The sequence below is a fragment of the Reyranella sp. GW821-FHT14A01 genome, assembly GCF_058803965.1.
The window spans coordinates 1-50574 of the sequence record NZ_JBXAPM010000026.1 but is presented as its reverse complement, the minus strand read 5'-3'; the positions used below and the strand labels follow the sequence as shown (position 1 = coordinate 50574).

General features: G+C 66.2%; 47 protein-coding genes. 20 read left to right on the top strand and 27 right to left on the bottom strand.

The genetic code is table 11. The features are described from left to right. Positions 1-57: 57 nt before the first annotated feature. On the bottom strand, positions 58-1554 hold the full coding sequence (locus tag AC1ROX_RS30090) for an aldehyde dehydrogenase family protein (protein WP_493132350.1): 1497 nt from the start codon (positions 1552-1554) through the stop codon (positions 58-60). A 73-nt stretch (positions 1555-1627) separates the two neighbouring features. Next, a complete protein-coding gene (locus AC1ROX_RS30085; RefSeq protein WP_493132348.1) occupies positions 1628-2089 on the bottom strand; it encodes a VOC family protein in 462 nt (153 codons plus the stop codon). Positions 2090-2164: 75 nt separating this feature from the next. On the opposite strand from AC1ROX_RS30085, the gene AC1ROX_RS30080 reads away from it, so the two are divergent. Together AC1ROX_RS30080 and AC1ROX_RS30075 are read left to right on the top strand one after the other, a co-directional pair. After that, on the top strand, positions 2165-3025 hold the full coding sequence (locus AC1ROX_RS30080) for an amino acid ABC transporter substrate-binding protein (protein WP_493132346.1): 861 nt from the start codon (positions 2165-2167) through the stop codon (positions 3023-3025). 24 nt (positions 3026-3049) lie between these two features. Next, positions 3050-4069, top strand: a complete 1020-nt coding sequence (locus AC1ROX_RS30075; protein ID WP_493132344.1) for an LLM class flavin-dependent oxidoreductase — start codon at positions 3050-3052, stop codon at positions 4067-4069. An 18-nt stretch (positions 4070-4087) separates the two neighbouring features. Here AC1ROX_RS30075 and AC1ROX_RS30070 read toward each other — a convergent pair whose 3' ends face one another. Beyond that, entirely contained in the window at positions 4088-4669 is a 582-nt protein-coding gene (locus AC1ROX_RS30070) for a hypothetical protein (protein ID WP_493132342.1), read from the bottom strand. Positions 4670-4756: 87 nt separating this feature from the next. Between AC1ROX_RS30070 and AC1ROX_RS30065 the strand changes: the two genes are divergently transcribed. Further along, the gene (locus AC1ROX_RS30065; RefSeq protein ID WP_493132340.1) at positions 4757-7150 is read left to right on the top strand and encodes a DUF6600 domain-containing protein; all 2394 of its coding nucleotides are present in this window, start codon (positions 4757-4759) and stop codon (positions 7148-7150) included. Positions 7151-7186: 36 nt separating this feature from the next. Here AC1ROX_RS30065 and AC1ROX_RS30060 read toward each other — a convergent pair whose 3' ends face one another. Then, a complete protein-coding gene (locus AC1ROX_RS30060; RefSeq protein ID WP_493132338.1) occupies positions 7187-8101 on the bottom strand; it encodes a D-2-hydroxyacid dehydrogenase in 915 nt (304 codons plus the stop codon). A 113-nt stretch (positions 8102-8214) separates the two neighbouring features. On the opposite strand from AC1ROX_RS30060, the gene AC1ROX_RS30055 reads away from it, so the two are divergent. The 3 genes from AC1ROX_RS30055 to AC1ROX_RS30045 are packed head-to-tail and all read left to right on the top strand — an operon-like array spanning position 8215 to position 12329. Beyond that, entirely contained in the window at positions 8215-9066 is an 852-nt protein-coding gene (locus AC1ROX_RS30055) for an HpcH/HpaI aldolase family protein (protein ID WP_493132336.1), read from the top strand. Between the two features lie 18 nt (positions 9067-9084). Continuing rightward, positions 9085-11169: a S9 family peptidase gene (locus tag AC1ROX_RS30050; protein ID WP_493132334.1), complete on the top strand. Its 2085-nt coding sequence runs from the start codon at positions 9085-9087 to the stop codon at positions 11167-11169. Continuing rightward, the gene (locus AC1ROX_RS30045; RefSeq protein ID WP_493132332.1) at positions 11166-12329 is read left to right on the top strand and encodes a serine hydrolase domain-containing protein; all 1164 of its coding nucleotides are present in this window, start codon (positions 11166-11168) and stop codon (positions 12327-12329) included. The genes AC1ROX_RS30050 and AC1ROX_RS30045 overlap by 4 nt, the downstream gene beginning before the upstream one ends. A 139-nt stretch (positions 12330-12468) precedes the next feature. Here the strand turns inward: AC1ROX_RS30045 and AC1ROX_RS30040 are convergent, their stop codons facing one another. Genes AC1ROX_RS30040 through AC1ROX_RS30020 form a run of 5 tightly spaced genes read right to left on the bottom strand, consistent with a single transcriptional unit; the run spans position 12469 to position 17019 of the window. Then, the gene (locus tag AC1ROX_RS30040) at positions 12469-13698 is read right to left on the bottom strand and encodes an adenylate/guanylate cyclase domain-containing protein (protein WP_493132330.1); all 1230 of its coding nucleotides are present in this window, start codon (positions 13696-13698) and stop codon (positions 12469-12471) included. A gap of 7 nt (positions 13699-13705) precedes the next feature. Next, a complete protein-coding gene (locus AC1ROX_RS30035; protein WP_493132328.1) occupies positions 13706-14620 on the bottom strand; it encodes a polysaccharide deacetylase family protein in 915 nt (304 codons plus the stop codon). Between the two features lie 2 nt (positions 14621-14622). Continuing rightward, positions 14623-15465, bottom strand: coding sequence for a phytanoyl-CoA dioxygenase family protein (locus AC1ROX_RS30030; RefSeq protein ID WP_493132326.1), 843 nt, complete (start codon positions 15463-15465; stop codon positions 14623-14625). Position 15466: 1 nt separating this feature from the next. Next, positions 15467-16219, bottom strand: a complete 753-nt coding sequence (locus AC1ROX_RS30025) for an SDR family oxidoreductase (RefSeq protein WP_493132324.1) — start codon at positions 16217-16219, stop codon at positions 15467-15469. A 41-nt stretch (positions 16220-16260) separates the two neighbouring features. After that, on the bottom strand, positions 16261-17019 hold the full coding sequence (locus tag AC1ROX_RS30020) for a TerC family protein (protein WP_493132354.1): 759 nt from the start codon (positions 17017-17019) through the stop codon (positions 16261-16263). Between the two features lie 137 nt (positions 17020-17156). Here AC1ROX_RS30020 and AC1ROX_RS30015 point away from each other — a divergent pair, with 137 nt between their 5' ends. Next, positions 17157-18338, top strand: a complete 1182-nt coding sequence (locus tag AC1ROX_RS30015) for an MFS transporter (protein ID WP_493132322.1) — start codon at positions 17157-17159, stop codon at positions 18336-18338. On the opposite strand, the gene AC1ROX_RS30010 is transcribed toward AC1ROX_RS30015, so the two are convergent. The 3 genes from AC1ROX_RS30010 to AC1ROX_RS30000 all read right to left on the bottom strand — a co-directional run bounded on the left by AC1ROX_RS30010 (position 18308) and on the right by AC1ROX_RS30000 (position 20931). Next, positions 18308-19288, bottom strand: a complete 981-nt coding sequence (locus AC1ROX_RS30010; protein ID WP_493132319.1) for an aldo/keto reductase — start codon at positions 19286-19288, stop codon at positions 18308-18310. The genes AC1ROX_RS30015 and AC1ROX_RS30010 overlap by 31 nt on opposite strands. 79 nt (positions 19289-19367) lie before the next feature. After that, on the bottom strand, positions 19368-20363 hold the full coding sequence (locus tag AC1ROX_RS30005; protein ID WP_493132317.1) for a hydroxyacid dehydrogenase: 996 nt from the start codon (positions 20361-20363) through the stop codon (positions 19368-19370). Positions 20364-20451: 88 nt separating this feature from the next. Continuing rightward, entirely contained in the window at positions 20452-20931 is a 480-nt protein-coding gene (locus tag AC1ROX_RS30000) for an Lrp/AsnC family transcriptional regulator (RefSeq protein ID WP_493132315.1), read from the bottom strand. 91 nt (positions 20932-21022) lie between these two features. On the opposite strand from AC1ROX_RS30000, the gene AC1ROX_RS29995 reads away from it, so the two are divergent. After that, the gene (locus AC1ROX_RS29995) at positions 21023-21286 is read left to right on the top strand and encodes a DUF6356 family protein (protein ID WP_493132313.1); all 264 of its coding nucleotides are present in this window, start codon (positions 21023-21025) and stop codon (positions 21284-21286) included. Positions 21287-21553: 267 nt separating this feature from the next. Next, positions 21554-21937: an HPF/RaiA family ribosome-associated protein gene (locus AC1ROX_RS29990; RefSeq protein WP_493132311.1), complete on the top strand. Its 384-nt coding sequence runs from the start codon at positions 21554-21556 to the stop codon at positions 21935-21937. On the opposite strand, the gene AC1ROX_RS29985 is transcribed toward AC1ROX_RS29990, so the two are convergent. Genes AC1ROX_RS29985 through AC1ROX_RS29970 form a run of 4 tightly spaced genes read right to left on the bottom strand, consistent with a single transcriptional unit; the run spans position 21934 to position 25044 of the window. Beyond that, entirely contained in the window at positions 21934-22542 is a 609-nt protein-coding gene (locus AC1ROX_RS29985) for a DsbA family protein (protein ID WP_493132309.1), read from the bottom strand. The genes AC1ROX_RS29990 and AC1ROX_RS29985 overlap by 4 nt on opposite strands. Beyond that, positions 22539-23072 carry a hypothetical protein gene (locus AC1ROX_RS29980; RefSeq protein ID WP_493132307.1) on the bottom strand — a complete coding sequence of 178 codons (534 nt, stop codon included), beginning with the start codon at positions 23070-23072 and terminating at the stop codon, positions 22539-22541. The genes AC1ROX_RS29985 and AC1ROX_RS29980 overlap by 4 nt, the downstream gene beginning before the upstream one ends. Further along, positions 23069-24244 (bottom strand): M20 aminoacylase family protein, encoded by a 1176-nt coding sequence (locus tag AC1ROX_RS29975; protein ID WP_493132305.1) that lies wholly within the window; start codon positions 24242-24244, stop codon positions 23069-23071. Before AC1ROX_RS29975 ends, AC1ROX_RS29980 begins: the two co-directional genes overlap by 4 nt. A 5-nt stretch (positions 24245-24249) precedes the next feature. Continuing rightward, complete coding sequence (locus tag AC1ROX_RS29970; protein WP_493132303.1) at positions 24250-25044, bottom strand: alpha/beta fold hydrolase; 795 nt, start codon at positions 25042-25044, stop codon at positions 24250-24252. A 49-nt stretch (positions 25045-25093) separates the two neighbouring features. On the opposite strand from AC1ROX_RS29970, the gene AC1ROX_RS29965 reads away from it, so the two are divergent. Beyond that, positions 25094-25444, top strand: coding sequence for an MliC family protein (locus tag AC1ROX_RS29965; protein ID WP_493132301.1), 351 nt, complete (start codon positions 25094-25096; stop codon positions 25442-25444). A gap of 2 nt (positions 25445-25446) precedes the next feature. Here AC1ROX_RS29965 and argC read toward each other — a convergent pair whose 3' ends face one another. The 5 genes from argC to AC1ROX_RS29940 all read right to left on the bottom strand — a co-directional run bounded on the left by argC (position 25447) and on the right by AC1ROX_RS29940 (position 30619). After that, positions 25447-26424, bottom strand: a complete 978-nt coding sequence (argC, locus tag AC1ROX_RS29960; protein WP_493132299.1) for an N-acetyl-gamma-glutamyl-phosphate reductase — start codon at positions 26422-26424, stop codon at positions 25447-25449. Positions 26425-26693: 269 nt separating this feature from the next. Next, entirely contained in the window at positions 26694-26825 is a 132-nt protein-coding gene (locus AC1ROX_RS29955; protein ID WP_493132297.1) for a DUF2474 domain-containing protein, read from the bottom strand. Beyond that, positions 26809-27816 (bottom strand): cytochrome d ubiquinol oxidase subunit II, encoded by a 1008-nt coding sequence (cydB, locus tag AC1ROX_RS29950; protein ID WP_493132352.1) that lies wholly within the window; start codon positions 27814-27816, stop codon positions 26809-26811. The genes AC1ROX_RS29955 and cydB overlap by 17 nt, the downstream gene beginning before the upstream one ends. Further along, positions 27813-29231 carry a cytochrome ubiquinol oxidase subunit I gene (locus tag AC1ROX_RS29945; RefSeq protein ID WP_493132295.1) on the bottom strand — a complete coding sequence of 473 codons (1419 nt, stop codon included), beginning with the start codon at positions 29229-29231 and terminating at the stop codon, positions 27813-27815. The genes cydB and AC1ROX_RS29945 overlap by 4 nt, the downstream gene beginning before the upstream one ends. Before the next feature lie 11 nt (positions 29232-29242). Continuing rightward, entirely contained in the window at positions 29243-30619 is a 1377-nt protein-coding gene (locus AC1ROX_RS29940) for an aminotransferase-like domain-containing protein (protein WP_493132293.1), read from the bottom strand. A gap of 76 nt (positions 30620-30695) precedes the next feature. Here AC1ROX_RS29940 and AC1ROX_RS29935 point away from each other — a divergent pair, with 76 nt between their 5' ends. Continuing rightward, a complete protein-coding gene (locus tag AC1ROX_RS29935; protein WP_493132291.1) occupies positions 30696-31082 on the top strand; it encodes a DUF983 domain-containing protein in 387 nt (128 codons plus the stop codon). Positions 31083-31179: 97 nt separating this feature from the next. Continuing rightward, entirely contained in the window at positions 31180-33117 is a 1938-nt protein-coding gene (locus AC1ROX_RS29930; RefSeq protein WP_493132289.1) for a primary-amine oxidase, read from the top strand. A gap of 24 nt (positions 33118-33141) precedes the next feature. Here the strand turns inward: AC1ROX_RS29930 and AC1ROX_RS29925 are convergent, their stop codons facing one another. Genes AC1ROX_RS29925 through AC1ROX_RS29915 form a run of 3 tightly spaced genes read right to left on the bottom strand, consistent with a single transcriptional unit; the run spans position 33142 to position 36379 of the window. Next, positions 33142-34161: an asparaginase gene (locus tag AC1ROX_RS29925; protein WP_493132287.1), complete on the bottom strand. Its 1020-nt coding sequence runs from the start codon at positions 34159-34161 to the stop codon at positions 33142-33144. Continuing rightward, positions 34158-34685 carry a hypothetical protein gene (locus AC1ROX_RS29920; RefSeq protein WP_493132285.1) on the bottom strand — a complete coding sequence of 176 codons (528 nt, stop codon included), beginning with the start codon at positions 34683-34685 and terminating at the stop codon, positions 34158-34160. The genes AC1ROX_RS29925 and AC1ROX_RS29920 overlap by 4 nt, the downstream gene beginning before the upstream one ends. Then, positions 34682-36379 (bottom strand): hydantoinase B/oxoprolinase family protein, encoded by a 1698-nt coding sequence (locus AC1ROX_RS29915; RefSeq protein ID WP_493132283.1) that lies wholly within the window; start codon positions 36377-36379, stop codon positions 34682-34684. The genes AC1ROX_RS29920 and AC1ROX_RS29915 overlap by 4 nt, the downstream gene beginning before the upstream one ends. A gap of 79 nt (positions 36380-36458) precedes the next feature. On the opposite strand from AC1ROX_RS29915, the gene AC1ROX_RS29910 reads away from it, so the two are divergent. From AC1ROX_RS29910 to AC1ROX_RS29900, 3 genes are all read left to right on the top strand, one after another. After that, entirely contained in the window at positions 36459-38795 is a 2337-nt protein-coding gene (locus AC1ROX_RS29910) for a xanthine dehydrogenase family protein molybdopterin-binding subunit (RefSeq protein WP_493132281.1), read from the top strand. 63 nt (positions 38796-38858) lie between these two features. Beyond that, complete coding sequence (locus AC1ROX_RS29905) at positions 38859-40070, top strand: alginate O-acetyltransferase AlgX-related protein (protein ID WP_493132279.1); 1212 nt, start codon at positions 38859-38861, stop codon at positions 40068-40070. 89 nt (positions 40071-40159) lie between these two features. Continuing rightward, positions 40160-41128: a CorA family divalent cation transporter gene (locus tag AC1ROX_RS29900; protein WP_493132277.1), complete on the top strand. Its 969-nt coding sequence runs from the start codon at positions 40160-40162 to the stop codon at positions 41126-41128. A 20-nt stretch (positions 41129-41148) separates the two neighbouring features. On the opposite strand, the gene AC1ROX_RS29895 is transcribed toward AC1ROX_RS29900, so the two are convergent. Beyond that, positions 41149-41544 (bottom strand): Zn-ribbon domain-containing OB-fold protein, encoded by a 396-nt coding sequence (locus AC1ROX_RS29895; RefSeq protein ID WP_493132275.1) that lies wholly within the window; start codon positions 41542-41544, stop codon positions 41149-41151. 3 nt (positions 41545-41547) lie between these two features. Then, positions 41548-42720, bottom strand: a complete 1173-nt coding sequence (locus AC1ROX_RS29890) for a thiolase family protein (RefSeq protein WP_493132273.1) — start codon at positions 42718-42720, stop codon at positions 41548-41550. A 127-nt stretch (positions 42721-42847) separates the two neighbouring features. Between AC1ROX_RS29890 and AC1ROX_RS29885 the strand changes: the two genes are divergently transcribed. Continuing rightward, entirely contained in the window at positions 42848-43660 is an 813-nt protein-coding gene (locus AC1ROX_RS29885) for a metal-dependent hydrolase (protein WP_493132271.1), read from the top strand. A 171-nt stretch (positions 43661-43831) separates the two neighbouring features. Here AC1ROX_RS29885 and AC1ROX_RS29880 read toward each other — a convergent pair whose 3' ends face one another. Then, positions 43832-45046 (bottom strand): LLM class flavin-dependent oxidoreductase, encoded by a 1215-nt coding sequence (locus AC1ROX_RS29880; protein WP_493132269.1) that lies wholly within the window; start codon positions 45044-45046, stop codon positions 43832-43834. A gap of 125 nt (positions 45047-45171) precedes the next feature. Between AC1ROX_RS29880 and AC1ROX_RS29875 the strand changes: the two genes are divergently transcribed. Genes AC1ROX_RS29875 through AC1ROX_RS29860 form a run of 4 tightly spaced genes read left to right on the top strand, consistent with a single transcriptional unit; the run spans position 45172 to position 50446 of the window. Beyond that, positions 45172-47391 (top strand): CaiB/BaiF CoA-transferase family protein, encoded by a 2220-nt coding sequence (locus tag AC1ROX_RS29875; RefSeq protein WP_493132267.1) that lies wholly within the window; start codon positions 45172-45174, stop codon positions 47389-47391. Positions 47392-47394: 3 nt separating this feature from the next. Further along, positions 47395-48375 (top strand): NAD(P)H-dependent flavin oxidoreductase, encoded by a 981-nt coding sequence (locus tag AC1ROX_RS29870; protein ID WP_493132265.1) that lies wholly within the window; start codon positions 47395-47397, stop codon positions 48373-48375. Between the two features lie 55 nt (positions 48376-48430). Continuing rightward, entirely contained in the window at positions 48431-49543 is a 1113-nt protein-coding gene (locus AC1ROX_RS29865; RefSeq protein ID WP_493132263.1) for an S-(hydroxymethyl)glutathione dehydrogenase/class III alcohol dehydrogenase, read from the top strand. 27 nt (positions 49544-49570) lie between these two features. After that, positions 49571-50446 (top strand): MBL fold metallo-hydrolase, encoded by an 876-nt coding sequence (locus AC1ROX_RS29860; protein WP_493132261.1) that lies wholly within the window; start codon positions 49571-49573, stop codon positions 50444-50446. Positions 50447-50574 lie beyond the last annotated feature (128 nt).

Here is a 50574-nt window from a genome sequence, read left to right as displayed (position 1 = left end):
GTCCAGTGGCGCGTCTTCTCTTCTTGAACGCGCCACTGGAGTGGCGCGCCCCCAGCGTCAGACCGCCAGGTTCACCGTCACGCTCTTGCGCTGCGTGAAGCTGTCGAGCATGCCCTCGAGCGAGAATTCGCGGCCGAGGCCGCTCTGCTTGTAGCCTCCGTAGGACATGCCCGGCGTCTGGCCGCCGCCCTGGTTGACCTGCACCCAACCCGACTCGATCGCATGCGCGGCGCGCAGGCCCTTGCCGATGTCGTGCGTCCACACATAGGCCGCGAGGCCGTAATGGCTCTCGTTGGCCATGCGAATCGCCTCGGCCTCGTCGCTCCAGCGGATCGCCACCAGCACCGGCCCGAAGATCTCCTCGCGGGCGAGGCGCCAGTCGTTCGAGCGGTCGGCAAACACGGTCGGCATGGTGAAGTAGCCCTCGCTCAGCGGGCCGGTCTTGGGCGGCAGGCCGCCGAACACCAGCTTGGCGTCGGAGCGGTCGAGGCCGTCCTGCACGTACTTGCAGACCTTGGTGTACTGCTTGTTGTTGATGATCGAGCCGATGTCGCTCGCCTCGTCCAGCGGATCGCCGATCTTCAGCGCCGTGACCTTCTTCTCGAGCTTCTTGAGGAAACTGTCGAAGATGTCCTCGTGCAGGAACATGCGCGAGCCTGCCGTGCAGCTCTGGCTCTGGCGGGTGAAGCGCATGGCATTGATGATGCCGTCGACCGCCCAATCCTCGTCGGCGTCGGGATAGACGATCGAGGGGCTCTTGCCGCCCAGTTCCAGCGACACCGGCACGATGCGCTCGGCAGCGGCGCGCATGATCACCTTGCCGACCTCGGTCGAGCCGGTGAAGGAGAGCTTGCGGATCTTTGGATGGTTGGCGAGCGCGCCACCGCACTCCTCGCCGTATCCTGTAATCACGTTCAGCACGCCGGGCGGCACGAACTCGTTCGTGATATCCGCCATCATCAGTACCGCGAGCGGCGCGTCCTCGGCCGCCTTCATCACCAGCACGTTGCCGGCGCAGAGCGCGGGCGCGATCTTGAGCGCGCCCAGCATGACCGGCGCGTTCCACGGGATGATGGCGCCCACGATACCGAGCGGCTCGCGGCGCGTGTAGGACAGCACGCTCTCGCCCAGCGGCACGGTTTCGCCCTTCAGCTCAGACGCGAGGCCACCGAAATAACGGAAGATGTCGGCCGCCAGCTTGGCCTCGCCCCGCGCCTGGGTGCGCAGCGCGTTGCCGGTCTCCATGGCGATCGTGCGCGCCATCTCCTCGACGCGTGCTTCCATCGCCTCGGCGATCTTGAGCAGGAGCTTGCCGCGCTCGCGCGGCACGACGTTCTTCCAGGACGGGAACGCCTTCTCGGCGGCGGTTACGGCCAGCTCGACGTCCGCGGCGCCGGCGTGAGGCACCTGTGCGATCGACGTCTTCTTGCCGGGATTCTCGATCGTGATGACCTTGCCGGACACGCTGCCGATCCATTTGCCGCCGATCAGCTGGCCCTTGGGCTGATAGGTGCCCGATGCGGGCGACAGCTGGGTGGGGGTCACGGTATCCATGGGCTTTCTCCGGATTTTGAGGGCGGGAGTTTGGCCCGCACGGCGCGGCGCTACAAGCCGTACCGGCTCGCGATTACCCCTTCTTCTTCGAGGACTTCCGTTGCCGCTTCCGCTTCGCGGTCAGCTCGCCGTACTTCATGCCTTCGAGCTTCAGCCCGTCGGGGTCGAGGAAGAAGACGGCGTAGTAATCCTCGTAATATTCGTCGGCCGGATCGACGATGCGCACGCCCTGTCCCTCCAGGTAGCCCTGCAGCGCATCGACGTCGCGCCGGCTGCGCAGCTGGAATGCATAATGGTGAAGGCCGACATCGCCGATGCGATACTTTTTGCGCCCCTCGGCCGGCGCGATCCAGTAGCGGGTCTTGCCGTTCGTCCAGCCGATGGTCGAGGGATACTCGTCCGAGATCTCGAAGCCCAGGAAGGTGAACAGCCCACCATAGAAGGCCTTGGACTTCTCGTAGTTGCTCACCCTGATGCTGATATGGTCGATACCGACGACACGAGATACGGGAGCGGACGTCTTGGAACGGGCCATGCTGTCCTCCGGATTTCCAGTGGTCACAACGGGCCGAATATCGGATTGTTTCGCCCTGATTCGAAGAGGGACGAGATGAAGCGATTCCTGAGCGGCGTTGCCCCGACATTGGCGTTGACCATGGGCCTCCTGGCCGCCGGCAGCACCTGGGCCGGCACCCTGGACGACGTCGCCAAGAACGGCGTCATCCGTGGCGGCTTCCGCGAAAACGCCCATCCCTTCGCCTACAAGGGCCCGAACGGCCAGCCCGCCGGCTTCATGGTCGAGCTCTGCGAGGCCGTGACCAAGGACATTTCCCAGCAGCTCAAGCTCCCCGGCCTGAAGGTCGAGTTCGTGCCGGTCACCACCGAGAACCGGCTCGACATGATCACACAGGGCAAGATCGACCTGCTCTGCGACTCGCTCACCGAAACCCTGGACCGCCGCGCCACTGTCGATTTCTCCATCGCCACCTTCGTCGACGGCACCAGCTTCGCCATCCGCAACGACGGCCCGAAGGACATCCAGCTGCTGGCCGGCAAGAAGGTCGGCGCCATCGCCGGCACCCTGACCGAGGAGGAGCTGCGCAAGGCGCTGGCCGCCGTGCACGTCAACGCGACCATCGTGCCCTTCACCGACTTCACGGCGGCCATGACGGCGCTGGAGAAGGGCGAGATCGCCGCCTACTTCGCCGGCGGCGCGATGCTCACCGCCATGATCAAGGGCCACAAGGACGCCGCCCGCATCCTGATGGCGAACACCTATCTCAGCATCGAGCCGTTCGCGCTGGCGATGAAGAAGGGCGAAAGCGACTTCCGCCTCGCCGTCGACCGGGCGCTGAGCCACATCTACAAGTCGGGCCAGATCGCCACCATCTTCGGCAACGTGTTCGGCAAGAACGCGCAGCCCACGCAGCAGCTCCAGACGCTCTACCTCGTCTCGGCCTTGCCGGAGTGAGCCGGAAGGCCCATCTCCGCTCCCATGTCGCGTCCCTTTCGCCTTTCCGTCCTCGACCAGTCGATCGCCGTCTCAGGACGGCCGCACGACCAGTCGATCCGCAACACCGTCGCTCTGGCCCAGCACTGCGAGGCGCTGGGCTATGAGCGCTTCTGGGTGTCGGAGCATCACAACCATCCGACCATCGTCGGCACCGCGCCCGAGATCGTGATGGCAGCCATCGCCGCCACGACCGAGCGCATCCGCATCGGCAGCGCCGGCATCATGCTGCCGCATTATTCGCCGTTCAAAGTGGCCGAGGTCTTCCGCGTGCTCGACGCGCTGGCGCCGGGCCGCATCGACATGGGGCTGGGCCGCGCACCGGGTTCGGACGGCCGCACTGCGTTTGCGCTCAACCCCGCCGCCAACGAGCGGCCCGAGCATTTCCCCGCCGACGTGCGCGACCTGATCGCCTGGGTACACAACGAACCGCTGATCGACCGTCATCCCTTCGCCGCGGTGAAGGCCTTCCCGCAGGCAGAGACCGCGCCGGAAGTGTGGATCCTCGGCAGCTCCGATTACGGCGCGCAGGTCGCGGCCCTGTTCGGCCTGCCCTACTGCTATGCCTGGTTCTTCAGCGACGGCGCCGGCGGCGAGCGCGCCATCGATCTCTACAAGCGCAGCTACCGGCCGAGCGCACGGCATCCCGAGCCGCACTCGGCGCTCTGCGTCCTGGCGCTGGCTGCCGACTCGATGGAGAAGGCGCAGTACCATTACACGTCGCGGGCGCTGAGCCGCATCAACCGCGACAAGAACATCCTGGGCCCGCTGCTGCCGCCCGATGAAGCGGCACAAGCGCCGCTCGCCGATTTCGAGCGCGCCAAGATGGAACAGTTCCGCAAGGACTCCTTCGTCGGTACCGGCCCCGAGGTCGCGGCCCGCATCACCGAGCTGAAGGAGCGCGTCGGCGTCGACGAGATGGCCGTCGTCACCTGGACCCACGACGAACAGGTCCGCCGCGACAGCTACACCGAACTCGCCAAGGCCTACGGCTTCGCACCGTAGGCCTGTCGGCGTCGTAGACTAGTGCGGTTCCGTCCAGCTTTCCGAGAAGGCCAGTGCCGAGGTGCTGAAGGGTCGGCCCTCGCGTTCGCGCGGCCACGGCTTGCCGCGGGCCTGCTGGCCGTTCAGCGTCAGCCGGCCCGACAGCGCTGGGACCAACACAGTGCAGACACCGTAGGGCCGCGGATTCGGCTCCTTGTTGGGCTCGGTATGGATCAGCAGCGGGTCGCCGATATCGTGCCAGGTCAGCGCGATCTCGGCGTCAGCGGCGGACACATATTCCGTCCAGAAGTAGCGCGGGTCGCCGGACTTGCTGAAATCGGCATCGATCACCGGGATCGACAGGTCCTTCAGCTCGGGATTGAGCATCCCCTGCACGGTCTGCTGCAGCCAGCGCGCCATGGCGATGTTGTCGGAGTAGATGCGCCATTTCCCTTCGGTCAGCTCGCTCTTGAGATAGAGCACATGGCCGGGGCCGGCGGGGCAAAACAGGATTCGCCAGTAGCTGGCATCGGTGGAATTGGGATCGCCATCTTTTTCGCTGAGGCGAAGGAACGGATTCTCGCCTGTCAGGACGACGCGGTGCGGATCGGCGACGCTCATCTTCTCTCTCCCTGTGTTTCTCACGATGTGCGCAACCGCGGTAACCACCGGCCGTTCACACATCTGGAGCCTAGCAGGAGGTCCCGTATGGGCGAAGCCTTTGCACGCACGACGATGAAGCTTCTGGCCGGTGTCGTCGGCGCGTCTCTCATCACTTTCACCGTCATGGCACAGACACAAAACGACCCGCCGGGTCGTGTCGGCCGCTTGGCCTTCGTCGACGGCACGGTTTCGTTCCATGACGACGAGCAGGATGGCTGGACCAAGGCCGTGATCAACACGCCGCTCACGACGGGCGACGCCATCTGGACCGAACCCAATGCGCGCAGCGAGGTTTCCATCGCCGGCACGCGCGTCCGCATGGAAGGTTCCACCGAGCTCGACATGTCACAGATCGACGACAACCAGGTGCGCCTGCAACTGGCGCAGGGCCGCGTCGACGTGAAGACCCCCCAGATGGACACCTCGCAACCCTACGAGATCGTGACCCCGCGCGGCACGATCACGCTGCAGCAGCAGGGCGATTACTATGTCGAGGCCGGCTCGCAGCAAGACCCGACGCGCCTCGGCGTGCGCGCCGGCGCGGCGCAGATCCAGGGCATGAACGGCCAGACCCTGGCCGTGCGGCCAGGCGAAGTCGGCGAGGTCTATGGTGACGGCAGCTCGATGCAGCTCAAGACCGTGCGCGCCGCTCCGCCGGCGCCAGCGGCTTCTTGGGCCGCGCGCGACCGGCAAGTGGTTTACGACCAGCAGCCGCAGTACGTGCCCGCCGGCATGACCGGTTATGAGGACCTGAACGGTTACGGCAACTGGGTGAACGACGGCAGCTACGGCCAAGTCTGGGTGCCGCGCTCGACGCCGGCCGGCTGGGCGCCGTATCGCACCGGCCACTGGTCCTATGTGAAGCCGTGGGGCTGGACCTGGATCGACGAGCAGCCCTGGGGCTTCGCGCCGTATCACTATGGCCGCTGGGCCAACAGCAACAACCGCTGGGTCTGGGTGCCGCCGCAGCGCGAGCAGCGGCCGGTCTATGCGCCGGCGTTGGTCGCCTTCGTGGGTGGCATCGAACTCGCGGCCCAGCTCGGCAACCAGGGCCGCAATACCGGACCGGTGGGCTGGTTCCCGCTGGGGCCGCGCGAAGTCTATGTGCCGCCCTATTCGACCAACCGCGACTACTATCAGCGCATCAACCGCGCGGCGCGCATCCAGGACCGCGATCTCGAGGATCGCTGGGAGCGCGCGCAGCGCCGCGAGGCCTTCGTTGCCGGACAGAACTCCGTGCTGGCCAACCAGCGCTTTGCGACCGTGGTACCGTCGCAGGCCTTCGTGCGCTCGCAGCCGGTGCAGCGCGCCGTGCTGAACATCCCGGCGGACAGGCTCGCGAAGGCGGCCGTGGCGCCGGTTTCGGCGCCGCCGGCGCCGACCGCGTCGGTTGCCGCCGTGGCGGATGCCAAGACTGTCGCCAAGCCGGAAGCCGCCGACGCCAAGGCCGCTACGAACGCCAAGACGGCAGCCGAGGCCAAGGCAAAGTCCGGTGACGTCGCGGTCACCAAGACGGCGGTTGCCGACATGCAGACGCTGGCCAAGCCGCAGGCCGCGGCCAAGGAGACCAAGACCGCCGCCCCGGGCCCGAAGATCGCCCGGGCTGACGCCAAGGCGGGCACCGAGGCCAAGGTACCGACTGCGGAAAACCCCGACGTGAAGACGGCCAAGCCTGCCACCCCGCCGCTTCAGCCGCGCCAGGGTGCCGCCCCGCCGGCACTCAGGGAAACGGACAAGGCTGAGCCTAATCAGGCCAAGCAGGAATCCGGCACGCCGGAACAGGGCAAGCAGGAGTCGGGCAAGCCGGCCGCCAACCAGCCGAAGGAGGCCGCGCCCGCGCCGCCGAAGCCGGCCCTCGCCTCGCCCGACCCGTCACCCGCGAAGCGGGACGACACGAAACGGGACGAGCCCAAGCAGGCTGCGCCGGATCAGCAGAAGCCGAACGCTGCCCCGCAGCCCAAGCAGGACGAACCCAAGCAGGCGGCTCCCGCTCCGCAAAAGCCGGCCGGGACGCCCCAGCAACGGCAGGAGGAGCCTCGTCAGGCCGCTCCGCAGCCGGCGCCCCGTCAGGAGCCGCAACGCCAGGAAGCGCCGCGTCAGGAGGCGCCGCGACAGGCCGCCCCCGCTCCGGCTCCCCAGCCGCGAGCCGAACCGCAGCCGCAGCGCCAGGAGCAGGCCCAGCCGCAGCGTCCTCAGCCTCAGCAGCAGGCGCCGCAGCAGCAACAACCGCAACAGGCTCAGCCGCCGCGCCCGCAGCCTCAGCCGCAACCTCAGCCGCAGCAGCAGGCCCCGCGTGAAAGAGAGACCCGCGCGCCGGCTCCGCAGCAGCAGAACCAGCAGATCGCCCAGCCGCCGCAGCAGCAACCCCAGCAGCAGCAGCCTCAACGTGGCAACAATGGGGGCGGCGGCGGCGGCGGCAACAAGAAGGACAAGGATTAACTCGTCCTTCTCGAGCAGCGGGCGCTGGAAGCCTGCCTACAGAACCTGGTTGCGGAGCGTCGCCTCGCCCCGCCACAGGCGGTCGAGGTTCTCGATCAGGATATCGATGACATTGTCTTCATAGGCACGCGTTTCGCCCGCCGTATGCGGCGTGATGAAGACATTGGGCAGCGTCCACAGCGGCGACGCCGCCGGCAGCGGCTCCTCGGCGGTGACGTCGAGCGCCGCCGCCCAAATCTTGTTGCCCTCCATCGTCTTGATGAGGGCTGCCTCGTCGGCGACCTTGCCGCGCGCGACGTTCACGAAAACCGACGAGGGCTTCATACCGGCGAAGGCTGCCGCGCTCATCAGGCCGGTCGTCTCGGGCGTGAGCGCACAGGTCAGCGCCACGATGTCGGCCTGCGGGACCAACTGCACCAGATCTTCCATGCCGTAGATCTCGTCGGCGCCGTTGGTGCCGGCCTTGGGATCACGGCGGATACCGATCACCTTCATGTCGAAGGCCTTGGCGAACTTGGCGAGGTGGCTGCCGATGCGGCCCATGCCGACGATCAGCAGCGTCTTGCCGCCCAGCTCGTCCTCGCGCTGCGTCAGGTCGCCCAGCATGCCGCGCCACACCTTCTTGTGCTGGTTGTCGCGGGCCTCGGGGATCCGCCGGAAGACGGCGAGGATCAGCGCCAGCGCATGTTCGGCCACGGCGCGGGCGTTGACGCCGGCCGCGCTCGCCAGCCGGATACCCTTGGCGCCGAGCAATTCCTTGGAATACTGGTCCATGCCGGAGCTGATGGACTGGACGAACTTGAGCTTGGTGGCATGGGGGATGATGTCGTTCTTCCACATGCCGGAAGCCGAGACGACATCGGCCTCACCGACCCTCTGCACGAACTCGTCGTAGCTGCGCACCTGGAAGCTGTTGATGCCGGTATTCCGGGCATCGAACCGGCCTTTCATCTGGTATGCCGCATGCGCGAAGCAGATTGTCAGTCTATCTCTCGTCGGAAACATGGAACTCCCCCTGCACAAGGTGCCACACTAGCCCGAACGACCACCCAGGGGGAATCAAGATGAGCCGCAATCCGCTTCGTGAACGCCTGAACGAAGGCAAGCCGACCGTCGGCACGCACATCCTGTCGGCCTGGCCGACGCTGGTCGAGCTGATCGGCCATTCCAAGCAGTACGACTATGTGGAGTTCACGGCCGAGTACGCGCCGTTCACGATGCACGACCTCGACAATCTTGGCCGTTCGTTCGAGCTGATGGGCATGTCGGGCATGATCAAGATCGAGCAGACCCAGTACACGCACCAGGCCATGCGGGCGATCGGCTCGGGCTTCCAGAGCGTGCTGTTCGCCGATATCCGCTCGGTCGAGGACGCCAAGGCCGCGGTCGATGCGGTGCGCGCCGAGACGACGATGGCAGAGGGCGCGCGCGGACGCGGCCGCCTCGGCGTCGGCATGCGCCGCGACGTCGGCACCGTCCGCACCGGCGGCTCGCCGGCCTATGTCGATGCTTTGAACGAGGTGGTGATCGCCATCATGGTCGAGAAGAAGTCCTGCGTGGACGATCTCGACCGCGTTCTCGACGTGCCCGGCCTCGACATGGTGCAGTTCGGCGCCTCCGACTTCTCCATGAGCATCGGCAAGACCGGCCAGGCCCTCGACCCCGACGTGGTCGCGGCCGAGAAGAAGACGATCCAGACGGCGCTGAAGAAGGGCCTGCACCCGCGCGTGGAACTGCGCGACCCGAGCCAGGCGGCCAAGTATCTCGACATGGGCGTTAAGCACTTCTGCATCGGCTGGGATGTCCGCATCCTCGCCGACTGGTGGGATACCAAGGGTGCCGAGATGCGCAGCCTGCTGGGTGGCGGCGCCGCAGCTCCGGCAGTGAAGGCGCCGGCCAAGGCCGGCAACTACTAACGTCTGTGTGAGAGCCTCATGAAGCCACCGATCGCGCCGCGACGCCCGTCGCGGCGCACCCTGCACGGCGTGACCGTCACCGACGACTACGCTTGGCTGAAGGACGAGAAGTGGCAGGAGGTGCTGCGCGATCCGTCGCTGCTCGATCCCGACATCCGCGCCTATGTCGAGGCCGAGAATGCCTATGCCGACGAGAGGCTCGGGCCGACCAAGGATCTGCAGAAGGTGCTGGTCGCGGAAATGCGCGGCCGCATCAAGGAAGACGATTCGGGCGTGCCGACGCCCGACGGGCCGTTCGCCTATCTCTGGAAATTCCGTGAAGGCGGCCAGCATCAGCAGATCGGCCGTACGCCGCGCGACGGCGGCGAGACGCAGACGATCCTCGACGGCGACGCACTGGCCAAGGCATCGGACTACTTCAAGTTCGGCGGCACGCGCCATTCGCCCGACCATGCGCTCGAAGCCTGGAGCGCCGACCTGCGCGGCTCGGAATTCTTCACCCTACGCGTTCGCCGCTGGGACACCGGCGAGGACCTGCCGGACATCCTGACCGAGACCGGCGGCAGCGTCGTCTGGGGACGCGATTCCTCGTTCTTCTTCTACATCCAGGTCGACGAGAACCACCGCCCACTCAGGGTCTTCCGGCATCGCCTCGGCACGCCGCAGGCCGACGACGTCCTCGTCTACGAGGAGAAGGATATCGGCTGGTTCACCCATATCGGGGAGAGCGCCAGCGGCCGCTTCTGCATCATCTCCGGCGGCGACCACGACACGACCGAGGAATGGCTGATCGATCTCTCGGTGCCCGACGCCGCGCCGCGCCTGATCGCGCCGCGCGAGACGGGCGTGCGCTACAGCGTGGCCGATCGCGGCGACGAGCTGTTCATCCTCACCAACGAGGGTGGCGCCATCGATTTCAAGATCGTCACTGCGCCGCTCGCTGCACCCGAGCGCACGAATTGGCGCGAGCTGGTGCCGCATCGGCCGGGCACCTATATCCTCGACCTCAATCTCTATACCGGCCATCTCGTGCGACTTGAGCGCGCCAATGCCCTGCCCTCGATCGTGATCCGCGACCTCGCGAACCGGGCCGAGCACACGATCGCCTTCGACGAAGCCGCCTATTCGCTCGACATGATCGGCGGTTACGAGTTCGACACGACGACCCTGCGCTTCGCCTACTCGTCGATGACGACGCCGAGCGAGGTCTACGACTACGACATGGCGACGCGGCAGCGCACCTTGCGCAAGCGCCAGGAAATCCCCTCCGGCCACGATCCCGCAGCCTATGTCACGACACGCATCACGGCCGTCGCGCATGACGGTGCCGAGGTGCCGGTGTCGATCCTGCATCGCCGCGACCTGGTCCGGGACGGCAGCGCACCACTCCTGCTCTATGGCTACGGCTCCTACGGCATGGCGATGCCGGCTTCGTTCTCGGCCAACCGCCTGTCGCTGGTCGATCGCGGTTTCGTCTATGCCATCGCCCATATCCGCGGTGGCGCCGACAAAGGCTGGTCCTGGTATCTCGACGGCAAGCGCGAGAAGAAGATCAACACGTTCGACGACTTCATCGCCGCCGGCCACGCCCTGATCGCGGCGAACTACACCTCGGCCAAGCGCATTGTCGGACATGGCGGCAGCGCCGGCGGCATGCTGATGGGCGCGGTCGCCAACCGGGCGCCCGACCTGTTTGCTGGAATCCTCGCGGAGGTACCGTTCGTCGACGTGCTCGCGACCATGCTCGACGACACGCTGCCGCTCACGCCGCCGGAATGGCCCGAATGGGGCAATCCGATCACCGACGAGGCGGCGTTCAACTACATCCGCTCCTACTCGCCCTACGACAATGTGGTGGCGCAGGCCTATCCGGCGATCCTGGCGATGGCCGGCCTCACCGACCCGCGCGTCACCTATTGGGAGCCAGCCAAGTGGGTGGCCCGGCTGCGCGCGACCATGACGGGCGGCGGGCCGGTGATCCTGCACACCAACATGGGCGCAGGCCATGGCGGCGCCTCGGGCCGTTTCTCCCGCCTCGACGAGGTGGCGATCGGCTACGCTTTCGCCCTGGATACGGTGGGCCTTGCGGAAGCGAAACCATGAAGACACGCATCGATGCGATCCTGAACGAGGCCGTACGTCGCGGCGACGTGCCCGGCGTCGCGGCTGTCGCGACCGACGGGAACGGCACGATCTACGAGGGTGGCTTCGGCAAGGCGGTCCTGGGCCAGGAAGCCGACATGACGCCCGACACCGTCGTGTGGCTCGCCTCCATGACCAAGGCCGTCACCGGCGCGGTGGCGATGCAGCAGGTCGAGCGCGGCGGTCTGAAGCTCGATGCGCCGGCGAAGGAGGTGATCCCCTATCTCGGCGAAGTGCAGGTGCTGGAAGGCTTCGACGCCGCCGGCAAGCCGCGCCTGCGCAAGCCCGTGCGCGACATCACCCTGCGCCATCTGCTCACCCACACGGCGGGCTTCGGCTACGACATCTGGAATCCCGAGATCCTGCAGTATCGCGAAGCCATGGACGTGCCGACCATCGGCACCGGCCTCGACAAGGCGCTGACGACGCCGCTCCTGTTCGATCCCGGCGCGCGCTGGCAGTACGGGATCGGCATCGACTGGGCCGGCAAGATGGTCGAGGCGGTCACGGGCCGGAAGCTCGGCCAGGTGATGCACGACGATCTGTTCGCCCCGCTCGGCATGGACAGCACCGCCTTCCGCATCACGCCCACGATGCGCGCCCGCTTGGCCAAGGTCCATCACCGCAAGGAAGACGGCAGCCTAGTCGCGGACCTCAAGCGCGAGATCCCGCAGGATCCCGAGTTCGAGGCGGGCGGCGGCGGTCTCTATTCGACGGCCAACGACTATCTGAAGTTCGTGCGCATGGTGCTGGACGGCGGCAAGTCTTCGCGCGGCGATGTCGTGATGAAGCCCGAGACGGTCGATGCGATGGCCGCCAACTCGATGGGCGATTCGACGGTCACGCTGCTCAAGACCGTGATGCCCGCTTTGTCCAACGATGCCGAGTTCTTCCCTGGCGTCACCAAGCAATGGGGCCTGAGCTTCCTGATCAACAACACCGAAGCGCCGACCGGCCGCTCAGCCGGCAGCCTCTGCTGGGCGGGCCTTCCCAACACCTACTACTGGATCGACCGCAAGAAGCGCGTGGGCGGCGTCTACATGACCCAGATCCTGCCCTTCGCCGACGTGAAGTCGCTGCCGCTCTTCTACGCCTTCGAGAGCGCGGTCTACGGGCGTTAGTCGAAGCGCCGGGAAACGACGATCCGCCGGGTTTTCGTCTCGACGACTGTGCGACACAGCGCAATCTCTCGGCCGAGGGCGCCACTCCAGTGGCGCATCATGATCATGAGCGCCACTGGAGTGGCGCGCTCCAATGACGTCAGGACGGCGGGCTTTTTAATCCAAACAGCTCCGTCTCTTCCCTCACGCCACGCAGGCGGTGGCGGCCGAGCGACACGAGGCGGTCGCGGCTTGCGGTCGCCGCCTCGGCGAAGGCTTGCGATATCAAAAGCGCCTGGCCGAGCGGCTGGCATAGCGCCTCGATGCGCGAGGCCTCGTTCACCGCCGGGCCGATCACCGTGAAGTCGAGCCGCGTATCCGAGCCGACATTGCCGTAGAGGACGCGGCCGATATGCAGGGAGATGTCGAGCGAAGCGGCATGCTGCCCCGCCTTGCGGCGTTCGACGTTCAGCGCATCGACGCGGGCCAGCACCTCTTCCGCCGCCGCCAGCGCATCGGCGCAAACCTCGGCCCGGTCGCCGAGGACCACCGCGAAGGCCGCCAGCATGCCGTCGCCCATGAACTTCAGCACCTCGCCGTCGCGCGCGACGACGGGCTGGACCATGCAGTTGAAGTAATCGTCGAGCAGCGCGATCAGCTCCTGGCCCGGCATCGTATCGGCCATCGCCGTGAAGCCCTGCAGGTCGGCGAAGAACAGCACGGCCTCCAGGCTTTGCACCTCGCCGCGCAGCACCGTGCCCGAGAGAACACGGCTCGCCGGATCGTTGCCGAGATAGGCCGCGAGCAGGCCGTGACCGATCCCGCGCAGGCTCGTGGACTTCACGGCGACGCAAAAGACCGGGAGCACCTCGCGCAGATAGGCGACCTCCTCGTCGCGAAAACCGCCGGGCCGATCCGTCGAGGCGGAAAAAACCAGCCAGAGCCCCTCGGCATGCTCGACTTCGGTCGGGCTGCCGACCTGCGGGGACAGTTCGCCGAACGGCTGCACCCAGCCCATCCATTCGGTCACGCCGGCGGCCGCCAGCTCCTCGAACACCGGCACGCCGGCCGCATCGCCGTGCGTATCGAAGCGCCGGCGCTGCTCCTGGACGCCGGCCCGCAGCATCGCCGCGAACGGGCTCTCCTGGATCACGGCCGAATCGATCTCGCGATGGGAGAATTCGAGATGCTGGTTCACGCCCCGGACCGTGTCCCAGATCAGGCTGCGGGCGCGCAGCATCGGATGGAGCGTGTTCATGCCGACGAACATGCGCTCGACCCGCACCCCGGCCTCGCTGAGGCGGCGACCGAAGCCGTCGACCAGCTCGTCGAGCGACATGTTGCGCAGGCCGGCCTGTGCCAGCCAGCCCGCCAATTCGATGGATGTCATCGTGCCCTCATGCAGGCGGCGGCGTCATCGTCCCCTTCGGCAAGCCAGCGCAATGATCGTAGATGTCGCTCGGCCGCGTGAACCAGACCTTGTCCTTCTGCGGATGGTTGGCGATGTGCTCCAGCGCCTCGCGCAGCGCGCGCAGACGGTAGGGCTGGCCCACGATCATCGTGTGGAGCGCGATGCCGCAGACCAGCGGCTGCTTCGCCGACTGGCGCAGCAGCTCCTCGAACTGGCCGATGATCATGTCCCGGAACTCGTCGCCGCTGTGATGGCGCACGAGGATCTGCGGGCTGTCGTTGACCTCGATCGGATAGGGCACGCTCAGCAGCGGGCCCGAGCGCGTCTTCATCCAGATCGGCTGGTCGTCGTTGGGCCAGTCCATCAGGAAGTCGTAGCCGGTCTCCTTGAGGAGATCGGGCGTGACCCGGGTCGAGGCCATCCACGGCGCCATCCAGCCGCGCGGCCGCTTGCCTGACGCCTTCTCGATCGAATCGCTGATCTCCTGCAGGAAGCGCTTCTCGTCAGCCTCCCACATGCCGCCGTGCCGTTCGGCATTGGTGCGGCCATGGCCGATGAACTCGTCGCCGCGCGCCTTCAGCGCATCGACGATCTGCGGCGCATAGTCGAACACCGTGGTGTTGATCAGGTGCGCGGCCGGCAGGTTGAGTTCGTCGAACATCTCCAGCAGGCGCCAGACGCCGACCCGGTTGCCGTAGTCGCGCCACGCGAAGGTGCGCGGATCGGGCGGCGGATTGGCGACGGTCAGCAGATGGCCCTCGCCCGCGCCGAACGCGAAGTGCTCGATATTGAGGCCGAGATAGACCGCGAGCCGCTTGCCCTCGGGCCAGGAATAATCCTTGCGCTCGGTGATCGGCGAATAGGCGTAGCGGTCGTGATACGGCAGCTTGATCGTGTGCATTCCTACCTCTTGACGACCGCAACCTTGTTGTCGGTCTGCTCTGTATTCATCTTCCGGAAACGGTCGACCGCCTCCGCGTGAAAGGCTCGTTCCTCGGGCCCTGCCTCCTGCACCGGCCGGCGCTCGTCATCGAAATGTCCGTATCGGTCCTCGCCGCGCACCAGCATGGCGCTGACCCGCGTCGGCGACGTGCAGCGCGCGGAGGTCGGGATATAGCTGATGCCGAGCCCAATGCGCCGGTCGTTCGATCGGTTGGGCCGCGAATTGTGCACGAGGTGCGTGTGGTGGAGCGAGAACTGGCCCGCCTTCACCGGCATGAACGCCGTCTGGCTGCGATCGACGTTCGCCGCTAGCTCCTGCCCACGCGACAGCAGATTCTCGGGATCCTGCATCTCCGCATGCGGGAGTTGGCCGAGCTTGTGCGAACCCGGCACGACTTCCATGCAGCCCGCCTCGACCGGCGCGTCGGTCAACGCCACCCAGGCGGTGACATGGCAGGCGGGCTCCAGCGCAAAGTAGGTCGCATCCTGGTGCCAGCTCACATAGGCGCCGGAGCCCGCATCCTTGGGCCAGACGCTGAGATGAAACAGCCGGATGTCGGGGCCGATCAGGTCCTCGACCGCGTCGAGCACTTCGGGCGAATGGACGATCTCGTCGACCCAGGGAAACAGCAGGTGCGGCTTGAAGTTATGGCCGCGCGTCAGCTTCTGACCCTGCGTGCGCTCGAAGCTCTCGAGCCTGTCGCGCCAGGCGCGCGTGCGTTCGGTCGAGAAGGCATCGACCGGGCAGACATAGCCGTCGCGCGCATAACCTTCGATCTGTTCCGGTGTGAGTTTCCTCGGCATGTCAGTGCGCCGTCCAGCCGCCGTCGACGAACAGCAGCGATCCCGTGGTGAAGGAGGAATCCGACGAGGCGAGGAAGAGCGCGGCCTTCGCCACCTCTTCCGGCTGGCCGATACGGCCCATCGGATGGCGCACCTTCCAGAAGGCGCGCGCGGCCTCTGGATCGGGCTGGCGCTTCAGCGAGCGCGCCGGCATCGGCGTGTCGATGACGCCGGGCATCAACGCATTGATCCGGATGCCCTGGGCCGCGTGATCGACGGCGACGGTCTTGGTGAAGGAGACGATCGCGCCCTTGGAGGCGATATAGGCCACGTTGGTGCCGAGGCTCGACTGCGCGAGCTGCGACCCAAGGGTGACGATGGCGCCAAATTTGGCAGCAAGCATCGGCTGGATGGCGTGATGGACCCAGAGGAAGGTGCCCTTCACGTTGATCGCGAAGGTGCGATCCCAGGTCGCCTCGTCGACCTTGTCGACCGTGCCGCCGAAAGAGGCGCCGGCGGCCGTCACCAGCACGTCGATGCGGCCCCATTTCTCCAGGACCTTCGCCACGCCAGCGCGCGCCTGCTCGTTGTTGCTGACGTCGGCCGGGACGATGAGGGTCTCGCTACCGATCTCGGCGGCGGTTTTCGCCAGCCCCGCTTCGTCGAGATCGACCAGCGCGACCTTTGCGCCTTCGGCTGCGAACAGCCGGGCGGTCGCAGCACCGATGCCGGAGGCTGCGCCTGTTACAATCGCCACCTGATCTTTTAGCTTCATGGCAGGAAGCTTATCCCGCTCCTCCGCCCCTTGTCAGCGCGTCAGCGTGGCCGCTTGCGCAACGGACGTTTGCTCTGCGCACGACGCGCCAGCATGTTCAGTCCCTCGATCAGGCCGGAGAAGGCCATCGCAGCGTAGATGTAGCCCTTGGGCACATGCACGCCCATGCCGTCGGCGATCAGGGTCATGCCGATCATCAGCAGGAAGCCCAGCGCCAGCATGACGATGGTCGGATTGTTGCCGATGAACCTGGCCAGACCATCGGCCGCAGCAAGCATCAGGCCAACCGCCACCACGACGGCGATCACCATGATCGGAATATCGTCGGTCATGCCGACGGCGGTGATGATGCTGTCGAGCGAGAAGACCAGGTCGAGGATCAGGATCTGGCCGATCACGCCCACGACCGTGGCGCCGCCGACGGCACCGGCCGTGGCCTCCTCGGCCTCGTGATCGGCCGTGACATGGTCGCGGATCTCGCTGGTGGCCTTGTAGATCAGGAACAGGCCGCCGGCGATCAGGATGAGGTCGCGCCAGGAAAAACCATGACCGAACAGTGAAAAGAGCGGCGTCGTGAGCTGGACGATGAAGGCGACGCCGCTCAGCAGGCCGAGCCGCAGGAACACCGCCAGCCCGATGCCGATGCGGCGGGCGTTGGACCGTTTCTCTTCCGGCAGCTTGTTGGTCAGGATGGAGATGAAGATCAGGTTGTCGATACCCAGCACGACTTCCATGATCACCAGGGTCGCGAGCGCGGCCCAGGCTTGCGGGTCGCGGGCGAGGACGAGGAGCTCTTCCATCATCCCACCACCATAGGTCATTGCTGGGTCGCGCCAAGAGACCTTTCTTTTACAGGGCCGAGCCGCTAAGCCCGCACCCGATGTCTTCCCCCGCCGCCCCGCCGCGGCCCGCCCCCAGCCTTCCTCCCGCTGCGCCCATGATCGCCATCGTGCTCCTGTCGGTTGCCGCCTTCGCGTCGGCCGCCAACATGAGGGTGATCGACCCGCTGCTGGTGCAGCTTTCCGCCTCCTTCGGCGTCACGGTCGGCGCGGCCTCGATCGCCGCCACCGCCTTCCTGTTCGCCAACGGCGTCTTCGTGCTGGTGCACGGCCCGTTCGGCGACCGCTACGGCAAGATGCCGGTGGTCGCCATTGCCTGCATCGGTGCCGCCCTCTGCTGCATGCTGAGCGCAATCTCGGTGTCGCTGGGCATGCTCACTTTGGCACGCTTCCTGACCGGCGTGACCGGCTCGGCGATCATCCCGCTCGCCATCGCCTGGGTCGGCGACAATGTCAGCTACGAGAAACGCCAGGCGACGCTGGCCCGCTTCCTGACCGGCCAGACGCTGGGCCTGATGACCGGATCGGCACTCGGCGGTGCCATCGGCGACTGGCTGGGCTGGCGCTCGGTCTTCTGGGTCCTGGCGGCGATCTACATCCTGGCCGGCAGCGCGCTGTTCCTCGTCATGCGCGCCCGGCCCGACGTCGCGCGCCCGGGCGAACGCGCGGCCGGTTCGATGATCGGCCAGATGTTCCGTGTCATCAAACGGCCCTGGGCGCTGACGGTGATCCTGGTCGTGGCGCTGGAAGGCGGCGTCTTCTGGGGCGCCTTCACCTTCGTCGGTGCCGACCTGCACCAGCGCTTCGACCTTGGCTTTGCCGCGATCGGACTGGCCGTCGCGGCCTTCGGCGCCGGCGGTTTCCTCTACGTGATGGTGGCGCATCATCTCGTGCGCATCCTGGGCGAGCGCGGGCTCTGCACCTGGGGCGGCACCGGGCTCGGAATCGCTTTCGCCGCCATGGCGCTGGCGCCGACCGCCGAGGTCGAGTTCGCCGCCATCGTCCTGTCGGGCGTGTCTTTCTACATGTTCCACAACACGCTGCAGACCAACGGCACGCAGATGGCGCCGGAAGCGCGCGGCGCCGGCATGGCGCTGTTCGCGCTCTGCCTGTTCGTCGGCCAGGCGATCGGCGTGCCCATCGCTGCACCCATCGTCGACCGCTGGGGCGCGCCGCCCGTCTTCTGGGCCGCCGCGATCACCCTGCCGCTGCTGGCCTTCTGGTTTTCGGCCGCGATCGGCCGCCGTGCTCAGTTGACCGGGGAAACCCGGAACTCGTAAGGCGCCTCGAGCAGCTTGCTCTCTTCCGCCGTCAGCGAGATCTCGGTCGACTTCGCCGCGGACGTGAGCTGATCGAGGTCGGTGGCGCCGATGATGGGCGAGCCCATGTAGGGCTTGTGCAGCAGCCAGGCGAGCGCCGCCTGGGCCGGCGTGCAGCCCTTCTCCGCGGCGATCTTCTTCAGCCGCTCGACGATCTCCCAGTCGCAGTCGCGATAGGTACCGTCCTTCACGACCGTGTCGTTCTTCGCGCGCTCGGTCGTGCCGCCGCCGTCCTTGCTGCGGTTGCCCGCCAGGAAGCCCCGCGCCAGCGGCGAATAGGGGATGAGCCCGACACCCTGCTCGTGGCAGAGCCGGTTCATCTCGGGCTCTTCCTCGCGCTGGATCAGATTGTAGAGGTTCTGCATCGCAATCGGCCGGGCGTAGCCCTTCCAGTCGGCGATCATGACCATCTGCGCGAACTTGTAGGCCGGCATGGTCGACCCGCCGATGTAACGGACCTTGCCCGAGCGCACGATCTGGTCGAGCGAGTACATCGTCTCCTCGATCGGTGTGTGCGGATCGAGGCGATGGACCTGGTAGACGTCGATATAGTCGGTCTGCAGGCGCTTCAGCTGGGCATCGACCGCGGCCATCAGATGCTTGCGGCCGGTGCCGACATCGTTCTGATTCTCGCTCATGCGGATGCCGACCTTGGTCGACAGCACGAAGTCTTCACGCTTGGCGATCTTCATGAGCGTGGCGCCCATGATCTCCTCGGATCGGCCGAAATTATAGGCATCCGCCGTGTCGAAGAAGGTAATGCCGACGTCGAGGGCGCGCTTGAAATAGGCCGGCGCCTCCGACTCGTCGAACTTGCCCCAGCCGCGCCTTCCCTTGGCGCCCCACGAATTGCCGCCGAGGCAGATCCTGCTGACGATCAGGCCCGAGCGGCCGAGCGGTCCGTACTTCATCGATAGTCCCCCTAAAAGCTGCGGCACCGGTCGCTTTCGACCGATGCCGCATATCCACGCTCCGGTTTCGCGCCGGCGTCTAGCCGAGCACTTCCTTGTTCACGACGTTCGCCGCGTTGGGATGGCCGTCGAACACGCTCAGGATGTTCTCGACGGCGGTGACGGCCATGCGGTCGCTGGCCTCCTGGGTGACGCCCGCCATGTGCGGGCTGAAGAACACGTTCTCCAGCTCGAACAGCTTGTTCGTCGGATCGGGCGGCTCGCGGTCGAGCACGTCGAGGCCGGCGCCGCGCAGCTTGCCGCCCTTCAGCGCGGCGTAGAGCGCATCCTCGTTGACAATACCGCCGCGCGCCGTGTTCACCAGGAACGCCGTCGGCTTCATCAGCCCCAGCGTCTCTGTATTGAACATATTGATCGTCTCCGGCCCCTTCGGGCAGTGGATCGACACATAGTCGACCTCCGGCAGGATCGCCTTGAGATCGGTGACCTTGGTGGCGCCGGCCTTCTCGATGTCGGCCTTCGACACGTTGGGATCGAGCACATAAGTCTCCATCTCGAACGCGACGCAGCGCTTGACCGTGCGCGAGCCGATGCGGCCCATGCCGACCACCAGCACCTTCTTGCCCGCGACGTCGGACGGCAGGTCGCTCAGCCGCTCGCTCCAGGCGCCGGTGCGCACCCAGCGGTCGGACTTCTTGGTGAGGCGCGCCGCGGCGAGCAGCATGTACATCGCATGCTCGGCCACCGAGACCGAGTTGGCGATGCCGGTGGTCATCAGCGGGATCTTGCGCTTGTTCAGCGCCGGGATCTCGACGGCATCGAAGCCGACGCCGAGGCGGGCCACCACCATCATGCCGGGCGCCGCGTCGAGCTCGGCCTGGCGGAAGGGCGTGGCGCCCAGGGTCACGGCATTGGCATCCGCGAGCTTGGGATGGAGCGACGGCACCGTGTCGTTGGTCAGGATCTCGTAGTCGACGTCATCGCGCGCCTTGAGGACGGCGATTCCCGCCTCCGGCATGCGGCCGACGATCAGCACCTTCTTGCGGTTCTTGCCGGTATTCGGGCCCGTATTCATCGTTTCCCCTGCGTTCTTGCTGTGCAAACGGGCGCGATCCTAGAGCCGGTCGGCGCGGGAGGCCAGAGCCAGCAACTAGGGCAAGTAATCAGGGCAGATAGTTGAGGGGCAGCCGCGTGGTGGACTTGATCTCCTCCATCGCGAACATGGAGGTCACGTCGGACAGCTCGATCTTGGCGATCAGGCGCTTGTAGAAGGCGTCGTAGGCCTCGATGTCGGGCAGCGCGAGTCGGATCAGGTAGTCGATTTCACCGCTCATGCGGTAGCAGTCCATGACCTCCGGGAAGGAGGCCACGGCCTTGGCGAAGCGGGTCAGCCACTGGGCGTTGTGCTGCGCCGTGCGCACCGCCACGAACACGGTGACGTGGGCATTGACGGCCTTGCGGTCGAGCAGCGCCACCCGCGAGCGCACGATGCCCTCCTCCTGCAGGCGATTGATGCGCCGCCAGCAGGGCGTCGTCGACAGGCCGACGCGCTTGGCGACCTCGGCGAGCGGCATGTCGGCATTGTCCTGCAGGCAATCCAGAATCTTCTTGTCGAAGGAATCGAGTATGAATTTTCCGGCCATTGCCCACCTTGAGGAATGAGTTTCTCAAGTTTGACCGCGCGAGCGCAAAGCTAGCAAGCCGTTTCCGGCAGCGACCGGTACAATTCTCCTCATGATCCGTCGCTTCACCGAACACCCCGCCTCGGTCAACGAGACCTACTTCCAGCACATGGGAATGGCCTTCGGCTTCGGCGCCAAGATGCTGGTTGGCTCGCTCGGCTGTTTCGTGCACGGTATCTTCCCATGGCTCTGCCTGACCCGGGGAAGCGACACGATCCGCACCCTGCATCACCGCATGGTGACGCATCGCACGGCGCAGTCCGTTACACCGGAAAGTGCCACGAGCGTCACAGTGGGCGTCGCGGCGGGCGACTAGCCAAACGCCTCAGTCTTTTCGGTCTGATCGCCCCGGTACTTCCGGCCGCTTTCGCGCGCCCTTGGGAGCCGGTCGCGGCCGTTCCGTATTCACCACCGCCAAGCCTGAACGGCCATCAAATAAATTCCACGCCGGCCCTGTGGAGTACCACGCTGGAGACCTATGTCGAAGAAAGGCGGCCGCCGGGACGCCCTCAATAGAAGTCGCAACCCCTTCCCGACATGCTACGTTTCTTAGGCGGGGGAGCGAACAAAAGCGGAGGCTTTAATGGAAACACCCGTACGGATCAGCTACCAGGGCGGCGCGGCCAGCGAAGCGCTGAATACGCTCATCAACGACCATGTCGAGACGCTTGAGAAGCTCCATGGCCGGCTCACCTCCTGCCAGGTGATCGTGCAGGTTCCCGAACGCCATCACCGCACGAGCAACCTTTTCAGCGTCAACATCCACATCGCCCTGCCCGGCAACATCGACGTGAACATCGATCACACGTCGCATGACGACGAGCGCCTTGCCGATCCGACCTTCGCGGTGAACGACGCTTTCCGGCGCGCCAAGCGCCAGATCAAGGAGCGGTCGCGCAAGCAGCGCGGCGAGGTCAAGAACCTGCACGAGCGCATCGAGCGCACGCTGGATCGAGCGGAGAGCTAGCCCCGGCGCGGCACGCCTTTTTCGTCGAGTCTTTCTCTCAGGAGAAAGACTCGATCGCCGCCCCAGAAAATCTCACCATCCAGGACGAAGCTCGGCACGCCGAAGATGCCCGAGGCTTCGGCCTCGGTGCGGAGCGCGTCGTGCCGGGCACCGCCTTCGCCCTCGAGGAAGGCGGCGAAGCCCGGCGGCGCGCCCGCCTGTTCGAGCGCAGCGCTAACTGCGTCAACGCTTTCCGGATCGAGATCACGGCGCCAGAAACGGTCGAAGGCGAGATCGTTGTAGGCCCGGAACACGCCGTGCTGCTGGGCATAGAGCATGCCGGCGTTGATCGTCCGCGCATAAAAGATCTTCTTCGGTCCCATCAGGGTCAGGCCCTGCTTGTTGGCGAAGCGGCGCGCATCCATGTAGGCGTATCGCACGCGGCGCCAGTGATGCGGATCGCGCTGCTCGACCGAGCCTTGGAACGAGGCGATGTCCAGCGTATAGGGCCGCCAGTCGAGGTCGATCTCGTAGTCGGCCTCAAGCTGATAGGCCCACGCCTTCGCGACGAAGGCATAGGGGCTGACATAGTCAGTCCAAAGGATGACCTTCGCAGGCTCCTTCATGGCGCTCGCGTCTCGCGCCGCCGCAACCACCAGAACAGGCCGGCGACCACGGCGATCATCAGCGCACCGACCAGCAGGAGCATGGCGGAATCCTGGATCCACGCCACCGCCGGCAACGACACGGCGAGGACGATGCCGACCAGGCAGATCCGCCACGCCCGTGCATGGACGCCCGCCACGAAGGTGCCCAGCGCCAGGAGGATCAGCAGCGCCAGGCTGGTCGCATTGTCGTTCACCACGCCGCGCACCTCGGGCAGGAACATCAGCCACATGGCGCCGAGGAAGGCGAGCCAGTGCAGGACCTGGGTCCCCACCAGCCACATATGGTCCGCCGTCTTCTCCCGTTCCCGCCAGCCCGTGACGATGCAGGCAAAGCCGTAGATCGGTGCCAGCGCCATCCAGTAGGCGTAGGTCGCCTGTCCCCGGAAGCCGGTCAGGATGACGCCGCCGACCGCCAGCACCAGCATGGCCACATACGGAAGCTCCCGCAGCAGCCAGTGCCGGTTGGTGTTGGCGCTCTCGCCGCTCAACGCGGATCCTTCGCCAGCCGCTTCTCGACGACGCGGGCCCACAAGGTCGAACCCAGGGTCAGCGCCTCGTCGTTGAAGTCGTAGCTGGGATTGTGGACCTCGCAGCCGCCTTCGCCGCCGCCATTGCCGATGTTGATGAAGGCGCCCGGGACCTGCTCCAGCATGTAGGAGAAATCCTCGGAGGCCATCACGAACGGGCCTTCGCGGTTCATGTTCTCCGGCCCGACGATCTCCGCCGCCACGTCGGCAATGAACTTCACGGCATCCTTGTCGTTGACCAGCGGCGGGAAGGCGATGCGCACATCGGCCTTGGCGCTGCCGCCCAAGGTCTGGGCGATACCGCTGGAGATCGTCTCGATGCGCTCCTTGATCAGCGCCATCGTCTCCTTCCTGAAGGCCCGGATCGTGCCGCGCAGCACGGCTTCCTGCGGGATCACGTTGTAGGCGTCGCCCGAATGCATCTGGGTGACCGAGATCACCGCCGAATCGAGCGGCGCCACGTTGCGCGACACGACGCTCTGCAGCGCCGAGATGATCTGCGTCGCGATGATCACCGGATCGATGCCGGTCTCCGGCCGCGCACCGTGCGCGCCCTTGCCGGTGATGTGGATGTCGAACAGGCCGCCGCCCGCCATCTGCGGGCCGGAGCGGATCGCGAACTTGCCGACGTCGAGCTTCGGCCTATTGTGCATGCCGAAGATGATCTCGCACGGGAACTTCTGGAACAGCCCGTCCTTGACCATCGCCTCGGCGCCGCCTCGCCCTTCCTCGGCCGGCTGGAAGATGAGATGCACGGTGCCGTCGAAATTGCGCGTGGCGGCGAGATACTTGGCGGCGCCCAGCAGCATCGCGGTATGGCCGTCATGGCCGCATGCATGCATGCGGCCCTTGTGCGTGCTGCGGTGATCGAAGGTGTTGAGCTCGTCCATCGGCAGCGCGTCCATGTCGGCGCGCAGCCCGATGGCGCGCGGATTGTTGCCGACGCGGATCGTGCCGACGACACCGGTCTTGCCGATGCCGGTCGTGACCTCGCAGCCCCACTCCTTCAGCTTCTGCGCCACGATGGTGCTGGTGCGCTCCTCCTCGAAGCCGAGCTCGGGATGGGCATGGATGTCGCGCCGGATGGCGGTCAATTCGGCTGCAGCGGCGGCGATCAGCGGTTCGATTTTCATGGCGGTCAGGACTCCAGCAGGAAGGCGGTCATTACACGACGAAACTCCGCGCCGTGCACGTTCGGATATGCATGGCCGCCGTCCGGCAGCACATAGGCGCGGGCCCCGGGGATCAGGCGCACCAGCTCCTCGGTGAAGTAGAGCGGCGTCACCGTGTCGTCGCGGGCGCAGACGGCCAGGGTGCGGGCTGTCACCTTCTGCAGCTGCTCGCGCCGGTCGTGCGCCACGATGGCGGCAATGCGCGACAGGACGATCTCGGGTTCGGGGATGGTGCCGGCCGACTTGGCCTCGGCGGCCACCAGATCGGCGTCGTGATCGCGCACCCAGGACGGCGAATTGAGCGCCAGCGCGCTCGACTTGAGATAGGCCGCCGGCCCCAGTTCGCGCAGCATCAGGGAGCGCACCTCGAACAGGCGACGGAAGAAGGCGTCGGTCTTGGCCCAGGTGGCGCTCAGCACCAGCCGGTCGATCCGCTCCGGATGCTCGATCGCCAGGATCTGCCCCATGGCGCCGCCGGTCGAGTGACCGCACCAATGAACCTTGTCGTAGCCCAGCCCCTCGATGAGCTGCAGCGCATCGTCGGCCATCTGCTCGACGCTGTAGGTGATCTTCGACAGGGAACTGCGGGCGGTGCCGCGATGATCGTGCACGACGACGGTGAATTGGCGCGCCAGCTCGGACACGTTGTCGCCCCACCAGCGCCCGTCCCCACCAAGGCCTGCCACCAGAAACAACGCGGGACCGCTGCCATGAACCTCATAATAGAGTTCGGCGCCATCGCGCAGCTTGAACAGGGCCATTCCGTCTCCTAAGCCATTTGCTATGTTCGCCCCGGGAGGAAAGCGCACCATGAAGCGCCTGTCGATTGTTGCGTTGATCCTGATGAGCGGCTGCGGGCCCAAGGAACAGGTGGTCACGGGCAACATTCCGCGTCCGTCGCCCGACGAGGCGACGCCGACGGGCATTGCCTATCTCTGCGAGGGCCGCAAGGAAGTGGCCGTCGTCTATGCCAAGAACCGCGCCTCGGTGACGCTGGGCGACCGGACGTGGCGCCTGGAATACCAGGGCAGCGGCCAGGGCTTCCGCTATGCCGATGCCTCGACCGAATGGTCCGGTCCCGGCAATGCCGGCACGCTCAAGCCGTTGAGCGGCGGCTCTCCGCTCGCGTCGAACTGCCAGCCGCTGCGCCGCACGACCTAGGATCACGGCCAGACAGGTACACCGTCCAGCCCCGCGGTCTCCGGCAGGCCGCAGATCAGGTTCGCATTCTGCACCGCCTGGCCCGCAGCTCCTTTACCGAGATTGTCGACCACGCCCATCGCGATTACCAGGTTGCGCTCCGGATCGGCGGCATAGCTGACGAAGGCAAGGTTCGAGCCGGTCGCCCATTTGGTCTGCGGCGGCTTGTCGGTCACGCGGACGAACGCCCGACCGGCGTAGAAACGCCGGGCCGCATCCAGGCACTGCTCCGTGGTGGCGCGGCCGCGGCAGTAGATGGTGGCGAGTACGCCGCGGGTCATCGGCACCAGATGCGGCGTGAACACCAGTCCGGCCGCGCTGCCGCCGCTCAGCCGCTCGATCGTCCGGGCCATCTCGGGCATGTGGGTGTGCTTCAGCAGACCGTAGGGCACCAGGTTCTCGTTGCTCTCGGCATAGCCGAAGCGGCTGTCGTTGCCGCCGCGGCCGGCGCCGGAGATGCCGGTCTTGGCGTCGATCACGATGTTGCCGGGCTCGATCAGCCTGTCGGCCAGCAGCGGCGCCAGCGCGGTCAGCGTCGCCGCAGGGAAGCAGCCGGGATTGGCAACACGGCTCTTCCCCGCGATCTCATCCGGCCAGACGTCGGCCAGACCGTAGGCCCAACCCTCGACGTAGCGATGGTCGCCGCCGATATCGACGATCTTCACCTCCTTCGGCACACGCGCCAGCGCGTCGGCCGAGGCGCCCGTGGGCAGCGACGCGAACAGCACGTCGAGCTTCGGCAGGGTCGCAGGGTCCCACTTCTCGATCACGAGGTTGGACAGTTTGGCCGGCAGGCCGGGGAAGCGGTCCACCAGACGGCTGCCGGCGCTGCCCTCGCCCGCGGCGTAGACCAGCTCGAAGGAAGGATGGCTCGCGATCAGGCGCATCGCCTCGCCGCCGCCAAAACCGCTGATGCCGACAATACCGACGCGAATGCTCATGATGATGTCCTCTGGAGTTTGGGCAAAAGAAAACCCCCGGAGCCGAGGGCTGCGGGGGTTCAGGAACGCGGACCGGTGACCGGTCCGGCAGGTGCGGCCTACGGTAAGGCCGTCACCACACGGACGGACGCAGATCGACGCGCAGCCTGAAGAGCCGCCGCATGAGTGCAGCGACGTCGGCGTCGATTACGAAGGTCCTGGTTCCTGAGCATGTTGCTCGAAACTGTCGCCACTCACACTAAGCGTCAAGTGGAATGTCTGCCGAGCGGCTACTTCAGCCAGAGCTTGATCGCGTAGCCGACCAGCGCCGTCACGCCGACGCCGCCGACCCACAGGCCGACGAACCACAACCACTGCCGCGCCTTGGGCATCAGTGATAGCCCATCAGTGATATCCTTCATGGCCGGTCTTGCCGCGGAACACCCAGTAGGAAAAGCCGGTATAGGTCAGGATGATCGGCACGATCACCAGCACGCCGGGCAGCATGAACGCCAGGCTGTCGTGCGGCGCCGCGGCATCCCAGATCGAGACCGACGGCGGCACCACGTTGGGGTAGAGGCTGATGCCGAGACCGGCCAGCCCCAGGGCGAACAAAGCCAGCGCCATCAGGAACGGCGTGTAGTGGTGCCCACGGCGCAGGCTCCAGAACAGCACGAAAGTGACGATCGCCACCAGCACCGGCACCTGAGCCGTGAACAGGACCTGCGGCCAGGCGAACCAGCGCATCCAGTAGGCATCGCGCAGGAAGGGCGTCGCCGCACTCACCGCCGCCATCGCCACGATCGTCGCGATACCCAGGCGGAAGGCCAGCCGGTAGCAACGCTCCTGCAGCGAGCCCTCGCTCTTCATCACCAGCCAGGTCGAGCCCAGCAGCGCGTAGCCGCAGAGAAGGCTCACGCCCACCAGGACACTGAACGGCGTCAGCCAGTCGAACCAGCCGCCGGCATAGGTGCGGTTCTGGACGGCGATGCCCTGCAGCAACGCGCCGAGCGTGATGCCCTGCGCCAAGGTGGCGACGATCGAGCCGCCGCTGAACGCCACGTCCCACAGCGCGCGATGGCGCGGGTCGCGCCAGCGGAACTCGAAGGCGACGCCGCGGAAGACCAGTGCCAGCAGCATCGCGATGATGGGCGCATAGAGCGCCGAGAGGATCATGCCGTAGGCCAGCGGGAAGGCCGCCAGCAGGCCGCCGCCGCCCATCACCAGCCAGGTCTCGTTACCGTCCCACACCGGCGCCACCGAATTGATGGCGCTGTCGCGCTCCTGACCGACCGGCAGGAACGGAAACAGGATGCCGATGCCGAGGTCGAACCCGTCCATGACGACATAGGCCAGGATGGCGAAGGCGATGATGAAGGCGAAGAACATCGGGAGGTCGAACGGCATGATCAGGCCCCCTTGCCGCTGGCGAGCTTTTCGGCGACGGCGGGTGCGGGCGTGATGCCCGCGGCCCGCACCGGCTGGTCGCGCCGTGGTCCCTCCTCGCCGCGATGCGGCGGATGGGACATCAGTTTAAGGATGTAATAGGTGCCGGCGCCGAACGTGAAGAAGTAGACGATGACGAAAGACACCAGCGACGCACCGACCGCCGGCGCATCGAGCGCGGACGCCGAATCGACCGTGCGCAGCAGGCCGTGCACCGTGTAGGGTTGGCGGCCGACCTCGGTCGTCACCCAGCCGGCGATGACGGCGACGAAGCCCGCTGGCCCCATCGCCAGCGCGAAGCGGTGCAGCAGCGGCCAGTCGTAGAGCTTCTTGCGCACGCGGGCGAACAGGCTGAACATCGCCAGGGTCAGCATCAGCATGCCCATGCCGACCATGATCCGGAACGACCAGAACACGACGGCCACCGGCGGCCAATCCTTGCGGTCGACCGTGTCGAGGCCCTTCAGCGGCGCGTCCCATGAATGCTTCAGGATCAGCGACGAGGCCTTGGGAATCTCGACGGCGAACAGGTTCTTGCCCGCCGCCTCATCGGGCCAGGCGAACAGAACCAGCGGCGCGCCGTCGGGATGGCTCTGGAAATGACCTTCCATGGCCATGACCTTGACCGGCTGGTGCTCCAGCGTGTTCAGCCCGTGCTGGTCGCCGGCGAAGATCTGCAACGGCGCCACCACGGTGATCATGCCCATCGCCATCGAGAACATCACACGCGCGCCTTCGTTACTGCGTTCACGAAGCAGATGCCACGCGCCGACCGCGCCGACGACCAGCGCTGTCGTCAAATAGGCACCGAAGACCGTGTGCACGAGACGGTACGGGAAGGACGGGTTGAAGATGATCGCCAGCCAGTCGACCGGCACGAACTGGCCGCTGGCATTGATCGCGTGGCCCACCGGCGTCTGCATCCAGCTGTTGGCGGCGAGGATCCAGAAGGCCGAGATGAAGGTGCCGATCGCGACGGCGAGTGTTGCGGTGAAGTGCAGGCCCTTGCCGACGCGGTTCATGCCGAACAGCATGACACCCAGGAAGCCCGCCTCGAGGAAGAACGCCGTCAGCACCTCGTAGGCCATCAACGGCCCGATCACCGGTCCCGCCTTGTCGGAGAAGACCGACCAGTTGGTGCCGAACTGGTAGGACATCACGATGCCCGACACGACGCCCATGCCGAAGGCCAGCGCGAAGATCTTCAGCCAGTACTTGAAGAGATCGAGATAGACTTGGCGTCCCGTCCAGAGCCACAGGCCTTCGAGCACGGCGAGATAGCTCGCGAGGCCGATGGAGAAGGAGGGGAAGATGAAATGGAAGGAGACCGTGAAGGCGAATTGAAGTCTCGCCAGGAAGATTGCGTCCAATCCCTCGAACATGGCGTCCTCCCCTAGACGATGCGCGACGCGTAGGCGGGCGACTTCATCGCAACGACCAGTACGTCCAGCGCCGCGACGAGCTCCGAGCGATTGCGCGCGGCGCCCAGCGCAATTCGAATGGCATGCTCCGGTTCGCCGTCGACGCTGAAACTGTCGCTCGTAACCACTGCAAGCCCCTGTCGCTGCACATGCGCGGCAAACTCGGCGCGGGTCCATGCGGCCGGCAAGCGCAGCCACACATGATGCCCCTTCGGATGAGCCGCATAACTCTGATCCGAAAGCGCCTTCGCCGCCAGCTTCTGTCGCGCGGAAGCCTCTGCAGCGACGGCGGAAACGATGGCATCGGCGCTGCCGTCGCCCATCCAGCGACTGACGAGTGCGACCATGAGTGGCACGGGCATCTGCGACACTGTGCGCAGCGCATTGGCGAGCACCGATGCGGCGGCGCGATCGGGTGTGAGCACGTAAGCGACGCGCAAGCCGGGCGCGATGCACTTCGACAAGGTCATCGCGAGATAGGAGCGCTCGGGAATCAGCGTGGCGATGGGCTGCGCCTTCGGCTCGAGATTTCCATAGGCATCGTCCTCGATCAGCACGAGATCGTGGCGACGGATCACGGCCGCGAGCTGCTCGCGTCGCGCCGGACCGATCGTCTGCGTCGTCGGATTGTGGATCGTCGGCAGGAGATACACCGCCTTCGGCGCATGCGTGCGGCACGCCGCCGCAAGCGCCTCGGGATCCATGCCCTCTTTGTCCGACGCCACGCCAACGAGGCGCACGCCAAGCGACGCGGCCGCCGACTTGAAGCCGGGATAGGTCAGCCTGTCGGTGAGCACGACATCGCCAGGTTTGGTCACGGCCAGGAGCAGCGCCATCAGCGCGCTCTGCGTGCCGGGCGAGATGACGAGCCGGTCGGCCTCGACCGTACGCACCCGCCGCCGCAGCCAGTCGGCCGCAATGCCGCGATCGACGGGGCTGCCGCCCGCCTGCTGGTAGCTCAGGAGATCGGAGAAGCCGTGGTCGCGCTGCAGGGCCGCCAGCCCGCGCATGATGCGGCCTTCGAGGTCGGCCTCGATGGGCGATGGCGGCAGGTTCATCGACAGGTCGACGGCGATGCCCGCCGCGGCATGACCGGCGGGCCGGGCGCGAGTCTCGGAAACGAAGGTACCCTGCCCGACTTTTGCGTCGGTCAGGCCCCGCCGCCGCGCCTCATTGTAGGCACGCGTCACCGTCGTCAGATCGACGCCCAGCGTCTTGGCCAGCGCGCGATGGGTCGGCAGGCGCTCGCCCCGATGCAGGCGACCCGAGGCAATGTCGCGTTCCAGCGCCTCGACGATGCCCTCGTAGACCGGCCCGTCAGCCGCATCGAGTGTAGGGCTCCAATCCATACAATATTCCTCCTTGTTCTTGAATGTATGGCAAACCGTATGGATATTCAAGCTCGACAATCGAAGGAGGAAAACGATGGCTGGGAAAGGTGGTCTCTATCTTCTGCGGGGCATGCTGGGACGCTGCCCGGCCTGTGGCGAGGGCAAGCTGTTCCGCGCCTTCGTGAAGGTCGCCGACCGCTGCAATGTCTGCGGCGAGGACCTGCACCATCACCGCGCCGACGACTTCCCCGCCTATCTGACGATCTTCTTGGTCGGCCACTTGGTCGTGCCGATCGCGATGTATGTCGAGATCGCCTACCAGCCCTCCTACTGGCTCCATACTTTCCTATGGGCGCCGCTGGTGATCGTCCTGTCGATCGGCCTGCTTCAGCCGATCAAGGGCATGATCGTCGCGCTGCAGTGGCACATGGGCATGCACGGCTTCGCCGAAGCCAAGCAGGCGCGCGCCGAATATTGTTAGTCGCCTCTTTGAATCGGGAAGAGCCCAGTCTCGGAATACTGGCTGGCTTCTTGCACTCTGCGGTCGTCAAAGTGACAATGCCGTCGAGAGGAAGACCATGCCCGATGCCATCGCCGAAACTCCGACGCACGCGGCCCCCGGCCATCCGCTCGATCCACTGACCGCCCACGAGATACGTCAAGCGTCGTCGGCCGTGCGAGCGGCATACGATCTCGGGCCGGGCATGATGTTCGAAACGGTGAGCTTGCACGAACCCGACAAGCGCATCGTAAAGGACTTCCGGGCGGGTGCCTCGTTTCCGCGCGAGGCGTTCGTTTGCGCTTTCGACCGCGCCAACGGCAAGGTCTGGGAAGCCCGGGTGGACCTCGTCGCCGACAAGGTCGTCGACTGGCGTCACGTTCCCGGCGTCCGGCCGCGCATCCTGATCGACGACATAACGCTGGTCGGAGAGGTGGCGCGGGCTGATCCCCGCTTCCGCGAGGCCCTGGCCCGGCGCGGCATAACCGACATCGAGAACGTCCAGGTCGACCCTTGGTCGGCCGGCAACTACGGCTTGCCGGACGAAGAGGGCCGGCGGCTCTCGCATACTTTCTGTTGGTACCGGAGCGAGAAGAACGACAACGGCTATGCCCACCCCATCGAGGGGCTATGTGCCGTCATCGATCTCGACCGCGCCGAAGTGCTGCGTGTCGACGACTACGGCGTGGCCGACGTCCCGAGGCTCGATCGCAACTATGCCGCCCGCTATCGAAGCGTCTTTCGCGACGACCTGAAGCCGCTGGAAATCGTCCAGCCGGCCGGCCCGAGCTTCGTTGTCGAGGGCAACGAGGTCCGTTGGCAGAAATGGCGCTTCCGCGTCGGCTTCAATGCCCGGGAAGGCCTGGTGCTGCATGCGATCGGCTACGAGGAAGAGGGCCGGCTGCGGTCGGTGTTGCACCGGGCAGCCTTGTCCGAGATGGTCGTGCCCTACGGACACCCCGGCGGCGGGCATTTTCGCAAGAATGCCTTCGATGTCGGCGAGTACGGCATCGGCGTGCTGGCCAACTCCCTGACGCTGGGCTGCGATTGTCTCGGCGCCATCCGCTACTTCGACGCCTGGCTGGCCGACAGCAAGGGCGATCCCTACTGCATCGAGAGCGCGGTTTGCCTGCACGAGGAGGATTTCGGCATCCTGTGGAAGCACACCGACCTGTTCACGGGCGAGGTTGACGTGAGGCGCGCCCGGCGGCTGGTCGTGTCGTCGATCTCGACCGTCGGCAACTACGAGTACGGCTCGTTCTGGTACTTTCATCAGGACGGCTCGATCCACTTCGAGATGAAGGCGACCGGTATCGTGAACACCGCCGGCCTCCGGCCCGGCGAAGCGCCGGACTATGGGACGATCGTGTCGCCGGGCGTCTATGCCCACTACCATCAGCACGTCTTCAACATGCGCCTCGACGTGGCCGTCGACGGCGAGTGCAACCGCGTCGTCGAGGTCGACACCGTGGCGGTGCCCATGGGCGCCGACAATCCGTACGGCAATGCCTTCACAACACGCGAGACGGTCCTGGCAACCGAGCTGGGCGCACAGCGCAACGTCGACTTCAACGCCGCCCGCTTCTGGAAGATCGAGAGCGCGGAGGCTCGCAACCGGCTGGGCCAGCCCACTGCCTACAAGTTGCTGCCGTTGAGCCCGATCCCCACCTTCTCGCATCCCCAGTCGATGGTCTCGCGGCGCGCGGCCTTCATGACCCGGCAACTCTGGGTCACCGCCTACCATCCCGACGAGATCTACGCGGCCGGCCGCTACCCCAACCAGAGCAGCGGCGGCGACGGATTGCCGGCATGGACGGTCTCGGACCGCCCGCTGGTCGATACCGATGTCGTGGTCTGGCACAGTTTCGGGCTGCACCATATTCCGCGCCCCGAGGATTTCCCGGTCCAGCCCGTGATCACCGCCGGTTTCGCCCTTCATCCCGCGGGATTCTTCGCGGAGAATCCGGCACTCGATGTCCCGCCCTCCGGAAGCAGCATGAGTTGCTGCGTCGACTGACGTGGCCCGCTGGGGGAACCTCGTTCAACCGAAAACGTCGAAGACCTCGGCAATTGCCGACCGATCGAGTCCGGCGCGTAGGCAGGTCTGCAGCAGCACGCGCGCTTTCAACGGATTGAGCCGGCCGCCCCAGATGAGGCCGGCCTTGCGCAGCGCGATCTCCGAACTGGGACCGCCATAGGTCTGGCGCAGCAATGGCCCGCCGCCGGCGCGCGGTGACACGACGGTCGGAATGATCTCGCCGAGCTGGCCCACCAGCGACGCGACCCGCTCGGGAACGTGACCGCCGCCCATCGCGCCCACCACGACGCCGCGATAACCGAGCTGGTCGCGATGATCGACCATCGCCTCGAGGATATAGCCGGGCTCGTCGAGGCCCAACCACAGGAGCGCCACCGGCTGTTCCCTGCCCTCCGACGCCGCGCCCAATCGCTTGCGGGCCGCTTCGACCGGCGCACGCACCGGCATCGACAGCGGCACGACCCGATCTTCAACCAGCGCCGCGAGCGGCCCGGTCTGCGGCGACGCGAAGGCATTGATCCGCGTCGGATGGATCTTCAGCACGTCGGCCGCCGCGTAGATCTCGTCGAGCATCACCGCGATCACGCCCAGCGACTTCGCATGTGCCTTCACCCAGGGATCGCAGGCGACACGCACGGCGGCGAGCAGGTTGCCCGGCCCGTCGGGCGAAGTGAGCGCGGGATTGCGCATCGCGGCCGTCACGATCACCGGGATGTCGCGCTCGACGAGGAGATCTAGCAGGAAGCTGGTCTCTTCCAGCGTGTCGGTGCCTTGCGTCACCACCACGCCGTCGACATCGAGGCCCATGATCTTCTGCGCCAGCGAATGGATCTGGTCGAACGACAGCGAATGGCTGCCGACCCGCGACACTGTCTCCGCGCGGATGTCGGCCAGCGTGGCCAGCAGCGGAACGGCCGCGACGAGATCGTCGGCGCCCAGCCCCATCTGCATCGCGCCGGACGCATCCGGCGCGGTCGCGATGGTGCCGCCAAGGGCCAGGATCTGGATACGCGGAAGGGTCATGACAAAAGCCTCAGGGAACGAAAGAAACGCTCGGCCTCCGGCGCGCGCATCGCATCGGCCGGGGCGAGATAGCCGAGGGACACGTAGCGGCGCCCCTTCAACACAACGAGTTGCCGCAACGCATTGCCACCGGCCAGCGGCCCGGTTGATTCGACAGCCGGCGCACCCTGCACCGTCTTCCAATCGACGCTGGTCCATTTGCCGCCGGCCAGGCGCTGCGCGCGATCGTCGAGCGCCGACTGAAGGTTGAGCTTGGGTTGGCGCACATCGACATCGGCAGGATAGAGCGCGCTCTGCGCCACGAAGGACAGGCGCCGGTATTCGAGACTGTAGGAGTGATAGACGAAGGCCGTCCCGCCGGGGGAGACGGTGTCGACCGTCTTGTAAAGCGGTGCGCCCGGCATCTCGACGAAGAACGACTTGTCGGCGCCTTCCACCGGAAACCACGCGGCCGACTGCGCCGCTGCATCGGCCGCCAGCAACGCCACCGGCAGCGCAAGAAAAGACCGCCTGTACTGGCTCATTCGGCAGCCTGTGCCCGGCCAAACTTCTCGCGCGCCTCGGCTTCGGTGTAGTAGCCGCGCGCCACGTCGCGGGCGATCGACTCCCGGCTGCGCTTCGCCGGATCGCCGAAACCGCCGCCGCCCGGTGTCGAGACGCGCACCACATCGCCGACGCCGATCTCGATATCCTGGTCCTTGGAGAGATGCGGCGGATGATAGGTCCGGCCGCCCTGGTCGACCTGCACAAGGTTGGTGCCGCCGTCGCTGCCACCCAGCACGCCCTGGGGGCCGGTGCGGCCATGGTCCATCACCATCGAGACACGCGCCTCACCACGCCGCAGCTTGATGGCGTAGTTGATGCCGAAGCCGCCACGGAACTCGCCGGCGCCGCCCGATCCTTCGCGCAGCGAGAACTCCTCGAACAGCACGGGATAGAACTGCTCCAGCACCTCGACCGGCGGCATCTTGGAGATGCCGATGGTCGAGCAGCCATTGCTCAAGCCATCGCCGCCCTGGAAGCCGCCGTATCCGCCGCCGGTGAAGAGATACATGATGTAGTTACGCTTGCGCTCCGGATCGTAGCCGCCGACGCCGAGATTGCCGGAGGTGCCGGCGGGCGCCGCGAACAACAAATCGGGGATCGCCTTGGTGAGTGCGGCGAACACCGCCTCGGCGATGCGCTGGCTCACCTCGGCGGCGCAGCCCGACACGGGTCGCGGATACTTCGCGTACAGGAACGTGCCTTCGGGCTCGACGATGCGCAGCGGCTCGAAAGTGCCGGCGTTGATCGGCACGTCGGGGAAGACATGCTTCACGGCGAGGTAGATCGCCGACTTGGTCGTGGCGATCACGCTGTTCATCGGGCCGCGACAGGGCGGGCTCGATCCGGTCATGTCGAAGATGAGCTCGTCGCCCTTCTTCGTGATCTTCATCCTGATCGTCAGCGGCTCGTCGACCACGCCGTCGCTGTCGACCTGCGAGGCGCCTTCGTACACGCCGTCGGGAATGCCCGCGATCTTGGCGCGCATCTGCCGCTCGGCGCGATGGCGCATCTCCGCGATCGCGGCCCGCACCACCTCGGCGCCATAGCGGTCGATCAGCTCGGTGAGCCGCACTTCGCCGGTCGCGAGCGCGGCGGCCTGGGCCTTGATGTCGCCGATGCGCTGATCGGCGATGCGGATGTTGGACAGGATGATGGACAGGATCTCCTGGTCCATCTCGCCCTTCTTGAAGAATTTCACGGGCGGCAGGCGCAGCCCTTCCTGCTCCACCTCGGTGGCGCTGGCGGAGAAGCCACCCGGCACCATGCCGCCGACATCGGGCCAGTGGCCGGTATTGGCCAGCCAGGCAAACAGCTCGCCCTTGTAGAAGAACGGTTTCACGAAACGCACATCCATCAGGTGCGTGCCGCCCAGATAGGGATCGTTGACGATGAACACGTCGCCCGGATCGACCTTGCCGGCATAGTGCGTCTTCACCCTCTCGATCACGGCGCGGGTAGAAAACTGCATGGTGCCGACGAATACCGGCAGGCCGAGCTCGCCCTGGGCGATCAGGGAGCCGTCGACGGTGTCGTAGATGCCGTCGGAGCGGTCCATGCCCTCGGAGATCACGGGCGAGAAGGCCGCACGCACGAAGGCCAGATCCATCTCGTTGCAGACCTGGATCAGGCCGTTCTGGATGACTGTCAATGTGACGGGATCGAGATTAGGCATGCCCAAATCACTAGCACAGCCCATGCCCGGCTGCGCTATGATGGCGTTCAAATCCCCCACTTTTCGAAGCGGAATTCCCATGAACGCGCCTCTTGCCGTCGACAATCTCGATTTGATGAAGTTCGGCGTCGGCCAGCCCGTGCCGCGCCAGGAAGACCCGACCCTGCTGCAGGGCCAGGGCCGCTATACCGACGACATCAACCTCCCCGGCCAAGCCTATGCGGTGATGGTCCGCAGCCAGGTGGCCCATGGACTCCTGAAAGGCATCGATGCCGAGGAGGCACGCAGCATGCCGGGCGTGCTCGGCATCTGGACCGGCGCCGATCTCAACGCTGCCGGCTACGGCGCGCTGAAGACGGTGATGATGGTGCCCAACCGCGACGGCTCGCAGATGAAGACGCCGACGCGTTATTCGCTGGCCACCGACAAGGTGCGCTTCGTCGGCGACCCGGTGGCCTTCGTCGTCGCCGAGACCGCGGCACAGGCGCGCGACGCAGCCGAAGCCGTCGTCCTCGACATCGAGGCCCTGCCCGCCGTCACCAATGCGCGCGAAGCCGCCCAGCCCGGCGCGCCGATCGTGTTCGACGACGTGCCCGGCAATGTCTGCGCCGACTTCCAGTATGGCGACAGCGCCGTGGTCGCCGAGGCCTTCGCCAGGGCCGCGCATGTGACGAAGCTGCATCTCGTCAGCAACCGCATCGTCGTCTGCGCGATGGAGCCGCGCACCGCGATCGGTCACTACGACAAGGAAACCGATCGTTCGACCCTCTATGCCGGCTGCCAGGGCGTGTTCGGCCTGAAGAACCAGATGGCGGCGCTGCTCGGCATCAAGCCGGCGCAGATGCGCGTCGTCACCGGCAATGTCGGCGGCTCGTTCGGCATGAAGGGCTCGCCTTACCCGGAATATGCCGGGCTCTTCCATGCCTCCAAGATTCTCGGCCGCCCGGTGAAGTGGACCGATGACCGCTCCGGCAGCTTCCTCAGCGACCAGCACGGCCGCGACCATGATTTCGACGCCGAGCTGGCCCTCGACAAGGACGGCACTTTCCTCGCCGTGCGCCTCAAGGGCTACGCCAATCTCGGCGCCTATCTCTCGAACGTCGGCGCGGCCATGGGCGCGCTGGGCGTGTCGCGCAATCTCGCCGCGGTCTATCGCACGCCGCTGATCGAGGTGCAGACCAAGGTGGCCTTCACACACACCTCGCCGATCGGCGCCTATCGCGGCGCCGGCCGGCCCGAGGCCAACTATTTCATGGAGCGCCTGATCGCCACCGCCGCCCGCGAGATGGGCCTCGACCAGGCGGAAATGCGCCGGCGCAACCACATCACGCCCGAGGAGATGCCCTACAAGACCGCGTCGGGCACGGTCTACGACAGCGGCGAGTTCACGGTGCTCCTCGACAAGGCGCTGGAGCTGGCCGACGTCGCGGGCTTCGCGGCGCGCAAGGCGGAGAGCAAGAAGCGCGGCAAGCTGCGCGGCCTCGGCATCGGCGATTATCTCGAAGTGACGGCGCCGCCGATGAACGAGATGGGTGGGCTGCGCTTCGAGGAGAATGGCGACGTCACGATCATCACCGGCACGCTCGACTACGGCCAGGGCCACTGGTCGGCCTTCGCGCAGGTGCTGACGACGAAGCTCGGCATCCCCTTCTACAAGATCAAGCTGAAGCAGGGCGACAGCGACCTGCTGATCGCGGGCGGCGGCACCGGCGGCTCGAAATCGATCATGGCCTCGGGCGCGGCGATCATGGAAGCCTCCGACAAGGTGATCGAGAAGGGCAAGGAGATCGCGGGCGTGGCCCTCGAAGCCTCGGCCGCCGACATCGAGTTCAAGCTCGGCCGCTTCGAGATCGTCGGCACCGACCGCGGCATCGGGATCATGGAGCTGGCCAGCAAGCTGCGCGGCGGCATGAAGCTGCCCGAAGGCGTGCCCACCACGCTCGACGTCAGCCATGTCCACGAGGCGGCGCCGTCGGCCTACCCCAATGGCACGCATGTGGCGGAGGTCGAGGTCGATCCCGACACCGGCCATGTCGAGATCGTGAAGTACACGATGATCGGCGACTTCGGCACGGTCATCAATCCGCTACTGGTCGAGGGCCAGAGCCATGGCGGCGTGGTGCAGGGCATCAGCCAGGCGATCTTCGAGCACGTCGTCTACAGCGAGGAAGGCCAGCCGCTGACCGGCAGCTTCACCGACTACGCCATCCCGCGTGCCGGCGACGCGCCGTCGTTCAAGATCGACTATCACTCGGTGCCGGCCAAGACGAACGTGCTGGGTGCCAAGGGCTGCGGCGAGGCCGGCTGCGCGGGCTCGCTGCCGTCGGTGATGAACGCGATCTCCGATGCACTGGGCGGCAAGCACATCAACATGCCGGCTACGCCAGAGCGCGTGTGGGAAGCGCTGAACAGCTAGTCGAATGGAGAGGGCAGCGCCCCGTTTGGAGGGGCGCTGCCGATCGGTTATGAGCTGGCCCTAATGAAGCAAAAGCGTTTCTGGTTCTGGGGCCTATTCACGACCCTGCTCGTGGCGTTCACACTCGCCGGGCTCGAAGCCCTGAGCTCCTTCGTCGTGCCATCGTGGCCGGCGCGTGAGTTGCGCGCGATCGAAGTGTCCAATGCCGCACCGGGATACAATAGCTGGGGCCTGCGCGACCGCGAGCATCCGTTGCAGAAGCCGGCCGGCACCTCCCGCACCGTCCTCGTCGGCGACAGTTTCCTCGAAGGTGGCTTCGTCGAGAAGTCGGTCGGCGCGCGGGTCGAGGAGATATGGCAGGCCGAGGGCCATCGCGACTGGGAAGTGATGAGTCTCGGCATCTCGGCAACGGGGCCGCCGCAATACTACTACCGCATCCGCAACATCGCTTTGTCGCTGCAGCCCGATGCGCTCGTGCTGATGTTCTATTCCGGCAACGACTTCGTGTCGGAGGCTCTGTCGCCTTGGCGCATCCCGCCCCCCATAGCCGAGCGTCCGCAGCCATCGTGGCTCGGGGCGGTTGCGCCTCGCCTCACCTGGCTGCTGGTCAACCGGCTCGGCCTGTCCGAGTTCGGGCGTGCCAACAAGGCCACGGCCGACGAGGTGCAGGAGATCATGAACAAGCCGCGCGCCGAACGGCTCGACGCCATGGTCAAGCTCGTCAAGACCCACTACTACCCGGACAAGGACGAGAAGGTGATTCGCGAGATCCTGTCGCGCGGCGGCGACAGGTTCTGGGATCGCTTCGAGCCGCGCGATCGGGACCAGGAATATCTCCAGGCCTGGTGGCTCGCCGGCATGGTCGACTGGGAGACCGCTACCTGGACGGTGCCGGTGACACCGGCGGAGATCGAGCAATCGGTGAACAAGCAGTCGATCGCCGCGACCATGAGCTGGCTGCTGGGCGCCCGCGACCTGGCGCGCGAACGCGGCATCAAATTCCTGGTCGCGCTGGCGCCGGTGGGCGTGGTGGACCCGAGCTACGCCGAATTCTGGCGCCCGTGGCCGCGCTACATGAGCTATCCGCGGGAGGGTGAGGCCAAGCACCATCTGTTGCGCGCCGAGCTGGAGGCCAAGGGTGTGACGGTCGTCGATCTCGAGGACGATCTCAAGGGCGTGCCGGGCACCTACCGTGTCTCGGACGGCCATTGGACCGAACTCGGGACCGAGATCGCCGCCAAGCGCCTCGCCGCTGCGCTCCTGACGCCGAGATGAACCTGCGGCAGGCGTTGCTTTCATAAAACGTTATCGAACGCCTCGCATCTTGGCGGTGCATGCGAACATGTTCCGTAGCCACGCAAGTCGTGGAATCGCCCGTCACGACCACGCTCATCGACGCCTCAGGCCTGCAGCGCAATGTGTCGCTGGAACAGCTGGCCCGGAAAGTCGCCGATGGGAAATTCTTCTGGCTGGACATCTGCGGTGTCGCAGGCACCGCCGAGATCGACCTGCTGAAGAAAATGGGCATGGACGAAGCCCGCATCGGCTGGGCATTGCGCTTCGGTCAGGTCGGCCGGCTGACGATAAACCGCGCGGAGGTTCGTGCCGTAACATGGCTGGCGCCCGACCTGCTTCAGCTCGTCGAAATCCACGTCTGGTCCTCGCCGACCGGCCTTGTCACCGTCTGGGCCGGCGATCCGCGGGCCCTGGAGCCTCTGCGCACCGCATTCTCCGAACGGGCTGCCCGGCTTGACGGGCGGCCTTATCAGGCGACGGCCATTCTCCTGCAGATGCTGCTGGGCACCATTGACCGCGCCATCACCGGCATGGATGAGCGCCTGAACGGGCTGCAGGGCGTGGTGAAGGAAATGCCGCGAACGGTGAAACTCGCCGACATCACGCGGCAGCTGGAAACGCTGCGGGCCATCTGGCTGAAATTCGATCGCTACGCGAGCGCGGTGCGGTCTGCCCTGGTCGGCATCGAGGCCATCGCCGACATCAGCGACGTTGGCGTTTGCGAATTCAACGACTACCAGGAAAACATCGAGGACGTGGAAAGCCGCCTGCACGAGCGCTTCGAATGGTCGTCCGATCTCGTGCAGGACTATACGGCCGCGCTCACGCGCCAGCAGGGCGAGCAGATCAGCCGGCTGACCATCTTTTCCGTGATCTTCCTGCCCCTCACGGCCCTGACCGGCTTTTTCGGCATGAACTTCGGGTGGATGGCCACCGCACTGGGTGGCCTCCCCTCATTCGTGATCCTGGGCGTCCTGCTCCCGATCGCAAGCGTCGTCGCCACGGTCGTGTGGCTGCGACGGCGCGACCTCCTGTAGGGACGATCAGGTAGCCATGATCAGGCCGGCGTGAACATCGGCAGCGGCGGGCCGCCGTCGGTCGGCTTGAAAGTGACCGACACCGGCTGATCGCACTTCAGCTTGTCGAAGTCGCAATCCACGATGTTGGTCAGCATGCGCGGGCCTTCGGCGAGCGTGACGTAACCGATCGCGTAGGGCACGGGCGCGCGACGCATCACGCTGTAGGAATAGATCGTGCCCTTGCCCGACGCCTCGACCCATTCGGTCTTGTCGCTGAAGCAGAAGGGGCAGATCGTGCGCGGATAGTGGTGCGCCTGGTTGCAGGCGGTGCACTTGCGCACCAGCAGCTTGCCCTTGCCCGCGGCATCCCAGTAGGCCTGCGTCTCTTCGCTGACGGCCGGAGGCGGCAGCTTGCGCTCTTTGGTCTCGGCCATGGTCTACTCCCTCTCCAGAATGACGGTCGCGCTGCCGTGGCGCAGGCCGAGCGAGCCGCCCGTGCCGTGCGCGATGGCCAGATCGCAGTTCTTCACCTGCACCTTGGGGTGCGCCTCGCCGCGCAACTGGCGCACGGCCTCCAGCACCTTGGTGAGGCCGCCGCGGTTGGCGGGATGATTGCTGCACAGGCCGCCGCCGTCGGTGTTGAACGGCAGCTTGCCGGTGCCCGAGATCAGGTTGCCGTCGGCCACGAAGGCGCCGCCCTTGCCCTTCTCGCAGAAGCCGAGATCCTCGAGCTGCATCAGCACCGTGATGGTGAAGCTGTCGTAGATCGAGGCGTACTTCATGTCCGACGGCTTGACGCCCGCTTCGGCGAAGGCCGCCGCGCCGGTGAAGCGCGCGCCCGAATAGGTGAGATCGACCTTGCCGCCCATCTGCGTCTTGATGAACTCCGAGGCGCCCAGCAGCTTGACCTTGGGCCGCTTCAGCTTGGCCGCGATCTCCGGCGCCACGACGACGACCGCACCGCCGCCGTCGGTGATGACGCAGCAGTCGAGGCGATGCAGCGGATCGGAGATCATCGGCGAGTTCACGACCTCCTCGACGGTGACGACGTCCTTCAGCAGCGCATGCGGATTGTACTGCGCATGGTGCGAGGCGGCGACCTTGATCCAGGCGAGTTGCTCGGAAGTCGTGCCGAACTCGTACATGTGACGCATGGCGCAGTTGGCATACATGTTCACGACGGTCGGACCGTAGGGGAACTCGAACGGATCGTCGGGCGTCGGCGTGCCGCCGCGGCTGCGCGGCACGGTGCCGGTCGCCATGCCCTCGGCGCGCGGCCGGCCGGCCAGGGTGATCAGCGCCACCTTGCACTTGCCCGCGGCAATCGCCTCGGCGGCGTGACCGACATGCAGCACGTAGGACGAGCCGCCGGTGTCGGTCGAATCGACGTGACGGACTTTGAGGCCCATGTACTCGACCATGGACATCGGCCCGAGGCCGGGCGCGTCGCCGGCGCAGAAATAGCCGTCGACATCGTCCTTGGTGAGACCCGCATCCTCGAGCGCGCCCTTGGCGCATTGCGCATGGATCTGGGCCAGCGAGATATCCTTCGCAAGCCGTGTCGGGTGCTCGTAAATTCCGGCGATATAGGCCTTGCCCTTGATGCTCATCGGCGAGCCATCCCCCTGGTCGTTGTGCGGCGCACATGGTGGGGGATCGCGGGCTCACAGGAAAGTGCGCTCTTTCGCTGCGAAGAACGATGCTAGGCTCTGCGAAACAATCGGGGAGCAACGTCACATGGTCTTTCGTCTTCTTTCCGTCATCGCCGCGGCCTGCCTGGCTTTCACCGGCGCCGCCAATGCCCAGGGGAAAGCCGAGCTGCTCTGGTACAGTCAGGCCGCCTTCAAGCTCACGACCCAGAGCGGCAAGGTCATCATGATCGATCCCTGGATCATGGGCGCGACCAAGATTCCGCCGGAGCTGAAGGACCTCGACAAGATCGGCAAGGTTGACCTGATCCTGGTGACGCACGGCCATGGCGATCACCTGGGCGACGCGCTGGAGATCTCCAAGAAGAACAACGTGCCGATCTGGGCGCCGGCCGGCCTCAACCAGACCCTGGCGACGCTCGGCCTGATGCCCGCCAACCTCGTGCCACGCATGAGCAAGGGCGGCACGATCGAGCCCTTCCCGGGCGTCAAGATCACCATGGTCCATGCCGACCATTCGTCGGAGATGATCCTGAAGGACCCGGCCACCGGCAAGGACACGAGCTACGCCGCCGGCGAGCCCTGCGGCTTCATCATCGAGCTGGAGAACGGCTTCAAGATCTACCACATGGGCGACACCGGCCTGTTCGGCGACATGAAGCTGATCGGCGAATACTACAAGCCCGACCTGCTGCTGATCCCGATCGGCGGTCACTATGTGATGGACCCCAAGGCCGCCGCCTACGCCACCAAGGAGCTGATCAAGCCCAAGATGGCGATGCCCATGCACTATGCCAGCAACCCGTTCCTCAAGGGCACGCCGGCCGAATACAAGGCCGCGATGGGCCAGACCTCGATCGAGATCCTCGACATGAACCCCGGCGACAAGAAGACGTTCTAGGGCTGGTTAAAATCTCCGTCGTCTCGACCGAAGCGCCGAAGGCGCGAAGTGGAGAGACCTTCTCTCCGCGATTTGCCGGCTTTTGGTGGAGACAAGGTCTCTCCACTTCGCCTCGCTACGCTCGGCTCCGGTCGAGACGACGGGTGCTCTTTAAAATCTGGCTGACTTCTATTAGTCGCCCGCGACGTCGCGCGCGCCCGGGGTGCGGTTGCGGAACTCCTCGGGCGCCTCGCGGCCGGCGTCGGTGAAGGCTTTCTTCACCGCGGCGACGTTGGGGCCGAAGATGCCCTTGCGGTTGTCTTTGGCCCACTGGTTCGAATTGACGATCGTGTCGAGCGATCCCTGGAAGCGCGGCATCACGTAGCGCGCGAACAGCTCGTAGGAGCGCATCGTCTGCTCGCGCGTCGCCCATTCGTGGGCGCGGAACAGGACGCCGCCGAAGCCGCCATTGGAGAAGCCGAGAAGCCGCTCGATGCCCTTGGCAACCGTATCGGGGCTGCCGACCAAGGTCGTGCCCATCTTCACGCCGTCGCGCAGCGGATCGTCGGCGCGGCCCGGCGGGCGGCCCAGCGTGTCCTCGAAATAGGTCACGGTCTCGCGGCGCTCGCCGGCATGGACCTCGCGCAGCGCCTGCTCGTCGTCCTCGGTCACATGGGCGTTCACCACGACACGCCACTTGGAGCGGTCCGCGGTCTTGCCGTGCTTGGCCGCGGTCTCCTCGTAGATGCCCCACTGCTTGCCGAGCATCTCCGGGCCGCCCGGGATACCGGCCCCGATGGAGAGGACGCCGAGTCCGTGCTTGCCGGCGGCGATCATGCCCGAGGGCGTGATGGTGCTGGCGCAGGCGATCGGGAAATGCGGATAGCTGTAGGGCGCGAGATGCAGCCGCGCCTCCTTCAGCTCGAACCAGTCGGTCTTCATCGTGACCGGCTCCTTGCATTCGAGCAAGCGCATGATCGCCTCCAGCGCCTCCTCCATGCGCGGCCGCTGGGTCGAGGGGTCAATGCCCATCATGTAGGCGTCGGACGGCAGCGCGCCCGGGCCACAACCGAGCATCGTGCGGCCGCGCGACATGTGGTCGAGCTGCACGAAGCGGTTGGCGACCATCAGCGGGTGGTGATAGGGCAGGCTGGTGACGCCCGAGCCGAGCCGGATGTAGCGCGTGCGCTCGATGGCGGCGCCGATGAATACTTCCGGCGAGGCGATGGTCTCCCAGCCGGCGGAGTGGTGCTCGCCGATCCAGGCCTCGTCGTAACCGAGTTCGTCGATCCACTCGATCAGCTCCATGTCGCGCGCCATCGCGAGCGTCGGGTTCTCGCCCACGCGATGGAACGGCGCCAGGAAGATGCCGAATGTAAGTCCCTTGTGATTACCGGTCTGTGCCATAAAAGTCCTCCGTCACCCGCGACGGTAGCATGTGCGCGGCGTTGACCGCAGCACCGGCTTGCGCAGATCATCCCCTGATGACCGAGGCCTCTTCCCTTCCACTGGCACGCTTCAGGATCGTCGAAGTGAACGACGCGAATGTGCCGCTCTGCCTGCGTTTGGCGACGTCGCTTGCCGCGAAGATCGCGGCCGACCTTGGCGCCGACGTGCTCAAGGTCGAGCCACCCGAAGGCGATCCGGTGCGTCGTGCGCCGCCTTTGCTGCCGCAGGGCGAAAGCGCGCTGTTCCAGTTCCTCAACACGTCGAAGCGCTCGCTGACACTCGATCTTTCGAGCGAGCCCGGTCGCGCCGCGCTCGCCGGTCTGGTCGACGGCGCGGACGCCGTCCTGTTCGAGGAGCCGGCTTCGGTTGCGGCGATGCTGTGCGCGGGCAAGGCCACACCGGTCGAGATCGCGGCTTTCCCGGTCGAGATGGCCGCCGCGCAGCGGCCCGTCAGCGAACTGGCGATCCAGGCACTGGGCGGGCTGATGCACATGGTGGGCGAGCCCGCACGCAAGCCGTTGAAGCTCGGCGGCCATCAGGCTTCCTATCCGGCCGGCCTCACCGCCTTCACCGGTCTGATGTCGGCCCTCGCCGCGCGCGATGCCGGGCGCCGGGCGCCTTCGGTGCGCGTGTCGCTCGCCGAAGTGATGCAGTGGGTGAACTGGAAGGCCGCATCCGGCGCCGCCGCGTCAGGCACGTCGCCCGGCCGCGAGGGCAAGAACTCGGAGTTCCAGGTGCTGCCTTGCCGCGACGGCCATGTCGCCGTCGTCTACACGGTGACACAGTGGCCGGCGACGCGTGCCCTGGTCGGCGATGCGCGGCTCGACGATCCGAAGTTCAACACGCGCGCCGGGCGGCGCAAGAACATCGCCGAACTCTATGCGGCACTCGCGCCGTGGTTTGCGGGCAAGACGCGCGAGGAGATCCAGAAGACGGCGCAGGCGAAGGGCGTGCCGTTCGGGCCGATCTTCTCGCCGTCCGAGCTTTTGGAGACGGAACAGTACGTGGCGCGCGGCTTCCTAGCCGACATGATGCATCCGACCGAGGGCAAGTTGCGCCTTCCGCAGTTGCCCGTGCAATGGAACGGTCGCTCCTTCGCACCGCGCCCGGCGCCGGAACGGTCCATGACCCCTCCGCCTCCGAAGGCCTCGGCACCTCCCCATTTGAATGGGGAGGGCAATGATCGTCCCCTCTCTGGCGTGCGGGTGCTCGATTTCGGGCTGCTGACGGCGGGCGCGAACACATCGGCCATGCTGGCCGATCTCGGTGCCGACGTGATCAAGATCGAGTCCGGCGCCTATCTCGATCCCTTCCGCGTCGTCGGCAAGATCGACAACGACGAGGGCTGGTGGAACCGCTCGCCGCAGTTCCGCTTCACCAACCGCAACAAGCGCGGGCTGGCGCTGAACCTGAAGGATTCCGAGGGCCAGAGGATCATCCGCGAACTCGCGGCGCATTGTGACGTCGTGGTCGAGAATTTCCGGCGCGGCGTGCTCGATCGCGCGGGCCTGGGCTACAAGGAGCTGAGCGCGATCAACCCGCGCCTGGTGTTCGCCGCCATCTCGAGCCAGGGCGATACCGGGCCCGAGCGCATGAACGTCTCGTTCGGCAGCACCCTAGACGCCACCTCGGGCATCGCCTCGCTCACCGGCTACCAGGGCGAGGAGCCGCGCATCTCGGGCATGGACGTGAACTATCCCGACCAGATCGTGTCGCTGTTCGCCACCGGCATCGTGATCGCCGCCGTCACCGAAGCGCGCCGCACCGGCAAGGGAGCGTTCCTCGACTTCTCCCAGCGCGAGGTCGCGTCGTTCACCCTCGGCGAGGAAATTCTTGCGGCTTCGGCCGACCCGAATCACCGCCTGGCGCCACGCGGCAACACGGAAGCCGGCGTGGCGCTGCAGGACTCCTATAAATGCGCCGACGGCAAGTGGCTGGCCGTCACGCTCGACGCTCCGGATGTCTCAGTGGAAGCCCTCTGCGCCGGCAAGGATCGCGACGCCGCGCTGGCAACGCTGCTCGGCAAGGGCATCGCCGCCGCCCCCTGCCTCGACGGTAACGATCTTCTGCGCGACACCGCGCTTCAAGGCGTCACGCTCGTGCGCGACGAGAACGGCGGCCTCGTGAAGGGCCTGCCCTATCGGCTCGACGGCAAGGGCCTCGCCATCGAACGGCCGGCGCCCGATCTCGGCCAGCACACCGACGAGGTGCTGCGCGAGCTGCTGGGCTACGACGATGCCCGCCTGAAACAATTGAACGACAGCGGCGTGACCTCGACCACGCCCACCATCGGAGAGGTTTGAGCCATGCCGCGCGCCGAAGTGCACAAGTTGATGGAGCGCATGGCGATCCCCGCCATCGCCGCGCCGATGTTTCTGGTCTCCAATCCCGCGCTCACGTTGGCCTGCTGCAGCGAGGGGCTGATGGGCAGCTTCCCCGCCCACGGCACGCGCAGCCGAGAGGAGTTTCAGGGCTGGCTCGACGAGATGGTCGAGGGGATGAAGCGCTTGGAGGATGCCGGCAGGAAGCCGGCGCCCTGGGCGGTCAACCTCGTCGTCCATGCCTCGAACCCGCGCTACCAGGGCGACCTCGAACTGGTCGAGAAGTACAAGGTGCCGGTGGTGCTCACCTCGAAGGGTGCGCCGGGCGACGCCATCAAGCGCATCCATGGTTGGGGTGCTGTCGCGCTGCACGACATCGCCAACCGGCGCCATGCCGAGAAGGCGCTGGAAGCCGGCGTCGACGGCGTGATCGCGGTGGCGGGCGGCGCCGGCGGCCATACCGGCACGATCAATCCCTTCGCGCTGATGAACGAAGTGCGACAGTTGGGTGACAGCTTCGCCGTGGTGCTGGCCGGCGGCCAGACCACCGGACGCGACGTGCTGGCGGCCGAGGCGATGGGCGCGGACCTCGCCTATATCGGCACGCGATTCATCGCGACCCAGGAAGCGATGGCGGCACAGGCGCACAAGGACATGATCCTCGCCACGCGTGCGACCGACGTGTTCCTCACGGCTTCAGTCGACGGCGCACCGGCCAACTGGCTGACGCCGAGCCTGTTGGCCGCCGGCATCGACCTCGACGTGCTTCGCACGACCTTGCCCGGCAAGATCGTCGGCGCGCAGGAGAACAAGAAGCGCTGGAAGGACATCTATACGGCCGGTCACGGTGTCGGGAACATCGAGGACGTGCCGGCCGCCGCTGATCTCGTCCGCCGTCTCGTCAGCCAGTATCGCGAGGCGAAGTCAGAAATGGCGCGTCAGCTCACGGGCAGCGCCGCAGCGTAGACGGTGGGCGCCCCCCTGCTCTAGGTTTCACATCCAGAGTTTTGAGGGGGATCGCGTGAAGACAAAGGCAGCCGTCTGTTTCGAGGCCGGCAAGAACCTCGAAATCGAAACCGTCGATCTCGAAGGGCCGAAGTTCGGCGAGGTCCTGGTCGAGATCAAGGCGTCGGGTGTCTGCCACACCGACGAATTCACGCGCTCCGGCGGCGATCCCGAGGGTCTGTTCCCGGTGATCTTCGGCCACGAAGGCGCGGGCGTCGTCGTCGACGTCGGGCCGGGCATCGTGTCGCTGAAGAAGGGCGACCACGTGATCCCGCTCTACACACCCGAATGCCGGCAGTGCAAATCCTGCCTCTCGGGCAAGACCAACCTCTGCACCTCGATCCGCGCCACGCAGGGCCAGGGCGTGATGCCCGACGGCTCCTCGCGCTTCTCGATCAAGGGCCAGAAGATCCATCACTACATGGGCTGCTCGACCTTCTCGAACTACACGGTCCTGCCCGAGATCGCGCTGGCGAAAATTCGCCCCGACGCGCCGTTCGACAAGGTCTGCTACATCGGCTGCGGCGTGACGACCGGCATCGGCGCCGTCATCAACACCGCCAAGGTCGAGCCCGGCGCCAATGTCGTGGTGTTTGGTCTCGGCGGCATCGGCCTCAACGTGCTGCAGGGCGCGCGCATGGTCGGCGCCAACATGATCGTCGGCGTCGATCTCAACCCGGCGCGCGAGGCGCTGGGCCGCAAGTTCGGCATGACGCACTTCGTCAACCCGAAGGACCTCGGGACTAAGGATCTGGTCGCGCATCTCGTCGAGCTGACCGACGGCGGCGCGGACTACAGCTTCGAATGCGTCGGCAGCACCAAGCTGATGCGCCAGGCGCTGGAATGTTGCCATCGCGGCTGGGGCAAGTCGGTGATCATCGGCGTCGCCGGCGCCGGCCAGGAGATTGCCACGCGCCCGTTCCAGCTCGTGACCGGTCGCACCTGGATGGGCACCGCGTTCGGCGGCGCCAAGGGCCGCCGCGACGTGCCGAAGATCGTCGACTGGTACATGGACGGCAAGATCGACATCGATTCGCTGATCACCCACACGATGCCGGTCGAGAAGATCAACGACGCGTTCGACCTGATGCACAAGGGTGAGCCGATCCGCAGCGTCGTGACGTTCTAGCCGCCCATTCCTGAAGGAAGCCACGCCATGACCGTGCGAAAGCTGGGCGGAGCCACCATCGAGAAGGTCGAGGAGATCTGCGGCCCGGGATTCAAGCCCGGCCGCATGTTCCCGAAATTCAATCAGGAAGCCTTCGACGCCCAGAAGGGCTGGATGGTGCCGGAGCATGTGCAGGACGGCAGTGACCGGCTGATCGGCTCGGTCCATAGCTGGATCGTAAAGACGCCCAAGCACACGATCCTGATCGACACCTGCCTCGGCAATCACAAGCAGCGGCACAATGCCGGCTGGAACAACCTAAACACGCCGTTCCTCGACCGGCTGAAGGCCTGCGGCTGCCCCGCGGAGTCCGTCGACTTCGTGATGTGTACGCACCTGCATGTCGACCATGTCGGCTGGAACACCAGGCTGGAGAACGGAAGCTGGGTGCCGACCTTCCCCAACGCAAAGTATCTCTTCGCCAAGCGCGAGTACGCGCACTGGGAAAGCGAGCGCAAGACCAAGGACAATATCAACGACGGCTCGTTCGACGATTCGGTGCTGCCGATCGTCGAGGCCGGCAAGGCGGTGATGATCGAGAGCGACCACCAGCCCGACCCGCTACTCACCATCAAGGACTATCCCGGCCACACGCCGGGCTCGATCGCGATCAACCTGAAGGACCAGGGGAAGCAGGCCTGCTTCTCGGGCGACATCATGCATCACCCGATCCAGGTCTATCACCCCGACTGGTCGAGCCAGTTCTGCTGGGACCAGGCGATGTCCGCCGTCTCGCGCCGCAAGCTGCTGGAGGACTGCGTCGAGAGCAACGCACTCCTCTGTCCGGCTCACTTCCCCGGTGCCAATGCGGGCTACGTCAAACCCGAGGGCAATTCCTTCAAGATCGAATGGGATCGCCAATGATCAACAAACACAAAGGGTGTCATCCTGAGCGTAGCGAAGGATCCTTCGCTACGCTCAGCAACCATTAAGATTGAACTGTCATGCGACAGTGTTGCGAGCTGAGATCCACGGGGTGCCGCGAGCGACGA

Bases quoted from the DNA above. Each gene is read 5' to 3' on its own strand.
- AC1ROX_RS30090 (WP_493132350.1), bottom strand. From the start codon at position 1,554: ATGGATACCGTGACCCCCACCCAGCTGTCGCCCGCATCGGGCACCTAT.
- AC1ROX_RS30085 (WP_493132348.1), bottom strand. From the start codon at position 2,089: ATGGCCCGTTCCAAGACGTCCGCTCCCGTATCTCGTGTCGTCGGTATC.
- AC1ROX_RS30080 (WP_493132346.1), top strand. From the start codon at position 2,165: ATGAAGCGATTCCTGAGCGGCGTTGCCCCGACATTGGCGTTGACCATG.
- AC1ROX_RS30075 (WP_493132344.1), top strand. From the start codon at position 3,050: ATGTCGCGTCCCTTTCGCCTTTCCGTCCTCGACCAGTCGATCGCCGTC.
- AC1ROX_RS30070 (WP_493132342.1), bottom strand. From the start codon at position 4,669: ATGAGCGTCGCCGATCCGCACCGCGTCGTCCTGACAGGCGAGAATCCG.
- AC1ROX_RS30065 (WP_493132340.1), top strand. From the start codon at position 4,757: ATGGGCGAAGCCTTTGCACGCACGACGATGAAGCTTCTGGCCGGTGTC.
- AC1ROX_RS30060 (WP_493132338.1), bottom strand. From the start codon at position 8,101: ATGAAAGGCCGGTTCGATGCCCGGAATACCGGCATCAACAGCTTCCAG.
- AC1ROX_RS30055 (WP_493132336.1), top strand. From the start codon at position 8,215: ATGAGCCGCAATCCGCTTCGTGAACGCCTGAACGAAGGCAAGCCGACC.
- AC1ROX_RS30050 (WP_493132334.1), top strand. From the start codon at position 9,085: ATGAAGCCACCGATCGCGCCGCGACGCCCGTCGCGGCGCACCCTGCAC.
- AC1ROX_RS30045 (WP_493132332.1), top strand. From the start codon at position 11,166: ATGAAGACACGCATCGATGCGATCCTGAACGAGGCCGTACGTCGCGGC.
- AC1ROX_RS30040 (WP_493132330.1), bottom strand. From the start codon at position 13,698: ATGACATCCATCGAATTGGCGGGCTGGCTGGCACAGGCCGGCCTGCGC.
- AC1ROX_RS30035 (WP_493132328.1), bottom strand. From the start codon at position 14,620: ATGCACACGATCAAGCTGCCGTATCACGACCGCTACGCCTATTCGCCG.
- AC1ROX_RS30030 (WP_493132326.1), bottom strand. From the start codon at position 15,465: ATGCCGAGGAAACTCACACCGGAACAGATCGAAGGTTATGCGCGCGAC.
- AC1ROX_RS30025 (WP_493132324.1), bottom strand. From the start codon at position 16,219: ATGAAGCTAAAAGATCAGGTGGCGATTGTAACAGGCGCAGCCTCCGGC.
- AC1ROX_RS30020 (WP_493132354.1), bottom strand. From the start codon at position 17,019: ATGGAAGAGCTCCTCGTCCTCGCCCGCGACCCGCAAGCCTGGGCCGCG.
- AC1ROX_RS30015 (WP_493132322.1), top strand. From the start codon at position 17,157: ATGATCGCCATCGTGCTCCTGTCGGTTGCCGCCTTCGCGTCGGCCGCC.
- AC1ROX_RS30010 (WP_493132319.1), bottom strand. From the start codon at position 19,288: ATGAAGTACGGACCGCTCGGCCGCTCGGGCCTGATCGTCAGCAGGATC.
- AC1ROX_RS30005 (WP_493132317.1), bottom strand. From the start codon at position 20,363: ATGAATACGGGCCCGAATACCGGCAAGAACCGCAAGAAGGTGCTGATC.
- AC1ROX_RS30000 (WP_493132315.1), bottom strand. From the start codon at position 20,931: ATGGCCGGAAAATTCATACTCGATTCCTTCGACAAGAAGATTCTGGAT.
- AC1ROX_RS29995 (WP_493132313.1), top strand. From the start codon at position 21,023: ATGATCCGTCGCTTCACCGAACACCCCGCCTCGGTCAACGAGACCTAC.
- AC1ROX_RS29990 (WP_493132311.1), top strand. From the start codon at position 21,554: ATGGAAACACCCGTACGGATCAGCTACCAGGGCGGCGCGGCCAGCGAA.
- AC1ROX_RS29985 (WP_493132309.1), bottom strand. From the start codon at position 22,542: ATGAAGGAGCCTGCGAAGGTCATCCTTTGGACTGACTATGTCAGCCCC.
- AC1ROX_RS29975 (WP_493132305.1), bottom strand. From the start codon at position 24,244: ATGAAAATCGAACCGCTGATCGCCGCCGCTGCAGCCGAATTGACCGCC.
- AC1ROX_RS29970 (WP_493132303.1), bottom strand. From the start codon at position 25,044: ATGGCCCTGTTCAAGCTGCGCGATGGCGCCGAACTCTATTATGAGGTT.
- AC1ROX_RS29965 (WP_493132301.1), top strand. From the start codon at position 25,094: ATGAAGCGCCTGTCGATTGTTGCGTTGATCCTGATGAGCGGCTGCGGG.
- argC (WP_493132299.1), bottom strand. From the start codon at position 26,424: ATGAGCATTCGCGTCGGTATTGTCGGCATCAGCGGTTTTGGCGGCGGC.
- AC1ROX_RS29955 (WP_493132297.1), bottom strand. From the start codon at position 26,825: ATGAAGGATATCACTGATGGGCTATCACTGATGCCCAAGGCGCGGCAG.
- AC1ROX_RS29945 (WP_493132295.1), bottom strand. From the start codon at position 29,231: ATGTTCGAGGGATTGGACGCAATCTTCCTGGCGAGACTTCAATTCGCC.
- AC1ROX_RS29940 (WP_493132293.1), bottom strand. From the start codon at position 30,619: ATGGATTGGAGCCCTACACTCGATGCGGCTGACGGGCCGGTCTACGAG.
- AC1ROX_RS29935 (WP_493132291.1), top strand. From the start codon at position 30,696: ATGGCTGGGAAAGGTGGTCTCTATCTTCTGCGGGGCATGCTGGGACGC.
- AC1ROX_RS29930 (WP_493132289.1), top strand. From the start codon at position 31,180: ATGCCCGATGCCATCGCCGAAACTCCGACGCACGCGGCCCCCGGCCAT.
- AC1ROX_RS29925 (WP_493132287.1), bottom strand. From the start codon at position 34,161: ATGACCCTTCCGCGTATCCAGATCCTGGCCCTTGGCGGCACCATCGCG.
- AC1ROX_RS29920 (WP_493132285.1), bottom strand. From the start codon at position 34,685: ATGAGCCAGTACAGGCGGTCTTTTCTTGCGCTGCCGGTGGCGTTGCTG.
- AC1ROX_RS29915 (WP_493132283.1), bottom strand. From the start codon at position 36,379: ATGCCTAATCTCGATCCCGTCACATTGACAGTCATCCAGAACGGCCTG.
- AC1ROX_RS29910 (WP_493132281.1), top strand. From the start codon at position 36,459: ATGAACGCGCCTCTTGCCGTCGACAATCTCGATTTGATGAAGTTCGGC.
- AC1ROX_RS29905 (WP_493132279.1), top strand. From the start codon at position 38,859: ATGAAGCAAAAGCGTTTCTGGTTCTGGGGCCTATTCACGACCCTGCTC.
- AC1ROX_RS29895 (WP_493132275.1), bottom strand. From the start codon at position 41,544: ATGGCCGAGACCAAAGAGCGCAAGCTGCCGCCTCCGGCCGTCAGCGAA.
- AC1ROX_RS29890 (WP_493132273.1), bottom strand. From the start codon at position 42,720: ATGAGCATCAAGGGCAAGGCCTATATCGCCGGAATTTACGAGCACCCG.
- AC1ROX_RS29885 (WP_493132271.1), top strand. From the start codon at position 42,848: ATGGTCTTTCGTCTTCTTTCCGTCATCGCCGCGGCCTGCCTGGCTTTC.
- AC1ROX_RS29880 (WP_493132269.1), bottom strand. From the start codon at position 45,046: ATGGCACAGACCGGTAATCACAAGGGACTTACATTCGGCATCTTCCTG.
- AC1ROX_RS29870 (WP_493132265.1), top strand. From the start codon at position 47,395: ATGCCGCGCGCCGAAGTGCACAAGTTGATGGAGCGCATGGCGATCCCC.
- AC1ROX_RS29860 (WP_493132261.1), top strand. From the start codon at position 49,571: ATGACCGTGCGAAAGCTGGGCGGAGCCACCATCGAGAAGGTCGAGGAG.